Raw genomic sequence first — 57671 nt, forward strand, 5'->3', positions numbered from 1 at the left:
CACCCGGGAGGGTGTGGGAGAGTAGGTCACCGCCGGAACACCATTCAGGTCGAGAGCCCCAACCACACGGTTGGGGCTCTCCCACTTTAACCACCACACCACACCCGCCATGCACCAGGACCCGCCACACGGGCCGGCAGCACCCGGGCCGGCCACCACACCCGGCCCCAACGAGAGCGCCGGCAGCCGGTCGAGGCGTCCTCGCGTCCGGGTAAAGTTGGTGAGCATGGATAACCTCTTCAGCCACGCGGCCCCTGCGGACGAAGCACCCGATCCCGTTGATGGCCTTGACGCTGTAGTGCACACTGTGGTGGTGCCCGGGCCGGTCTCCAAGGCGTTCATCGGATTCACAGAACACACTCACCTTTGGTGGCCGCTCGAGGACCACAGCGTATTCGGTGCCGGCTCATATGTGGAGTTCGAGGAGAACCTGGTCCTGGAAACCGCCGACGATGGCCGGACCGCGGTGTGGGGAACGATCGATGACTGGCAGCCCCCGCTGTCGTTCCACGCCAGCTGGCACCCCGGGACTACGGCGCTGTGGTCCACCGAGCTCCGCGTGGCTTTTAGGGCAGTGGACGGCGGAACCGAGCTCCGCCTCGTTCACGACGGCTGGGAGGGCGCCGAAAATCCTGCCGCAACCCGGGCGGAATACGATGCTGGCTGGCCGGGCGTGCTTGCCCGCTTTGTCCGATTCATGGGTGGTGCCGTTGGCTAGGGTCCGGCGCATGGCTGAGGGGGAGTGGGCGGCCTTGCGCGCCGTGAGGCTTGAGATGCTCGCCGATACCCCAACGGCCTACGTTGAGTCCCTGGCGTCTGCCCGGGCTCAGACTGAGGGCCAATGGCGGAGCCGCGCCGCTGCGATGACCGCTCCTGGCAGTGTGACGTTCGTTGCTGAGGACAGTTCAAAGGCCGACGCTTTTTGTGGCCTGATGCGTGTAGTGGTGAAGCACCCCCAGGAGCCCGCCCGGCCACGCCAAGCCATGCTCATCAGCGTTTATGTGGCTGGTCCGTATCGGGGAACAGGCCTGGCTGACGAGCTGCTGGGCAGATCGGTCGAGGCCGCAACAGGTGAGCTGGATTCCGGTCTGCTGCAGCTGGGTGTCCACGAAGACAATGCCCGGGCTTTGGCTTTCTACACGCGCCACGGCTTCCGTGACACGGGGCGCCGGGCAGCCTACGCGCTCGATCCCGGCAAGAAAGAGTTCATCATGGAGCGGGAGCTGTCGCCGAACGAACCGTCCACCTAGCCAGGCAGGTAAAGAAGTTAGCGCTGCACGGCTTCTGCCGGTGGCACGGAGGTGCTGGACCTGACCACGAACTGGGTGGGGAATTCCGTATCGGTTGCGCCGCCGTCGCCCGCGCCCTCAAGTCCCGCCAGCAGGAGTCGAACCGCCAGGGCGCCCTGCCCGCGGGCATCCTGGTCGAAGGTGGTGAGCCCGAACACTTCGCCAAGTTCATGGCCGTCGATGCCGATGACGGAAAGGTCATAGGGGATCCGCAGGCCGAAATCCCGTGCAGCCAGAATGGTTCCGATGGCCATCTCGTCTGAAGCCGCGAACACAGCCGTGGGGCGTTCGGACGTTCCGCCGAGCAATTGCCTGGCACTCGCATAAGCGCCCTGGATGGTGAAGTCGGCGGAGACCTGCCATTCCGGTCGGACCGCAACACCTGCAGCCGCCATGGCTTTCTCGAAGCCGCCCTGACGCGTTCCGGGGAGCCGGAAATCCTGTTGGTAGGAGGCATCGCCGGTCATGTGGGCGATTCGGGTGTGTCCCAGTCTGATGAGGTGGCTGGTTGCTGCTTCGGCGATGCCCGGGTCGTTAATCCTGATCGTGGAGGCGCCGGGCAATGGGCCGCCGATTCCCACGATCGGGCGGTGGATGGCGAGTAGCTGCTGTATTTCGGCTTCACTGAGTTCAAGTGACACCGCGATGACCGCATCCACGCGTTTCCGCAACAGGAAGTCATTCAATACGCTGTGCCTGCGGTCGGGCCCTTCGCTCACGTTATACAGGGTCAGGTCGTACCCGGCATCGAGCAATGTGGCGGAAACCCCTTCCACCACCGAGGAGAAAAACCAGCGGTGGACGGAAGGGACAACCACACCCACATTGTGGTTCCGTCCCGAGGCCAGGCTGGAGGCGTGGTACGACAAGACGAAACCGAGCTCTGCTGCTGCCGCCTGCGCACGTTCGCGGCTGCGGGCGGACACATTGCCTTTGCCGCTGAGAGCCCTTGACACAGTAGCGATGGACAGGCCCGCGCGCTCAGCTACGTCCTTGATGCCGGGCATATTCAATTCTCCGTGTTCTCAACCGCGAATTCCTACGACTGCCGGATCACCCAATCTCCAGGTTCAACCAGACCGTCTCACCCGAGCCTAGCTGATGACCGCCCGAGTTCGTCTCAGCGGACTCCGGGGAGCTGCGCAGCAGCACCCGGCCTGTCGGGAGTTCCAGCGGTTCACGCCCCGTATTCATGACCACAAGGGTGGTGCCGTTGAGGTAGGCGAGGGACGTATCGCTGCACCAGCTTTCCAGCCATGCCAGCGAGCCCCGGCCCAGGTCCAGTTCCCTCCGCATCGCCAACATCCGGCGGTAGAGGTTCAAATGCGACGTCGGCTGTTCAGCCTGCGCGTCACGCGCCAGTTCGGTGAAGCTCTCCGGCTGCGGCAGCCAGGGAGCCTGTCCGGACCCGAATCCGGCGTGCAGTTCGGCGGCGCGCCAGGGAAGGGGAACCCGGCAGCCGTCGCGGCCCAGCCGTTCTCCGCCGGTGCGCGCAAACGTGGGGTCCTGGCGTTGGCTGTCCGGGATGTCGATACCGTCCGGAAGGCCCAGTTCTTCACCCTGGTACAGATACGCCCCGCCGGGAAGGCCCAGCATGAACATGGAGGCCGCGGCGGCCCGGGTCCTGCCCAGCGCAATATCGGGCTGCCGGTCAAAGGTCCCGATGCCGTCGCCGTCGCGCGGTGCCGGGCCGTCGTAGCCAAAGCGGGTGGCGTGGCGGACGACGTCGTGGTTGGACAGTACCCACGTGCTTGGCGCGCCGACGGCGTCCAGCGCCACCAGGGAGTCCGTGATGACGCCGCGCAGGCGGTGCACGTCCAGGCCCGCATGGAGATACGGGAAATTGAACGCCTGGTGCATTTCGTCCGGGCGGACCCAGTCGGCCAAACGGGGCAGCGGGTCCACATTCGCTTCGGCACAGAGGATGCGGTCCGGACCGTATTCGGCCAGAATCCGGCGCCAGGCCCGGTAGATGTCATGCAGGGCCGGCTGGCCGAACATCGGTGCATCATGGCCGGGGTAGCCGTCGCAGCTGTTACCGTCTGCCCTGCCGCCCCATGCCGGCAGCCCGGGAGCCTTCACCAGGGCATGGGCCACATCCACGCGGAATCCGGAGACGCCACGGTCCAGCCAGAAGCGCAGCACCCGCTCGAATTCTTCGTGGACCGCCTGGTTGTCCCAGTTGAAGTCTGGCTGGGAGGCGTCGAAGAGGTGGAGGTACCACTGGCCGGGCCGGCCGTCAGGCTCCGTGATGCGTGTCCAGGCGGGTCCGCCAAAGTGTGACTGCCAATTGTTGGGAGGCTCTTCACCATAGGTTCCCAGGCCGTCCCGGAAGATGAACATGTCACGCTCCGGACTGCCGGCAGTGGCGGCGAGGGCGGCCTGGAAAGCGGCGTGCTGGTCAGAGCAGTGATTGGGAACAAGGTCCACGATCACCCGCAGCTTCAGTCGGGTTGCCTCCACCATCATGGCGTCGAAGTCGGCCAGGGTGCCGAACAGCGGATCGACGTCGCAGTAATCGCTGACGTCGTAGCCGGCATCCTTCTGGGGAGAACGGTAGAACGGAGACAGCCAGACGGCATCCACATCGAGTTGTGCCAACTGCGGCAGCTCTGCCGTGATACCGGCAAGATCGCCGATGCCGTCTCCGTCCAGGTCCCGAAAGGACCGGGGATAGACCTGGTAGATGACGGCGGACCGCCACCAGCCGGAAGCTTCATCAGCAGTGTGGACCAGGGTCAGCGGCCCGGCCGCGACGGCGGGGGCTTTGAGCATTGAGTCAACGGACATGCCGGTAATCGTAGAACGGAACTTCGTGAAATTGAAAACGCTTCCAATTGTGACGTAGGACTCATTGCCCGCGAAGCGACCCCCTGATTAGCCCCGCGTTACAGGCTACTGTCAGCAATCGTCCCTCAGGGCAACCTCAGTGCCCCGCGTTGCGCGCCGGGCTACTGGCAAGTAGGGTGACTTTTCATCATGGATCATTCCGTGTACTTTGGAAGCGCTTGCAGCTGTGAGCCACATCACCGACGATGCCACAGGGCCCAAGGGGCCGACGCGTGGATGCAGGATTTTTATGAAAGGGACACCAATGAAGGTGCAGAACACCCTCACGAGCGGGACCAGCCGCCGCGTCTTCACGGCGGGCGCGCTTTCCGTTGCGGCAGCCCTGGCGCTCAGCGCCTGCGGCGGCGCATCGGCCACCGCACCGGCCACCGCCACCGCCAAGCCGGATCTGAAGTCTGCCGGTGCAGGCACCATCACCATGTGGGTCGACGCGGAACGGTCACCGGCGCTGAAGGACATCACCGCCAAGTTCCAGGCCGATACCGGCATCGAGGTCAAACTCGTCGTCAAGGACTTCGCCGCCGTCCGCGATGACTTCATCACCCAGGTCCCCACGGGCAAGGGCCCGGACCTGATCGTCGGACCGCATGACTGGGTCGGCAAGTTCGTCCAGAACGGCGTCATTGCTCCGATCGAACTCGGCGACAAGTCGTCGGCCTTCCAGGATTCATCCATCAAGGCAATGACCTTCAACGGCTCCGTCTATGGTGTCCCGTACGCCATCGAAAACATCGCGCTGCTGCGCAACACTGATCTGGTGGCCGAGAGCGCGGCAACGCTGGATGAAGTGGTGGCCAACGGCAAAAAGTCAGTGGCGGACGGCAAGGCCAAATTCCCGTTCCTGGTGGGCATGGATCCCAAGCAGGGCGACCCCTACCACCTCTACCCGCTGCAGGCCTCCATGGGTTCGCAGGTCTTCGGCCAGGCTGCCGACGGCGGCTACGATCCCAAACAGCTCCTCATCGGTGACGCCCCCGGCGTCGAGTTCGCCAAGAAGCTCGTGGCCTGGGGCGATGCCGGTGAAAAGATCATCAACTCCAACATCACCGGAGACATCGCCAAGGAGAAGTTCCTGGCCGGCGAATCCCCCTACTTCCTGACGGGCCCGTGGAACGTTCCGGATGTCCAGAAGAAGGGCATCAAGTTTGCCGTGGACGCCCTGCCGACCGCCGGCGACAAGCCCGCCCAGCCGTTTATCGGCGTCAACGGCTTCTTCATCAGCGCCAAGAGCGCTAACGCCCTTGCCACCAATGAATTCGTCACCAACTACCTCACCTCCGAAGCGGCGCAGGATTCCATGTACAAGGCCGGCGGCCGCCCGCCGGCGCTGAAGGCCTCCTTCGAGAAGGCAGCCAGCGACCCCGTGGTGGAGGCATTCGGCAAGATCGGTGCCACCGGCGTGCCCATGCCCGCTATTCCTGAAATGAGCGCGGTCTGGGCCGACTGGGGAGCCACCGAACTCGCGCTGATCAAGGGCCAGGGCGATCCGGCTGCCGAGTGGGCCAAGATGGCTGCCAGCATCAAGGCGAAGATCGCTGGCTGACGCCGCCCGCCAGTTCACTCCGGCCGACTGACGCCGCCCGCCGGCTAACCACGCCGGTTCACTCCGGCCGGCACGGGCCGGGCAGCTTCACCGCTGCCCGGCCCGTTGCCGCAGCTCCCTGTATTTCCACGGCCCCGCTTCTCCCAAGGACCATAGACAGCCATGCCCAAAACAGATCTTTTCCAGGATTCCCCGCCGCCCCCGTCGTCGGGAGCCGGACCTACATCGGGAGCCGAGCCGACGCCGGGTACCTCGCCATCACCGGGCGGCCCCACCTCTGGACGCCGTCCAAGGTTGCCACACCGCGGCTCCCGCCAGGATTCCATCAGGGGGACCGTGGCGAAGATTGTGCTCCTGGGCCTCGTGGACGCCCTGGCAGTCTATGTCCTGATGATGCTCTTCCTGAGCCAGTCCTGGGGTGCCTTCGCGGTCTCGTCCGCCGTCGTACTGGCTATTAACTGGATCTACCTCCGTAAGGGGGGACTGCCCGCAAAATACCTGGCGCCCGGCGTGCTGTTCCTGCTCGTGTTCCAGGTCTTCGTGGTGCTCTTCAGCGGCTACATCGCCTTCACCAACTACGGCGACGGGCACAACAGCACCAAGGACGACGCAATCGCGGCCATCCAGCTCACCGCGCAGAAGCGCGTCCCGGACTCACCTGCCTACAAGGCCGCGGTCCTCACCAAGGACAACGGCTTCTACCTGTTGTTCACCGATCCCGACGGCAAGGCTTCCATCGGCAGCACCGGTACGCCCCTGAAGGACGTGCCCGATGCCGGCACCGACTCCACCGGTAAGGCCAACTCCCTTGACGGCTACCGGACGCTGAACTTCCAGGAAATCGTGGCAAACCAGCAGTCGATCCTGGCTATCACAGTCCCCGTCTCGGACGACCCGGCGGACGGTACCCTGCGCACGGCGGACGGCAGCAGCGCCTACGAGTTCAAGCCGGCGCTGAGCTATGACGCGGCGGCCGACACGTTCACCGACACCGACACCGGGGCCGTCTACCGGGACAACGGGAAGGGCGCCTTCGCGGACAACAACGGACAGACCCTCACCACAGGCTGGAAGATCGACGTCGGCATGGAGAACTTTGCCCGCGCCTTTACCGATCCCAGCCTGCGCGGTCCGCTGCTGGGTGTCATCCTCTGGACCTTCACCTTCGCGGTCGCCTCTGTTGCGCTGACCTTCGCGCTTGGCCTGTTCCTGGCCATCACGTTCAACCGCGAGGACCTGCGTGGCAAGAAGGTCTACCGGATCCTGATGATCCTGCCCTACGCCTTCCCGGCGTTCCTGTCGGGACTGGTCTGGTCCGGCATCCTCAACCCGCAGTTCGGCTGGCTCAACCAGACCCTGCTGGGCGGGGCCACCATCGGCTGGCTCACGGACCCGGTCCTGGCCAAGATCAGCGTGCTGGTGGTCAACCTGTGGCTCGGGTTCCCGTACATGTTCCTGGTCTGCACCGGCGCGCTGCAGTCGTTGCCGACGGAGCTCGACGAGGCTGCCCGGATGGACGGCGCCGGCCCGTGGCGGGTCTTCCGGTCCATCAAGCTTCCCCTGCTGCTTGTCTCGATTGCCCCGCTGCTGATCTCCTCCTTCGCCTTCAATTTCAACAACTTCAATGTGATCTACATGCTTACCGGCGGCGGACCGCGCTTCGCGGACACCGACCGTGACATCGGAGCCACGGACATTCTGATCACACTGGTGTACAAGGTCGCGTTCGGGCAGGGGACCGGCCGCGACTATGGCCTGGCCAGCGCCCTGGCCATCATCATTTTCATCATCGTGGCCACCGTTTCGGCCATCAGCTTCAAGCAGACCAAAGCACTCGAGGACGTGAACTCATGAACGGGTCAACGGAACGCACCGGTACGACGGCGGCACCCGCCACAGGTTCACCCGCCACGGGTTCTGCCACCACAGGCACCGGAACAGCGGCCGGAACCACCGACGTCGAGCATCTGAAGCAGCTGCACCGGCGGCGCACGTTCGGTGCCTGGTTCAAGGACAAGGGGTGGCGGCACCTCGTGGGAATCGCCGTGACCGTCTTCGCGATCTTCCCGCTCCTCTATGTGCTGTCCGCGGCGTTCAACTCCGCGGGCACGCTTGTGGGCTCGAATGCACTCTTCAGCAAGCTGGACCTCGGCAACTTCACCGCCCTGTTCAACAACCCTTCACGGCCCTTCGGCCGCTGGTTCGTCAACACCATGGTGGTGGGCGTGGTGACCTCCGCCGCCACGGTGTTCCTGGGCGCCATGGCCGCCTACGCATTTTCCCGCATGCGGTTCAAAGGGCGCCGGATCGGGCTGCTGAGCCTTCTCCTGCTCCAGATGTTCCCGCAACTGCTCGCTGTGGTGGCCATCTTCCTGCTGCTCAGCGGGATCTCCGAGGTCATTCCGGCCCTGGGACTGGGCAGCCAGCTCGGCCTGATCATGGTGTACCTTGGCGGTGCCCTGGGAGTGAACACCTACCTCATGTACGGCTTCTTCAATACCGTGCCGCAGTCCCTGGACGAGGCGGCCAAGATCGACGGCGCCAGCCACGTGCAGATCTTCTTCGGCATCATCCTGCGCCTGGTGACACCGATCCTCGCCGTCGTGGGGCTGCTGGCCTTCATCGGCATCTCCAGCGAGTTCGTGATCGCCAGCGTGGTGCTGACCGATCCGGACAGCCAGACCCTCGCCGTCGGACTCTACTCCTTCGTCGCCCAGCAGCGTTCGGAGAACTGGGGGGTTTTCGCCGCCGGCGCCGTGCTCGCAGCCGTCCCCGTAATGGCGCTGTTCCTGTTCCTTCAGCGCTACATCGTCAGTGGCCTCACCCAGGGCTCGGTGAAGGGCTGAGCATGCCGGCAATCCTCGCGCGCTGCCCTCACCCGCACCACGATGGTTCGCCGCTGCACGTGCCGCGACGAACCGGCCCTGGCGGTACTGCCCGGCTCCGAGTGCGGATACCCGTGGCGTGGGGGCGTGCCGCCCGGGTCTGGGTGCGGTCGGTCCAGGACGGTGAACCCCGGTACGATGCCGCGCGCAGCCTGGGGGAGCTTGACGGCTGGATTTGGTGGGAAGCGGACATGACCGTAGCCAACCCGGTGGCCCGCTACCGTTTCCTGCTGGAAGTCGCGGAAAGCGAGCGCGACGGCGGGACGCACCACGGCGGGACCCACGGTGGCGGACAGGCGGGCAGCACGCCGGGGTACTGGAGCCTCAACGCCCAGGGGCTGTTCCGCCGCGATGTCTCCGACTACGCTGACTTCCGGCTGACCACGTTCCCGGCCGGACCGCAGTGGCTGCGCCGGGGAACGATGTACCAGGTGTTTCCGGACCGCTTCGCGCGCTCCGCTGACGCCGATTCGCGTCCCGTGCCTGACTGGGCCATCCCGTCCGTTTGGGACCGCACACCCGTGGATGGAACCGGGCCGGCAACGCCGTTCCAGTTCTACGGCGGCGACCTCACCGGGGTTGCTGAAAAGCTGGACCATATCCAGCAACTCGGCGCGGACGTCATCTACCTGACGCCCTTCTTCCCGGCACGCTCCAACCACCGCTACGACGCCTCCACTTTCAACGAGGTGGATCCGCTCCTGGGCGGGGATGAAGCCCTTGCGAAGCTGGTGGAAGCGGCCCATGCGCGCGGGATCAAAGTGATGGGCGACCTCACCGCCAACCATTCGGGAGACGCCCACGAGTGGTTCCGGCAGGCGCTGGCCGACCCGGCATCCGCCGAAGCCGGCTACTACTACTTCAACGCGGAGCACACGGAGTATGAGGCCTGGTACGGCGTGGCCTCGCTGCCCAAACTCGACTGGTCTTCCGAGGACCTCAAGGACAAATTCGTCCTGGACGATGAGTCCCCGGTGGCACGCTGGCTCCGGCCGCCTTTCAACCTGGACGGCTGGCGGATCGACGTCGGCAACATGACCGGCCGGCTGGGTGCCACGGACCTCAACCGCGAGGTGGCCTGCCTGATTGCCGACCGCGTCAGGGACATCAACCCGGACGCCGCTATGCTGGCAGAATCCACCAACGATGCCGCGCCGGACTTCACCGGCGAACACTGGCACGGTGCCATGACCTACGCCAACTTCACCCGCCCCCTGTGGTCCTGGCTGGCAGGGGACGCCGCACACGTCAATTTTTTCGGCACCCCCCTGGCCGGCCCCAACCGGATGGGAGCCGAGGATTTCCTCGCCACCCACCTGGACCTGGCGTCGGCTTTCAGCTGGGACCTTCGGCTCCAGAACATGAATGCCTTGAACAGCCACGACACCGCCCGTGCAGCCACGGTGATGATCGACGGCGGGCAGTTGCTCGGGGCCGTCATGATGTTCACGATGCCCGGTGTTCCGGTGGTCTTCGCCGGAGACGAGTTCGGCCTCAAGGGGTACAACGGCGAAGACTCCAGGACGCCGATGCCGTGGAACGACCCCGCAGGGATCGAATCGGACCTTCGTGCCAGCTATTCGGCCCTGGCAGCCCTGCGGCGGCAGCAGCCGGCGCTCACCGAGGGCGGAATCCGGTGGCTGCACGCCGACGGCGACGCACTCTCCTATATCCGCGAGACAGCAGAGAGCGCGGTCCTGGTGTTTGTGGCACGCGCATCCGCCCGGACCGACCTCGCCGCCGGTGCACTGTCTCCGGCCCAGTCCGCCGCCCTCGCCAATGATTCGACATTCTGCACAGGCGATGTCCGAACGGCGGCGGCTGGCCGGGACGGCATCAGGATCAGCGCAGGCGGAGCAGCGGCCGCGGTCTGGGTGCTTCCAGGTACCCGGACACCGGACTCCGCAGCTACTCGGGGCACAGCTGCCGGGACGCAAGATCCTGCCGTTTAGACTGGAGGCCGGATTCGACGGACCTGGAGGCCGCATGAGCACCATTGTTGACGAGCTCAAAACCATCCTGGAGCCCGGCAAACTGGCCGTGGACGAGATGACCCTGGCGGCCTACGCCGTGGACCAGGCCCCGGTGCTCGACTACCAGCTGCCGCTGGCGGTGGTTAGGGCCGAAACCGTAGCGGACGTCCAGGCCGTGGTCCGTGCCTGCGCCAAGCACAGTGCTCCCATTGTTGCCCGCGGGGCCGGCACCGGGGTTTCCGGCGGCGCCCACGCCAGCCAGGGGTGCATCGTGCTGAGCCTTGAACGCATGAACCGCATCCTGGACCTGAATCCGGATGACGAGACCGCCGTCGTCGAACCCGGGGTCGTCAATGCCGACCTCAACGACGCCGCGGCCGTCCACGGACTGATGTACGCGCCGGACCCCGCGAGCTTCCGGATGTCCACCATCGGCGGCAATGTTGCAACCAACGCCGGCGGCCTGCGCTGCGCAAAATACGGAGTCACCCGCGATTCGGTCCTGGCCCTCGACGTTGTTCTGGCGGACGGTTCCCTGATCCACACCGGACACCAGACGTTCAAAGGGGTTGCAGGCTACGACCTGACCGGGCTGTTCGTTGGATCGGAGGGAACACTCGGAATCGTGGTGGGGGCAACAGTGCGGCTGAAGTACCTGCCCCGCGAGGTCCATACCATCGCCGCGTTCTACCCGGACTTCCGCAGCGCCGCGGCGGGCGTCCTTGCCGTGGGGAAGGCCCGCGTGCAGCCCGCCATCATGGAACTGCTCGACGGCGGTTCGCTGGATCAGCTCGACGCAATCCACGGCTCGGACCTCAGCTCCCGGGGAGCGTCGCTCCTGCTGATCCAGACGGACGGGTTCGGGGCGGCCGCGGAGGCTGAGGTGGTCCGCGAGGTCCTGGCCGCCGGCGGAGCCACGGTGACCACCGAGGACACCGCCGAAGCCGAGCGGCTGGTGGACCTGCGGCGCAACAGCCGCGGCGTTGAAGTTGACGACGCATACCGGGTGGGGGAGGATGTGGCCGTGCCGCGCTCGCGGCTGGTGGACTACATCGGCGAACTTGAAGCCATGGCTGTGGCCAACAGCGTGCAGCTCAAGGTCGTGGCCCACGCCGGCGACGGCAACCTGCACCCCACCTTCTGGGTTGACCGCGTGGACAACGAGGTGGACGCCGACGCGATGCAGCGCCTGGGCGAAGCCCTGGACAGGTCCATCACGGTGGCCCTGGCGATGGGCGGCACCATCACGGGCGAGCACGGGATCGGGCAGTACAAACTGCGGTGGCTGGGCCTGGAACAGCCTGAGCCCGTCCGCGAGCTGCAGCGCCGGATCAAACACCTCTTTGATCCGGCCGGCATCCTGAACCCCGGGAAAGCGATCTAGCTAGTCGTCGGAGTCAGGGTACTCGTCGATGTCTTCCTCGCCGTACCGGGACTGCTCCGTTTCGACTTCGAGGATCTTGAGCAGTTCCGTGTCCGGGTTGAGCATGATTGCTGCCTCATCGCGGCGGTGCCGGAGGATGGAGTCGATGTAGGACTGCACGGCCTCGGCCAGTGGAATGTGGCGCTCCTGCTTCTCGGACATGTACCAGCGGTGTTCCAGGACTTCGTGGACAGCTTCCGCCGGTTCGAGCTTGCCGGAAAGGTCGCGCGGAATCGACCGGACGATGGGCTCGAAGATCTGGCTGACCCACAGGTGGGCGCTGTATTCCTCGTCCATGGCGGGGTTGTTGTCCGCACGGAACGAGTCCATGTCGTTGAGCAGGCGCCGGGCCTGGTTCTCTTGGGCGTCCAGGCCCGTGAGCCGCAGCAGCCGGCGCTGGTGGTGGCCCGCGTCCACCACCTTGGGCTGGAGCTGGATGGTGGAGCCGTTCTGGGTGGTCTTGATCGCGTATTCCTCAACGTCGAATCCCAGTTCGTTGAGTTTCCGGATCCGGGCGGCCACGCGCCAGCGTTCGCCGATCTCGAAGGATTCCTTCTCCGTCAGCTCGGTCCACAGCCGCCGGTAGCTGTCCATGATGAGTTCGCTGGTGGCCACCGGGTCCACCTTTTCCTCGATCAGGCCGCCGTCCAGCAGATCCATCAGCTCACCTGCGATGTTGACCCGGGCGATCTCGAGATCGTACTCGCGCTGGCCGGTGGACAGGTCCGGATACAGCTCGCCGGTCTCGGCATCCACCAGGTAGGCGGCGAAGGCGCCGGCGTCGCGGCGGAAGAGGGTGTTGGACAGAGAGACGTCGCCCCAGTAGAAGCCGATGAGGTGCAACCGCACCATCAGCAGCGCCTGGGCGTCGATCAGGCGTGTGAGGGTGTCCTTGCGCAGCATCTGGGAGAAGAGCGCCCGGTAGGGCATGGAGAACTTAAGGTGGCGGGTGACCAGCACCGGATTCAGCGGCCTGCCGTCCGGCGTGGTGCGGCCGGTGATGACGGCCACGGGCTCAACGCAGGGTACGTCCAGGCGCGCCAGCTTGCGGAGCATGTGGTACTCGTGACGGGCCACGTGTTCGGACGTTTCCTTGATGGCGATCACGGAGCCGCCCAGGTGGGCGAAACGCACGATGTGCCGTGAGATGCCGCGGGGGAGGGCGGCGAGGTACTCAGCCGGCCAGTCCTCCAGCGCAATGTGCCACGGCAGGTCCAGGAGTTCGGGATCGGCCGAGGCAGCGGTGATGCTCAGGTTGCTGGAGACGTTGGAACTCTTGTCGTCGTTGGCGCTGGCCGCTTCAAACCGAGGCAGTTTGCCGATCTGGCCGTAGTCGGTGGGTTCGTCGTGCCATTGGGCGTTGCTTTCCTCGGTCATGTGCCAATTCTTCCGTACGTAGGGGCGGCCCGCCTAAACAAAGCGGGGAAACCGCGCTTAAATCACGACGGCGGCCCGTCCAGTGAGGAGGGGCCGCCGTCGGTCAGTGCTGCAAGGTGCTGGTCAGGTGGTGGCTGGTGGTGCAACCACCTGATTCAGGCTCCGCAACCGGTAACTAGTCGCCGAGGCGCAGGCCGGTCTTGGTGTCGAACAGGTGCACATGTCCGGACTGCGGGCGGACGTAGATGGACTCGCCCTTCATCGGGGGGCGGCGGCCGTCGACGCGTGCCACGATGTCGTGGCTCTTGCCGTCAAGCGTGGTGTGGCCGTAGACGTAGGCGTCGGCGCCGAGTTCTTCGACGACGTCAACCTCAACCTGGAGGCCCTCGCCTGCGGCGACCTGCTCGAGGTCCTCCGGGCGTGAACCCAGGGTGACGGTGCGGCCGTGTGCCTCTTCGAGGACATCGCGGGGAACCGGGTACACGGTTCCGCCGAACTGGACGCCGCCGTCGACGACGGGGAGTTCCAGCAGGTTCATGGCCGGGGAGCCGATGAAGCCGGCGACGAAGACGTTCTTGGGCTTGTCGTAGAGGTTGCGCGGGGTGTCAACCTGCATCAGCAGGCCGTCCTTCAGCACAGCCACACGGTCACCCATGGTCATGGCCTCGACCTGGTCGTGCGTCACGTAGACGGTGGTGACGCCCAGGCGGCGGGTCAGGGACGCGATCTGCGTACGGGTCTGGACGCGGAGCTTGGCGTCAAGGTTTGAAAGCGGCTCATCCATGAGGAAGACCTGCGGGTTACGCACGATGGCGCGGCCCATGGCAACACGCTGGCGCTGACCGCCGGAGAGTGCCTTCGGCTTGCGGTCCAGGTACGGTTCGAGGTCAAGAAGCTTGGCTGCTTCGCGGACGCGCTCGGCGCGCTCTTCCTTGCTGACGCCGGCGATCTTCAGCGCAAATCCCATGTTGTCCGCAACGGTCATGTGCGGGTACAGGGCGTAGTTCTGGAAGACCATCGCGATGTCGCGGTCCTTCGGCGGAACATCGGTGACGTCGCGGTCACCAATGAGGATACGGCCGGCGTTGACGTCCTCAAGGCCTGCGAGCATGCGCAGGGAGGTGGACTTACCGCAGCCGGAGGGTCCAACGAGGACCAGGAATTCGCCATCGGCGATGTCGATGTTGAGCTTATCGACGGCGGGCTTTTCGGTGCCCGGGTACAGACGTGTTGCGTTATCAAAAGTAACTGTTGCCACAGTTATCAATCCCTTCACCGGCAGGTACGTGCCGGACGATCCGTTGTGAATGGTTCATGTTTATTCAGTTGTTCACGGGTTTTCAGCCGTGTACTCCCCGGCCGAAGCCGAGGAGTATCGCGTGACGCCGCACGGTGTCTGTGCGCCACATCACAAACAGAGTATGTCAGATTTTATGCATTTGGGTGCAAATGTTACGGGCGTCACATGTGAGATTCGTAACCGCGGACCGGCTGGCCCGCGGATTTATGCGGATTTACGGGGCTTCCCCAACAGCGAGGGTTCGTTCCCGGAGCAGCGTTTCCAGCAGTTCGGCGATGTGCACGGGCGCCTCGACGCGGAACTGGGCCTGCGTGAAGTCCAGCCCCACTTTCACACCCACGTCGCCCGGATACAGCCGTCCCAACGCGTCTTCATCGGTGGTGTCATCGCCTGCGAACACCACCGCCGTGGCGTCGGTCGCCTGGCGGAGGAACGCCATGCCCTCGCCCTTGGAAGCGTGGACCACGGACGTCTCCAGCACCCGGTTGCCGTTCTTCAGGTACACGTCAGGCCGGCCCTCCAGCGCGGCGCGTGCGGCAGCGACAGCGTCCTCGGCGACGTCGTCTGCGGCCAGTCGGGTGTGGAGCACCACGCCTGCCGGCTTGTCTTCCAGCAGGGTGCCCGGCGCCTGCTCCACGATTTCCTCCAGCGTGCGCCGGACGTCTGCCAGCAGGGTCAGCTGGTCAGGGTCAAGCGTCAGTTCCGACGAACCCGGGCCCAGCCAGGCTTCGGCCCCGTGGCTGCCGATGAGAAGGGTCTCCGGTGGCGGCGAAGCGACCGACCGGAGGCTCGCCAGCGCCCGGCCCGAGATGAGTGCCGTCGTCGTACGCGGGAGGGCCGCGAGCGCGGCGAAGGCCGCGGCGGACCGGGGGAGCGGGCGGGCGTCAGCCGCGTGGTCAACCAGCGGCGAGATCGTTCCGTCAAAATCCATGGCCACCAGGAGGTGCTCGGTTGCGGCAACTTTCTTAAGTGCCGCCAGGAGTTCCGGCTGAAGCGTGAGGGGGGCTTTGCCCTGGGCTGCATCAGGTGTCATCGCGGACCACTTTCTCTTTGAGCGCTGCAAGGAAGTCGGCTGACCAGTGGTCGACGTCGTGGTCCAGGATCTGCTTCCGCATGGACCGCATGCGGCGGGCCGCCTCGGCCGGCTGCATGTTGACCGCCCTCATGATGGTGTCCTTGAGCCCGTCGATGTCGTGCGGGTTCATCAGCAGCGCCTGCTTGAGCTGGTCTGCCGCGCCGGCGAATTCGCTGAGGACCAGCGCGCCGTCGTTGTTGGTGCGGGCGGTCACGTATTCCTTGGCAACCAGGTTCATGCCGTCCCGCAGTGCGGTGACCAGCATGACGTCGGCGGCCAGGTAGAGCGCCACCATTTCGTCGATGGGGTAGCTGTGGTGCAGGTAGCGGACGGCGGTGTTCTGCATGGTGTCGTAGGTGCCGTTGATGTGGCCCACGGTGCCTTCCACCTCTTCGCGCAGGAGGCGGTACTGTTCCACCCGCTCCCGGCTGGGGCTCGCCACCTGGATCAGTGCTGCGTCTTCCACGGTGACCTTGCCGTCCGCCAGGAGCTCCTCGTAGGCCTTGAGCCGGTGGCGGATGCCCTTGGTGTAGTCGAGGCGGTCGACGCCCAGGAGGATGGTCTTGGGGTTGCCAAGGTCCCTTCGGATCTGCCGGGCGCGTTCGATGATTTCCGGTTTGCGGGCCAGCTCGCTGATCTGCTTGACGTCGATGGAGATGGGGAATGCCTGCGCACGCGCAATGTGGGTGGTTTGGCCGTCAGCGCCCTTGACGTGGACCTGCTGCTGCTTGACGCTGGCACCAAGGAAGCGCCGGGCGGACCGCATGAAGTTGCCCGCATCGCTGCTGCGCTGGAAGCCCACCAGGTCGGCGCCGAGGAGCCCGTCAATGATGGCCCGGCGCCACGGGAGCTGGGCGAAGATTTCCGGCGGAGGGAAGGGGATGTGGTTGAAGAATCCGATCTTGAGGTCCGGGCGTGCTTCCCGGAGCATCTTGGGAACCAGTTGCAGCTGATAGTCCTGCACCCAGACGGTGGCGCCTTGATCGGCGTGGCGCACGACGGCGTCGGCGAACCGCCGGTTGACCTTCCGGTATGAATCCCACCACGTGCGGTGGAACTCCGGCGGCGCAATCACGTCGTGGTACAGCGGCCACAGGGTGGCGTTGGAAAAGCCCTCATAGAAGAGTTCGACGTCGTCCGTGCTCAGCTGCACCGGGACCAGGTCCATGCCGCCGTGGCTGAAAGGCTTGACGGTTTCATCCGGGGCGCCGTGCCAGCCCACCCACGCGCCGTCGGTCTTGGTCATCATTGGGGCCAGAGCGGTCACCAGGCCTCCGGGCGAGCGCCGCCAGCCGTCCTCGCACCCCCTGTCCTCCGGGGCGCAGCGGTCAACCGGAAGACGGTTGGACACCACCATGAAGTCATAGAGCGCGTCAGCCGCGTGGCTGCCGCCGCGCGCGGGTTTCCCTTCGGCGCTTGCTTCGGATTTTTCACGGTGCGTAGTCTGCATTGGTGCCCCTTGGGTAGCTAATGGCTCGAAGTCAACCCTAGTCCGCCGGAATCTTCCGGGCTATTCATCCGTTGGGCAATCGGACAGAAACTTGAAGGCGCAAGCTCTCAGGTTTCTCCCCTACACTGACAAAGTTGCCACTGATGTGGTCCGCACCTGGCCGATCGACCCGAGGAACTGATGAGCGCCGCAAACGAACCCCGCAAGTCCAAAGCAGAACGCACTGCCGAGGCCCGCGAGAAAGCCCGTGAGATCCGTGAGGCGCAGCTGAAGAAGGACAAGCGCAATAAGCTCCTGATCGGTTGGGGCATCGTGGTGGCCGTCGTTGCCATCCTCGCGATCGTTGCCCTGGTGGTCAGTTCCAACATCAGGAACAACGCTCCGGTGGCGGACGAAGGCCCCACCCCGGCCAACGGCAATATCCACGGCGGCGTGACGCTGCTGGCCAACTCCGAGGTAGTGAAGTCGGACCCCGCCACTGTCAACGTGAAGGACGTTCCGACCAAGCCGGAAACGGCTCCTGCGGAGGTCAAGGCTCCCGGCGCTGAGGCGGAAGCCGGCAAGCCCGTGAAGGTGGTCGTCTACATCGACTTCATCTGCCCCGTCTGCAAACGGTTCGAAACCACTTACAACGACAAGCTGACAAGCCTCCGCAACGAAGGCAAAATCTCCCTGGAGTACCGTCCGCTCGGCTTCCTGGACCAGCAGTCCACCACCAACTACTCGTCCCGCGCGGCCAACGCCGCAGCCTGCGTGGTCAACGAATCCCCGGAAAAGTACTCTGACTTCCTCAACGCACTCTTCGAGAAGCAGCCTGCAGAAGGCAGCGCAGGCCTCTCGGACAACGACCTGAAGAAGCTGGCCACGGACGTGGGCGCCAAGAGCATCGATTCATGTGTGGAAGAGAAGAAATTCAGGCCCTACGTCAAGGTGGCCACCCAGGAAGCAGCGGCCATCGGCGTGACCGGCACTCCGACCGCTTTCGTGGACGGCAAGCAGTGGGGCAAAGGCGACTCCGCCAACACTGATTTGATCCCGTTCATCCAGGCTGCCATCGACGCCAAGGGCTAGCACCGCCTGACCCTGCTGCATTCAGCGGCCAGGTTCCGGAACCCCGGAACCTGGCCGATGCCGTTTTTACCAGCGGGGCGTCCTTGGGCTAACCTTATCTAGCACTGCATCCAGTGCCGCTCGTTGCGCCTGATCCCTCAGGCGGACAAGCACGCCTCCTTAGCTCAGTTGGCCAGAGCACCGCTCTTGTAAAGCGGGGGTCGTCGGTTCGAATCCGACAGGGGGCTCCACGAACCCCTATCAGCGGTGGGCTTAGCCTGTTTCGGTGCCCAAGGTTCAGGCAGTCTGTGTCGCGGTGGCCCTGCGGAACGTCTTCAGTGTTACCCATGGACATCCCATTGCGTCTGCCGCTCTTCGCCACGTTTTGCCGGCAATGTTCGAATCACACAATTTCCCAATGGACGAGGGAAAGACCGGTCCCCACGATTTACCGCTTCAGGTTGTCGCGCAGCCTTGGGCAACATGACCGGACGCCGGTTCATGACAGGGCGTCTGGCTGGTTCAAGGAATTCAGCCCGTCGTTTGAGTGTCAGTGGCGCGTCACCGCGGTGCTTCGCATTCCGCTGTAGGCTGCCACGACCCCTACCAGGAAAATGAGGACGGCGAGGTAGATCAGGCCGAGGTGCCCAAGGGTGGCCAGACCCCATGGGTAGTGCGCGGGGAGGGCAACGGCGAGTCCAACAACCGGGACGATAACGGCTGTGGCGAAGGCCCACCGTTCTCCGCGGCGCACCCCATACCAGGACAGGCCTGCGACGGCCAGCCCGGTCGCAGCGATGAAGCCGCTGACCGCGATGTGCAAATGGCTGATGTAGTGATACAGCTGCGGGCTGAACGCCTCGATGTCCGCCTTCCCTTTGTCCACTTGATCGGGGCCGATGCCCAGCTCAAGGAAGGCGTCCGTGAAGTTGAGCACCAAGAAGATTACGGCGTACCCCACGAAGGCCAGCCCGGCCAGCGTCATGAGAGCGGCTCCTGTCCGGAGGCGGGACTGTTCTTCTCGGGGAGTTTGGATGGTGGACACGGCCACCACCCCCTTTCTTAATTTAAGTAGGTACTTGAATAAGAGTCCCCTGACGGTAGGCTTGTCAAGAGAACTCTTGAGTAGGAGGCGCGAGTGGGCGACCAGCAGGAAAAGGATGCGCTCTTCGACGGCCTCGTAGAAGCTGCCAAGGCGTTGGGGAACGGCAGGAGGGCGCAGCTGATCGATGTCCTTGGGCAGGGTGAGCGGCCGGTTGACGAGCTGGCCGCAGAGATCCACCAGAGTATGGCCAACACATCCCAGCACCTGCAGCGCTTGCTGCGTGCCGGCATCGTCCACTCGCGACGCTCGGGGACGCGGATCTATTACTCCCTTGCCAGCCCGGCAGTGGAGCGGCTATGGCGAGCACTTCGGGAGACGGCCGAAGCGCACTCGGGGGAGCTGGGCGAACTCGTCCGTGCCTACGTCGGCGATCGCGCCGACCTGAACATGATCACGCGTGACGAACTGCTGCTGCGGCTTCGGCAGGGCGACGTCGTTGTGCTGGACGTGCGGCCGCAGCCAGAGTACGAAGCCGGTCACATCCCCGGGGCGCTTTCCGTGCCCTTCTCGGACGTCAAGTCTCGACTGCGCGAGGTTCCCAAGGGGAGCGAAATCGTCGCTTACTGCCGCGGACCATACTGCCTGTATGCGGACGAGGCCGTGAGGCTGCTCAAGGACGAAGGGCGCCTCGCCACTAGGCTTGAGGATGGCTTCCCCGAGTGGAAAGCGACTGGGTTCCCGATAGAACAGTCGGCCACGGCCCGGAATCCACCGCCCCGGTCCTGATCCAGTGGTGCCTGGCCGCGGAGCGGCTGCTGCGGATCGGTTATGTAAAGGTTGACAGATCGGGTCTTGTTCGCGGGGCACGCGTACGTCGCCCCGTCCCGGCGCAGGGCCCCGGCTCCGGGTCCACGTCCGGGTCCTTCGACCCTTGGCTGTAGCGCTCTCTCCGCGGATGGTTGGCCTATGAGCCAAGACAAAACAGGAATCCGACTGGTGCAGCGTCCCGAACAGGCCACAGCCGTTGTCCGCGAAAAAGTGCCTATGAACGAGTTGCCGGAATTCTTTGGCCGTGCTTTTGGCGCTGTCATGGCGGCAGCCCGGGACCAGGACGTGCAGATTGCCGGGCCGCCTTTTGGACTATACCGGGGCATGCCAACCGACACCGTCGACGTCGAGGCAGGCTTTCCGGTGACGGCGCCGCTCACCGCGTCGGGAGGGGTGGAGACCGGAACCCTCCCCGCGTGCCGGGCTTTCGAAGCGACCCACACCGGCCCATACGACACACTGGTCACTACGTACAACGACATCCAGGCCCGTATGAAGGAAGAGGGCTTCAACCCGGCCGATTCGATGTGGGAATACTACTTAAGCGACCCCGCTACGGAGCCCGATCCGGCAACATGGCGGACCCTCGTCGTGTGGCCCGTCGCATAGGGGCTGCGCCTAGTCCTTCGCGTCGATCTTTTCGAGCAGGTCCTTGGCGGCCTTGGCGATCTCATCGTGGTCATATTGCGCCGCCCGACTTTCCAACGAAACAACAGCGCAACGGTGGACCTTCTGGAAATCTCCGAAAGGGAAGCTCACGCTGCCCTTGGTTCCCTCCGTCTCGTCTGGGTCCACGCCGAGGTGCCACTTGGAGAATTCCGGAAAGCCGTGCTTGTCGATAAAGGCATTCTCCTGGTCCGTCGACGGTGCGTGCTCGCTCCAGTCGTCCCGGGTGTCACGGACAACCTTCCCGTCCTTGACGAGGCTGCGCGCGTGTTCGAGTGCCTTCTTGTTCAATTTCGTGGCCATGACATACCTCCGGGGGCTGCGGATGCTGCGTGGATCAAGGCTAGATCGATGGTGCGCGGGCCGCCAGAGTCCGTCCGACCCGAAGAAGTAACGCCGTGGAGACGGCGGCGAAACGTGCCCACAACATGGGGCGCCTACTTTGGGCCTATGACTACACGCCTGCTCACCAGAATCGCCTTGTGGTTCGAGGCCAGTCCCATGCCGGCCGCTGCAGCCCCCGCGGACCCCGGCGCCTGGGAGCAGGGCAACTCCGCCATCGCCGATGTCACCAGATGGGGCTGGCTGCCGGCGCTTAGCGGAGTGTCTATTGCTGCCGACCACGCGGCGGCGGCGCACCGGGAAACGGCTGCCGCGGCCGGCGAGGGATAATCGCCGGCCCGCTGCTCAGGAAGCCTGGTCTCTGCCGTCCGGCGAAGTAATTTGTCGGGTTGAACACACTTTTCTTCAACTACCGGCATAATGACCTAAACTGCTTCACTGAGGTGCCTGAAATGGCGCTGAGCAGCAACGAAAGTGAACCCCCAAATGGCTACCGATTACGACGCCCCACGCAAGACAGAAGAAGAGTCTCCGGCTGAATCCCTGGAGGCCCTTCAGGCGTCCCGCGGCGGCGGAGCGCAGACCGCCGTTATCGATGTTGATGAGAACGATACGGCCGAGGGCATCGACCTCCCGGGAGCGGATCTCTCCGGCGAGGAACTCACGGTCACAGTTGTTCCCGAGCAGTCGGACGAATTCACTTGCTCCTCGTGTTTCCTGGTCCGCCACCGGTCCCAGGTTGCGCGCGAAAAGAACGGCATGAAGTACTGCCGCGACTGCGAAGGCTAGGCATCCGGCGCGCACCACAATTTCACCTGCCCGGCAGCACGAGGCGCCGGCGGCCCGCAGGGGCTGCCGGCGCCTCGCTGTATGCCGTCCCGTAACCTGCCCGGCTGCAGGCTAACGGTTGGGCGCCGAAGGCATTTCGGCCCTCGTGTTCCCGAGTCAGGGCTCCTACGCTTGAAATACCTCATCACTTCCAAGGTGGCTGAAATGAAGAAATTTCAAGTCTGGCTGGCGGCACTGCTGATGGCAGCAGGATTGGGCCTGGTGGCTCCTGCGCCGGCGTCCGCCTCCTATTGCGGACTGGTGTGGGGATCGCTGGCGAAATCCGAGGCGACCATGAGTACCGCCAAGGTCACCAACGTTCGCACCGGGCAGCACTACTGCTTCGACCGCCTGGTGGTTGACCTCAACGGTCCGGTGGAAGGCTACACGGTGCGGTATGTCCCCACTGTGGTGCAGGACGGTTCGGGCCTGCCCGTTCCGCTCAGGGGACGGGCGTTCCTCCAGATCACCGTCAATGCTCCCGCCTATGACGACAGCGGTAAGTCCACGTACAACCCCGCCGACCGGAATGAACTGACCAACGTTGGCGGCTACCAGACCTTCCGCCAGGTGGCCTGGGCCGGGAGTTTCGAAGGTTATTCAACTATCGGCCTTGGCGTCCGCGGACGCCTTCCATTCCGGGTGTTCAGCCTGGACGGACCCGGGACCGGATCCCGACTGGTCATTGACGTAGCCCATTACTGGTGACCCCCGGAAGGACCTGACCGGCCCTACTCCGGAACCACCAGGGCAGGGGTGTCCTTGCGGATCGTTTCGCCGCGGAAGAACCCCGGATTCAGCTTGGCCATGAGCAGCATGAATACTGCCCCGAGGGCAAGGATTCCCACCCCGAGGACGAAGACCAGGCCCACGCCGAAGATCTCTGATCCACTGCCGAACTCCGGTGCCAGGCTGTCCGCGGCGGTCTGCAGGAACACCACCAGCAGGCCCAGGCCGCCCAGCAGCGGGCAGAGCAGGCGCAGGATGAAGTGGCGGACGCTGCTGAAAACGGTATTGCGGAAGTACCAGGCGCACGCGAACGCAGTCAGCCCGTAGTAGAAGCAGATCATCAGCCCAAGGGCCAGGATGGTGTCGTTCAGGACGTTTTCGCTGACCACATGCATCACCGCGTAGAACCCGGCGGAGAGGACACCCGCTGCAATCGTTGCGAAGCCCGGCGTCGCAAACTTCTTGCTCATGTGGCTAAAAGGCTTCGGCAGGGCGCCGTAGTGGGCCATGGCCAGCAGGCTCCGGGACGGCGAGGTAAACGTGGACTGCAGCGAAGCCGCTGAGCTGGACAGGACCGCCAGCGACATGAGGATGGCGAACGGGCCCATGACGGGGGACGCCAGCGCGGTGAAGATGTTTGCGTGGTTCTCTTCGTTGTTCAGCCCGACGCCCTCCGTGCCCACGCCGGCGAACATCATGGTGGCGATGCTGACCAGGAGGTAGATGCCCAGGACCACGACGGCGGTGAGGGTGCCCGCAATGCCGGCGGTCTTTTTGCCGTTGGCCGTTTCCTCGTTCACGGTGAGGCAGACGTCCCAGCCCCAGTACACGAAAATGGACAACGAAATTCCCGCAGCAATCTGGCCGAAGGTCTCGATTTTGGTGACGTCAAACCATTCCCAGCTGAACGGGATGGAGGTATCCGAGGACGACCAGTTGGCGAAGGCCATGGCCACGAACAGTCCGAGCACCAGCAGCTGGAAGCCCACCAGTCCGTACTGCACAATCTTGGTGGTGTGCAGGCCGCGGTAGCTCACCCAGACGGCCAGCGCCACGAACACGACGCAGGTCGCGACGTTCAGGACCTTGTTGGCGGCGAGGTCCGCCAGTTCCGGCACACCCGTGAGCTGGGCGAGGAACAGATAGAAGAAGTCCACCGCCACAGCGGCCAGGTTGGACAGCACGATGATGTTCGCGGCGAGGAGCCCCCAGCCTCCCATCCATCCCACCCACGGGCCGAAGGCCTTAGTGACCCAGGTGAAGGTGGTGCCGCTGTCCGGCGAGTCGGCGTTGAGCTCGCGGTAGGCCAGGGACACCAGGATCATGGGGATGAAGCCGATGAGGAAGATGACGGGCAACTGCAGCCCGGCCTCGTTCACGGTGGGGCCCAGGGCGCTGGTGAGCGTGTAGGCCGGTGCAATGGTGGAAATGCCGAGGACGACGACGGCGAGGAGGCCCAGTTGCCCGCCCTTCAGTCCCTTTCCGGTAATGCCGTGTTGCGTGCCGGGGGCGTCGGTTTCTGCTACTGCCGTACCGGCTGCGCCGGCCGGGGCGCTGTGGCGGATGGTTTGGGTCATGTCAGGCCCTTTCTAGGTGGTCAGTACGTTCTAGGAGGCAGCGGGCTGCTGCTGGGTGATGCAGTGGATGCCGCCGCCCCTGGCGAACAGTTCGCGGGCGTCAATGCCCGCGACCCGGCGGCCGGGGTAGGCGTCGGCGAGGATCCGGAGGGCCTTTTCATCGTTGGGGTCCCCGAAGGTGCAGGCAATCACGCCGCCGTTGACCACGAGGTGGTTGATGTAGCTGTAGTCCACGAAGCCCTCGTGGTCCCTGAGGGTGGCGGGAGCGGGGACTTCGATGATGTGCCACTCGCGGCCGGCTGCGTCCCGCGTGGCCGAGAGGAAACTGATGATTTCGCGGCTGACCTCGAAATCGGGATGTTCCGGGTCCTGCTGGGAATGCACCAGTAGCGTGCCGGGGGACGGGATGGCGGCCACGATGTCCACGTGGCCCCGGGTGCCGAACCGCTCTGAGTCCCTGGTCAGGCCGCGGGGAAGCCAGATGACATGGGTGGCGCCAAGGGTGCGGGCGAGCTCTGCTTCCACCTCGGCCTTGGACAGCCCGGGGTTGCGTCCCGGATCCAGCTGCACGGTCTCGGTCACCAGCACGGTGCCCTCCCCGTCCACCTGGATGCCGCCGCCTTCATTGACGAGGGTGGAGGCAATGTGCCGGGCGCCGGACCGGCCGGCGACTTCCGCCCCGATCAGCGAGTCCTTGTCCCAGCAGGCCCAGTCCTGACCGCCCCAGCCGTTGAAGACCCAGTCGACGGCGCCGAGGCGCCCGTCGTCGTCGAGGACGAAGGTGGGGCCGATGTCCCGCATCCACGCATCGTTCAGGTCCGCGGTGAGCACCTCGACGGCGGGATCCAGATAGCGCGCGGCGGTCACGACGTCGTCGGGCGTCACCACAACGGTGACCGGCTCGAACCCGACGGCGGCATTGGCGACGGCGGCCCAGCCCGTCCGCGCGGCGTGAGCTTCTTCGGCGGTTTCGCCGAGGGTGTAGCCGCCGGTGGGAAACGCCATCCAGATGCGCTCCTGCGGAGCCGTCTCGGCGGGCATGCGCCAGCGGCTCACGCGGTCACCTCGTGGTAGATGTGTGCTTCGCCGCCGAGCGGTTGCCCCGTCCGCACGGGTTCGGTGAGCCGGGCGTAGGTGTCCGGGCGGCGGGTGGCAAGGAACGGGAACAGCGTGAGCCAGTCCCTGCGCTGGTCCAGGTCCAGGTCGGCGACGAGGACGGCGGATTCGTCGCGGGGAGCCTGCGCCAGGATCCGGCCGTAGGGGTCCGAGATGAAGGAGGAACCGTAGAAGTTCAGCGTCCCCTCACTTCCCCAGCGGTTCGGCGCCACCATGAACAGGCCGTTGGAGATGCCGTTACCCACGATCACCTGTTGCCAAAGCGGCCGGGTATCGAAGTCCGGGTGGTCGGGTTCGGATCCGATGGCCGTGGGATAGACCAGGATTTCTGCGCCGCCCAGGGAATACAGGCGTGCGAGTTCCGGGAACCATTCGTCCCAGCAGGTGGGCATGCCCAGCCTGGCGCCGCCCAGTTCGGCAGGGGAGTGGACCTCGTAGGCGTCCTCAACGGCCGGGCCCGCGCGGAAGAACTTGTCCTCGTAGTAGCCGGCGGTCACCGGGATGTGGAGCTTGTGCGTGCGGGCCAGCAGTTCACCCTCGGGGGACACCAGGATCGCAGTGTTCAGTCCCAGGCCGTCGTCCGAACCGTCCGGGTTCTCCGCGCGCTGGTACAGGGAAGCGTGGACGGTGATCCCGTGCCGGCGTGCGGCCGCGGCGGCGAACCGGAACGTGGGGCCGGTCAGCAGGTCCTCGGCGAGGTCCGAGGGGCGGGGACGGGCGGCCCACGAACGGGACGTGTCGTTGTCGGGGAGCGTATCCGCCGGGTAGCGGGACAGCGTGAGCTCCGGCAGGAAGACAACGGTGGCTCCCAACCGGGCTGCGCGTGCGATGCCGTCCTCAAGTTCTGCGCGGAGGTCCGCGGGGTCCGCGTGCCAGCGGTGCTGGACTACACCGATCCTTAGTGCAGGACGGTCGGAAGGCTGCGTGCGCGCCAGGGAAACGGGCGGTTCAAGGCAGGTGATTTCAATCATGGTGAATACTCCAGTGAGACGGTCGTCACTAAATGAATGACGTTCATTTAGTATTCACATGAAGGGGTCCGGTGGCAAGGAAAAATGAAGAATAATCATTTTGTTAAGCCGCCCGCGAGATTCGGTGGCGCCGCTGTGGCGGCTGGGATAGTTTCGGATAACCCGAGAAACCGCTGACACCAGGAGGATCAATGAAGGCATCACCGACGCTGACGAATAATCTGCAGGCTGTGCTCGCGGACCTGATTGAACTGCACATCCAGGGCAAGCAGGCCCACTGGAACATCGTGGGAACGAACTTCCGCGACCTCCACCTCCAGCTGGATGAAATCATCGACGCCGCCCGGAACTTCGCCGACGACATGGCGGAGCGCATGCGGGCACTCCACGCCCTGCCGGACGGCCGCAGTGCCACCGTCGCGGAGACCACGAGCCTTGCGCAGTTCCCGCAGGGGCTGATCAGCACCAAGGACGCCGTGGACCGCATCGTCGCGGCACTGGAAGCGGCTGTAGGCACCATGCGCAAGGTCCACGATGAAGTTGACGAGGAAGACCCCACGACGGCGGACCTTCTCCATGAGTTCATCGCCAAGCTCGAGCAGTACGCCTGGATGGTGGGCGCGGAGAACATGAAGGCCTCGGCCAGCGTTACCACTCCGGACAGCAAGTAAGCCCGGCAGCGCGTCAGCCCGGCACCGGATAACTCCGGTGCCGGGCTTTTCTGCTTAGGGGGTGCGGGCGGAGGCTGGCGGCCTTCCGGCGCTATGTGGCCCTGGGCACTCCGCGGAGTACGACGGCGACGAGGGCTGCCGCCCCCGCCATTAGTACCAGCCCGATGGAGGCCGTCACGTGGACGCCCGATTCAAACGCAATCCGGGCCGCGGACGTCAGGGCATCCGCCAGCGGTGCGGGGAGCGAATGGGCGAGTTCCATGGCCCCCGCCAGGGTTTCGCGGGCCTGCGTGATCCCCTCCGCGGCGCTCCCGGGGCCGGCGGCTGCAATGCCCTCCGGCAGGACCAGGTTCCGCTGGTAGGACGCCGTCAGGATTGAGCCGAGAACGGCCGTGCCGAGGAGTGAGCCGATCTCATAGCCGGTCTCCGAAATGGCCGCTGCCGCCCCCGACTTCTCCGGCGGGACCGACCCCAGGATCAGGTCGTTGGAAATCGTTTCGGCTGCTCCCACGCCGAGGGCCAGGACCAGGAGTGCGCCCAGCAGGACGGCCGGACCGCCCGAGTGGTCCCCGAAGGCCACCATGAAGTAGCCGGTGGCGCTGAGGGAAAGGCCTCCGGCCACCACAAATCCTGGCCGGACTTTCCGCACCAGCGGGACCACGAACAGGCCGGCAACCACGGTGGCAACCAGGGCCGGGATCATGGCGATTCCGGCCTCCGTGGGCCGCTGGCCCTCCAGCAACTGGAGGTGCTGGGCCAGGAAGAGGATGAATCCGTTGAAGGAGAAAAGCGCCAGGACATTGGCCGTGATGGCCGTGCTGAAGATCCTGTTTCCGAAGAGGCTAATGTCCAGCAGCGGACTGGACAGCTTCCTCTGGCGTCGAACGAAGGCGTAGCCCATGAGCAGCCCGAAGCCGATGGCCGCTGCCGGGATGGGATGGAAGCCCTCCGTTGCCAGCGACTTGATGCCGTAGACCAGCGGAACCATTGTCAGCAGCGACAGGGCGATGCTGGCACCATCCACCGCTCCTGGCCGGGGGTCCCTGGACTCGGGAATCAGGGCCGGGCCAAGCAGCAGGATGGGCAGCATGATGGGCACGGACACCAGCAGGATTGCGCCCCACCAGTAGTGCTCCACGAGCCAGCCGCCAAAAATCGGCCCCAGTGCGGCGCCGCCCGAGAACCCCGCCGCCCATATGGCGACAGCCAGCCTGCGCCGGTTGGGATCCGGAAAGATGTTGCGGATCAGGGACAAGGTGGACGGCATGAGCATCGCACCGAAGAATCCGAGTGCTGCGCGGCCGGCGATCAGCCATTCTGCGCTGGGGGCGAAAGCAGTGGCCGCCGACACCGCGGCGAAACCGGTGCTTCCGATCAGCAGGAGCCGGCGGCGGCCGATCCTGTCGCCGAAACTTCCCATGGCAACCAGGAGGCCGGCAAGGACCAGGGGATACGCGTCAACGATCCACAGCAGCTGAACGCCGGTGGGCTCAAGGCTGCCGGCAATGGCGGGCAGCGCGAAAGTCAGCGCAGTGTTGTCCACGGCGACCAGGAGAACCGGGAACATCAAAAGCGCCAGGGCCAGCCAGTCGCGCCCCGGCTTCGGAATCGGGGAGCGGCTGCCGACAGCGGCGGGCGCTGCGGAAGTGAGGCGCTGCGTGGCCGGCGTCGAAGGTGACTGCGAGTTTCCCATGAATATAACTGTACCGTCTGGACGGTATAGTTAAGAAATGATCCCGGGCCACCGGGCATGATAGGAACCATGGCCAGAAAACCCGTTGCCCGCGAGGCTGTGCTCGACGCCTTTGAATCCCTGCTGATCGAGGTGGGTGAACGCGCCGCCACGCTGGATGCCGTGGCCCGGCGGGCAGGGGTTTCCAAGGGAGGGCTCCTGTATCACTTCCCGAACAAGGAAGCCATGATTTCCGCCCTGCTCGAGCGCATGGACCGGCTGGTTGCTGGGGATTTGGACGTCATGGCCAAAGCTCCGGAGGGGGCCGCGGTCTACTTCATTAAGTCCTCGCTCTGGGCAGACACTCCGCTGGACCGGGTCTTTGTGGCGGCCACCCGGCTCGCCGAAGTCGCGCACCAGGAAACGCTGCATCGTTTCGCGGCCGTCCAGGGAAGCTGGCTGGAGCTTCTGGCCGGAGACGTCGGCCCGGCCATGGCCAAGGCCGTGCTGTACATGGGTGACGGCCTCTACTTCAATGCCATGCTGGCCAGCGGACCCGGCGCCGCCCCGTCCGAAATGAGCGGCGACGTCGACAGCCTGCTGGCCGCCGTCGAACGCCTTCGCGGCTGACGGCGCCACGAGGGCGGGGGTCTGTCTTCCGGTACCCCCGCGACCCGGGCCGTAACGCGGCATCGGACTGGCCGTGGAGTTTGCAGACTGGACCTACACGTAGGACAATTGACGCTGTGACTGTTGTCACCGCTAACTAAATATGCCTTTGATCTGCGGCGGGAGAGTTCTGCAAGTAGGTACAAGCAGGCGCCGTAGGAGCAAACCCTCCCCAGGAATCTCTCAGGCCCATGTACCGCCGCGGCAAGGCAACTCTGGAAAGCAGCATGCTGTCCGTTTGTGTCCCAACCCTGTTGGAGGCAACAAGCCAGGACGCCATGCTCACCGACGGTGCAAGCGGAGCTGTGCGAGAGCACGGTCCTGCGGAAACTCTCAGGTCCAATACAGAGCGGGGAGGAACCCGGACCACTGCGGCGTACCCTGCGCCGCCATTAGTAATGGAGTTCCTTCGTGACGGTTAGTTCAGCCTCCACCACCTTCGTCGACCGGCATATTGGCGCCCGCCGCCAGGCCGACATCGACACCATGCTCAAGTCCGTCGGCTACGACACCGTGGACTCGCTGGTAGACACCGCGGTCCCCAAGGACATCCGCCAGGAAGTCGCCCTGACGTTGCAGGACGCCCTGAGCGAGGTCGAGGTACTGGCCGAGCTGCGCAAGCTGGCTGCCAAGAACAAAACAGCAGTACAGATGATCGGCCAGGGCTACTACGACACGGTGACCCCGGCAGTGATCCGCCGCAATATCCTCGAATCCCCGGCCTGGTACACCGCGTACACCCCGTACCAGCCCGAGATCTCCCAGGGCCGCCTTGAGGCACTGCTGAACTTCCAGACCATGGTCCAGGACCTTGTGGGCCTGCCCATCGCCAACGCCTCCCTGCTGGACGAAGCCACCGCTGTGGCTGAAGCAGTCCTGATGATGCGGCGTGCCAACAAGAACAAGGCCGCCCACGACGGCAAGACGGTCCTGGACGCCGATGTCCTGCCGCAGACCATCGCCATCGTCAAGGGCCGTGCCGAGGCGCTCGGCTTCGAGGTTGAGGTGGCGGACCTCTCCAAGGGGCTTCCCGACGGCGTCATCAACGGCATCGTGCTGCAGCAGCCGGGCGTTTCCGGCCGGGTCTTCGACCACGCCGCCGTTATCGCCGCCGCGAAGGAGCGCGGCGCGCTGGTCACCGTTGCGGCCGACCTGCTCTCGCTGACCCTGATTACCCCTCCGGGTGAGCAGGGTGCGGACATCGCCGTCGGCTCCACCCAGCGCCTGGGTGTGCCGCTGTTCTTCGGCGGCCCGCACGCCGCGTACATGGCCGTGCAGAAGGGTCTTGAGCGTTCCATGCCCGGCCGCTTGGTGGGTGTGTCTAAGGACAACGCCGGCACCCCTGCCTACCGCCTGGCCCTGCAGACCCGCGAGCAGCACATCCGCCGCGAAAAGGCCACGTCCAACATCTGCACCGCCCAGGCCCTGCTGGCCATCGTCTCCTCGATGTACGCCGTCTACCACGGCCCCGACGGACTGAAGGCCATCGCCGAGGCTGTCCACAGCAACGCCCGCACCCTGGCAGCGTCCCTGCAGGGCGCCGGCCTCGAGGTCCTGCACGGCAGCTTTTTCGACACCATCACCGTCCGCGTCCCGGGCAAGGCCGCTGACATCGTCGCCGCCGCCGAAGCCAGGGGCATCAACCTGCGCGGCATCGATGCCGACACCGTCGGCATCTCCACTGATGAAACCACGACGCCGGAAACCGTCGCCGCCGTTGCCGCCGTCTTCGGCGCCGAGGTTGCCGACGGCGACGCAGGATTCGCCCTCGAGGCCGCCGTCGAGCGTTCCTCGGAGTACCTGCAGCACCCGGTCTTCAACACGCACCGCTCGGAAACCCAGCTCCTGCGTTACATCCGCAAGCTCTCGGACCGCGACCTCGCGCTGGACCGCACCATGATCCCGCTGGGCTCCTGCACCATGAAGCTGAACGCCACTGCGGAGATGGAAGCCATCTCCTGGCCGGAATTCGCCTCCATCCACCCCTTTGCCCCGGACTCCCAGACCGAGGGCTGGCGTGAACTGATCGAGGGCCTGGAAGCGGACCTCGCCGAGATCACCGGCTATGACCAGGTCTCCATCCAGCCGAACGCCGGTTCGCAGGGCGAGCTCGCGGGCCTGCTGGCGATCCGCGGCTACCACCTGTCCCGCGGGGATGACCAGCGCAACGTCTGCCTGATCCCGGCGTCGGCGCACGGCACCAACGCCGCCTCGGCCGTCCTGGCCGGCATGAAGGTGGTGGTCGTGGCCACCGCCGCTGACGGCACCATCGACCACGCCGACTTCCAGGCCAAGATCGAAACCCACAAGGACGTCCTGTCCGCGATCATGATCACCTACCCGTCCACGCACGGTGTGTACGACGCCGACGTCCGCGAAATCTGCGACTCGGTGCACGCTGCCGGCGGGCAGGTGTACGTTGACGGCGCCAACCTGAACGCACTGGTGGGCCTGGCGCAGCCGGGCAAGTTCGGCGGCGATGTGTCCCACCTGAACCTGCATAAGACCTTCTGCATCCCGCATGGCGGCGGCGGCCCGGGCGTCGGCCCGGTGGCGGCCAAGGCCCACCTGGCGCCGTTCATGCCGGGAGACGCCAACAAGGCTGCACACGAGGACGGTCACGGCGTGGCCATCTCGGCATCGCGCTTCGGATCCGCCGGTGTACTGCCGATCTCCTGGGCTTACGTGAAGCTCATGGGCGGCCAGGGCCTTACCGAGGCCACCAAGTCCGCGCTGCTGGCGGCGAACTACATCGCTTCCCGCCTGAACGAGTTCTTCCCGGTCCTGTACACCGGCGAAGGCGGACTTGTGGCGCACGAGTGCATCCTGGACCTGCGTGCCCTGACGGCCAAGACCGGCGTCACCGCGGAAGACGTGGCCAAGCGCCTCATCGACTTCGGCTTCCACGCCCCCACTTTGGCATTCCCGGTCGCGGGCACGCTCATGGTGGAGCCCACCGAGTCCGAGGACCTCGTGGAGATCGACCGGTTCATTGACGCGATGATCACCATCCGCCAGGAAATCGACCAGGTGGCTAACGGCGACTTCACCGTGGAGAACTCCCCGCTGCGCAACGCACCGCACACCGCGGCCGCCGTGGTCTCCTCCGACTGGAACCGCGATTACCCGCGCGAGCAGGCCGCCTTCCCGGTCCACCACCTCAAGCAGGACAAGTACTTCCCGCCCGTGGGACGCATCGACGGCGCAGCAGGGGACCGCAACCTGATCTGCTCCTGCCCGCCCATCGAAGACTTCGAAAACTAAGGATTTCCCCGATGACTGAGAACTACACCGCGCTCTATGAAGAGCACAAGAAGCTCGGCGCGTCCTTCACCGATTTCGGTGGCTGGCAGATGCCCCTGAAGTACTCCTCCGAACTGGCCGAGCACCACGCCGTCCGTAAGGCCGCCGGCCTGTTCGATCTCTCCCACATGGGCGAAGTCTGGGTCACCGGCCCGGACGCTGCAGCCTTCCTGGACTACGCCCTCGTAGGCAAAATTTCCGCCATGTCCGTGGGCAAAGCAAAGTACTCGCTGATCTGCCAGGAAGACGGCGGCATCATCGACGACCTCATCACGTACCGGCGTCCAGCGGCGGAGGACGGAACTGATAAGTTCCTGGTGGTGCCCAACGCCGGCAACGCCGCTGTGGTCGCCGCCGCCCTTGCCGAAAGGGCAGCAAAGTTCGACGTCGTTGTGGAGGACGCTTCCGCAACGACCTCGCTGATCGCCGTCCAGGGTCCCAAGGCCGAAGCCATCCTGCTTCGCCTGGTTCCGGCGGCACAGCACGAGCTGGTCACCGGACTGAAGTACTACGCCGCCGTCGAAGTTCCCTTCCTGGTGGCCGGCGCCCCCAAGGACCTCCTGCTCGCCCGGACCGGCTACACCGGTGAAGACGGCTTCGAGATCTTCGTGGACAACGACGACGCCGCAGCCCTGTGGCAGGCCATCGCGGCCGTCGCCGAGGAGGGCGAGCTCGTCCCCGCCGGCCTGGCATGCCGCGACTCGCTGCGCCTGGAAGCCGGCATGCCGCTCTACGGCAATGAGCTCTCCCGCGAAGGCAACCCCTATGCAGCAGGCCTCGGCCCGGTTGTCTCACTCGCCAAGGACAGCGACTTCGTGGGGCGTGCGGCGCTCGAAGCACTCAAGGCCGGCGGCGCCGGTGCCACGAGCGGACGCAAGCTGGTGGGCCTCAAGGGCCTGGGCCGGCGCGCGGGGCGCGGCCATTACCCGGTGCTCAAGGACGGCGCAGTTGTTGGCGAAGTGACCTCCGGCCAGCCGAGCCCCACGCTGGGCTACCCCGTGGCCCTGGCCTATGTCGACGTCGAATTCTCCGAGGTGGGCACTGCCCTGGACATCGACCTGCGCGGCAAGGCGGAGCCGTTCGAAGTTGTGGCACTGCCTTTCTACAAGCGCCAAAAGTAGCCCTGGGCTGGCTCCGTCGGGGTCCGACCCGGCGCTGTTTGGCCCCGTCGGGGCTGACATCCTCCGCGTGCTCGGTCGCGTAGACGCCCGCTGGGCGGACGTGACGCTCCCTTAGACGCACGCTTCCGGATGCCTGCCCCGAAGGGGGCCGTCAGCTGTCGTGTCCCCAGCCGGCAACCTCGATCATTGGGGGTGGGCTTGTCAGAATCTGGCTGGTGCCGTACTGAACTACATGAGATTTCAAACGTAAAGGAAAAAACACATGGCAAAAGTAGCCGCTGAACTGCAGTACTCCGACGAGCACGAGTGGGTGGCCCGCGAGGCCGGCAACCTGGTCTCGATCGGCATTTCCGCCGTGGCCACGGACGCCCTCGGCGACATCGTGTACGTTGACCTGCCCGAGGTTGGCTCCACCGTGACGGCAGGGGAGACCTGCGGCGAGGTCGAGTCCACCAAGTCCGTTTCGGACCTGTACTCCCCGGTCACCGGCGAGGTCACGGAAACCAATTCCGCCGTCGTCGACGACCCCGCACTGATCAACAGCGATCCGTACGGTGCCGGCTGGCTCTTCAAGGTGGCCGCGGATTCCGACGGCCCGCTGCTCTCCGCCGAGGAATACGCTTCCAAGAACGGCGGCGAACTGTGAGCGGCGCAACCGCGGGCGCAGGCACCGGAACTATCGCCTTCGAGCAGGTAGTCTCCCCGTCCCTGGATGCGGACCTGTCCGCACTGGACCCTGAGATCGCGGCGAAGATCGACGACGAACTGGCCCGCCAGCGCACCGGCCTGGAAATGATCGCCTCGGAGAACCACACCGCCAAGGCTGTCATGCAGGCACAGGGCTCCGTGCTGACGAACAAGTACGCCGAGGGCTACCCGGGCAAGCGCTACTACGGCGGCTGCGAACACGTTGACGTGATCGAGCAGCTGGCTATCGACCGGGTGAAGGCCCTGTTTGGAGCGGAATACGCCAACGTGCAGCCGCACTCCGGCGCGCAGGCCAACGCCTCGGTGATGCACGCGCTGATCAAGCCGGGCGACACCATCATGGGCCTGAACCTGGCCCACGGCGGCCACCTGACCCACGGTATGCGGATCAACTTCTCCGGCCGGCTGTACAACGTGATCCCGTACCAGGTCCGCGAAGAGGACCACCGGATCGACATGGCCGAGGTGGAACGCCTGGCCCGGGAGCACAAGCCGCAGCTGATCGTCGCCGGCTGGTCCGCCTACGCCCGCCAGCTGGACTTCGCCGAGTTCCGCCGCATCGCCGACTCCGTTGGCGCCTACCTGATGGTGGACATGGCGCACTTCGCAGGGCTGGTCGCGGCCGGGCTGCACCCCTCACCCGTGCCGCATGCGCACGTCACCACCTCCACCACGCACAAGACCCTCGCCGGTCCCCGCGGCGGCATCATCCTCTCCAACGACGCCGACATCGCCAAGAAGATCAACTCGGCAGTGTTCCCCGGTCAGCAGGGCGGTCCGCTGGAGCACGTCATCGCCGGCAAGGCCGTGGCATTCAAGATCGCTGCGTCCCCGGAATTCAAGGAACGCCAGGAACGCGTACTCGCCGGTGCCCGGATCCTGGCGGACCGCCTGGTCCAGCCGGACGTGACCGCCAAGGGGATCAACGTGATCTCCGGAGGCACCGACGTCCACCTGGTCCTGGTGGACCTGCGCAACTGTGAGTTGGACGGCCAGCAGGCAGAGGACCGCCTCGCGGAAATCGACATCACCGTCAACCGCAACGCCGTGCCGTTCGACCCGAGGCCGCCGATGGTCACCTCGGGCCTGCGTATCGGAACCCCGGCCCTCGCGACCCGCGGTTTCGGCGAAGCAGCCTTCGCCGAGGTTGCGGATATCATCGCTGAGGCGCTGATCGCCGACGCCGGCGCGGACCTGTCCGGGCTCCGCGCCCGGGTGGAGGCCCTCGCCGCCGCCCACCCGCTCTACCCGTCAGTTGCGAACGTCGGCTAGAGCACGTATTACAGAAGTACAGATGCACGACGCCGGGCGGCCGCCACAAGCTGCCGCCCGTCGTCGTGCATCCGGCAGGACGACCGCCCACCGGCGGTTGCACCGCCCTCCGGCAGGACCATCTGCCGGGCCACAGCTAGACCTAGTTAGGAACCGACCATGGCCGTTGGTGTCTTTGATCTTTTTTCCATTGGGATTGGGCCTTCGAGTTCGCACACGGTGGGTCCGATGCGGGCTGCCGCGGTGTTCGCTGAGGAGCTGAAGGCCTCCGGTGTCCTGGAGGAGGTGGCGGGGTTACGGGTGGATTTATATGGTTCCCTTGCTGCGACGGGGCATGGTCACGGGACCATGACGGCGATCCTGCTGGGTTTGGAGGGTTACCACCCGGAGAAGATCCTCCCCGCGGAGGTGGAGGAGCGGCTCGCGGCGATCGCGGAGACCGGGACCCTGGAGCTGGCCGGTGCGGTTTCGCTGCCGTACGGGGTGAAGGACATGGTGCTGCGGCCGTTGACGATCCTGCCGCGGCATACGAACGGGATGACGTTCACGGTCACGGATGCCGGCGGGGGAGTCCTGCACCAGGCGACGTTCTTCTCCGTGGGGGGCGGCTTCATTGTCCGCGAGGGCGAGGAAGAGGCGGCGCTGAAGGAGCTGGACGAGTCGAAGAAGGAGCTGCCGCTGCCGTTCCGGACCGCGGCGGAGCTGCTGGGCCGGTGCCAGTCCAAGGGCCTGTCCATCGGGGAGATCATGTTTGTGAACGAACGTGCCTCCCGGTCCGAGGAGGAGATCCGGGCGGGCCTGCTGCACATTTACTCGGTGATGGAGGAGTGTGTGGCGGTGTCGCTGAAGCGGGAGGGGTTGCTGCCCGGGGGACTGAAGGTCCGCCGTCGGGCGCCGGACTGGCATGAGCGTTTGGTGAAGGAGGCCCGGGACCAGGATTCCCAGGACCCGGACTACCGGGATCCGAAGTATTGGCAGGAGTGGGTGAACCTGATCGCGCTGGCGGTGAACGAGGAGAACGCCTCGGGCGGGCGGGTGGTGACGGCTCCGACGAACGGGGCGGCCGGGATCATCCCGGCGGTGTTGTATTACGCGCTGCATTTCGCGCCGGGGATGGATGTGGCCACGCAGCAGGACCGGGATGATGTGGTGGTGAAGTTCCTGCTGACCGCCGCGGCTATCGGGGTGCTCTACAAGGAGCAGGCCTCCATTTCGGGGGCTGAGGTGGGCTGCCAGGGTGAGGTGGGGTCGGCGTCGTCGATGGCGGCCGCGGGCCTGGCCGAAGTCATGGGCGGGACGCCGCAGCAGGTGGAGAATGCCGCGGAGATCGCGATGGAGCACAACCTGGGGCTGACGTGTGATCCGATCGGCGGGCTGGTGCAGATCCCGTGCATTGAGCGGAACGCGATCGCGGCGGCGAAGGCCATCAACGCCGCGAAGATGGCGCTCTGGGGTGACGGCACGCACCGGGTGTCCCTGGACGAGGTGATCGTGACCATGCGCGAAACCGGCAGGGACATGTCCTCCAAATACAAGGAAACCGCGATGGGCGGCCTCGCCGTCAACGTCGTCGAATGCTAAGTCAGTAGTCCGGTAGTCGGGTCCCCCGGGAGCTAGTTGTGCAAGGCCGCCCACCAGTTCAGGCTGCTAGCGAAAACCAGCCAGGAAATGTAGGGCAGCAGCAGCAGGCCGGCTGCCCGGTTGATCGGGCCGAAACGCAGGACCGTGACCGTCACGGCGACGATCAGGGCGATGATGATCGAAAGCCCCAGCCAGAGCGACGCCGTGCCCATCGCCGGGTAGAGCCCGAAGAACGCCGGCGTCCACAGCAGGTTCAAGCCCAGCTGGATCCCGTACGCCCTCAGGGCGGGGCCAGTGCGCTGTCCGGGGCGACGCCAGACGAGCCACGCGGCAACGGCCATTGCTGTGTACAGCAGTGTCCAGACCGGACCGAAGACCCAATTGGGCGGGGACCACGGGGCCTTGTCCGCTGTGGCGTACCAGCCGTCCACGTTGCCCAGGGTGGCGAAAGCGCCCAGCCAGGCGACCAGTGCGGAGGCACCCAGGAAAACAGCCAGCCCGAGCAGCTGCGCGCCTGTGCTGCGGCTGACGGGACGGGCGCCATCGGCAGATCCGGCATCGGCGGATCCGGCCATGGGCTGTTCGTGAGACGCCTTCATAGTTCAACCCTTGCCAGTACGGCATGTTGAGTCAAGTCGTTCCCGCGCCAGGCCAGCCAGCGGCCGAATGCGTCATCCAGGGCTGGTCGCAATCGTTGCTCGCCTGCTCTGTTCACCCTGAGGCTGTAGTGCCACTATGTAGCTATGACTGGGGGATATGACCGGGACTTTCTGCGGGCACGCCTTGAGCTGCCCAGTCCGTCGGCAGCAACGGTTTTGCTTGACTACATTCACTTTTCGGTCCGGCTCCGCACCGCGCGGAAGCTGGCCGCCGTCGTCGGCGTCAATATTCATGGACGCGAGCTGGTCCCGCTGGGCCGCGAGGGAACCTGGCACTTCGATGCCCGGGTCCCGAAAGAGCTGCAGGCGGGTCCGGAGGTTTACAAGAACAACGCCTTTGACCGCGGGCACCTAGTGCGGCGGCTGGATCCGGTGTGGGGGGATGAGACGACGGCCAAGGCAGCCAACCAGGACACCTTCGTTTTTACGAATGCCGCGCCCCAGATTGACGACTTCAACCAAGGCAAGGAACTGTGGGTGGGGCTGGAGGATCATGTGCTCAACCACGCAGACCTCAACGACGCCAAGCTGAGCGTGTTCACGGGACCGGTGTTCGAGGAGGACGACTTGCCCTACCGGGGAGTGCAGATTCCCCGGATGTTCTGGAAGATCGCGGCCTGGACCATGGACGGAAAACTCGCTGCTGCCGGATTCCTGCTGGACCAGTCCCCGCTGCTGGGGAAAGTGGAACTCAAGAAGGAAATCCGGGAACGGCTCCTGGCCGATGAACCCCCGCCGCTGGGCCCCTTCCGCACCTTTCAGGTCCCCGTCTCCCGGATCGCCGAATTGACCGGGCTGAGCCTGTCCCGGCTCGAAAATGCGGACCGGCTCGCCAAGAGCCAACGTGCCTTGGGCAAGGAGCCCCTGGCCGTGCGGCTCAAGTCCATTGAGCAGATCCGGCTCTGAACCCGGACGACGCGAGGGAGTCCGCCGGTCAACGTCCTCCTAGGGAGGGCCGATAGACTTGTGGCTTGCATGCCCGGCATGCAGCCGAAGCACCGACCGCAAAGATTGGACACCGCGCACTTGCGAGAATTCACCGCCCGCTTTGCCTCCGCCGAGGAGGTCGCCAACTGGGACAACCACGTCATCGCGAACCCGAACGGCGGAAACCTGCTTCAGTCCGAGGCCTTCGCCGAGGTCAAACAACACTTTGGCTGGAAGCCCCTCCACCTGGTCTACGAAACCGCGGACTACACGAGCTACAACCTGGTGCTGGAGAAGTCCTTTCCTGTGCTGGGCAAGCTGTGGTACCTCATCAAGGGGCCGGACGTTGCCGCAGTGGAGGATATCCCGGGCATCGCGGCCGCGAACGCGGAATTCGTGAAGCGCGCAAAGCTGGGCGTCTTTGCCATCAAGATTGAGCCGGACATCATCGATTCCGAGGACGCACAACGGGTGATCGAGGGCGCGGGCCTGGTCAAGACGCACAACCTGCAACCCAATGACTCCACCGCTTTGCTGGACATCGCACCGGAGGAGAATCAGTTGTTGCGGAACCTGCACTCCAGGGGACGCAACGCTGTGCGCCGGGCCATCCGGGAGGGCGTGGAAGTCCACAACGTCGAGCCCTCGGAGGAGAATTTCCGGGCCATGTACGCGCTCATGACCACCACGGTGGAAGCGAAGTCACAGGTCAGGGTCCGTGAATACGAGTACTACCGGCAGTTCTGGACCAACTTCATCAACCGCGGGCAGGGTCGGCTCCTGTTCGTCTACGAGAACGGCGTTCCCTCCGTTGGCGCCTTTGTGATCAACTACGGCCGGAAGGGGACGTACAAGGATGGCGGCTCGCTCCAGAAGCGCAACCAGTACGGCGACTCCCACCTGGTGCAGTGGACGGCCATCAACCAGGTCAAGGAACTCGGTTGCACGGAATATGACTTCTGTGGCACCCCTCCGAGCGACAAACTCAAGGACACCTCCAACCCGTTCCACGGACTGGGGCTGTTCAAGACCAGCTTTAGCAAGACTGTCACCGACTTCGTAGGCTGCTACGACCAGGTGCTCAGCCCGCTGAAATACAAGGCCTGGATGGCCGCCGGCGAACGCGTGGCGCGCCAGCTGTACACCAGGCGGACAGGCCAGCAGTTCTACTAAATCCCTTTGTGAAGCCCATGAGGAGGCCGCAATGACCAAAGCACCCGACGGTCGCCGCAGGCCACCCGCGGCGGAACTGCCCCCGACCCAACCTCTCACGGCGTCGCAGGTACGGCAGAACGCCGCCGCCAAACGCATGCTTCGCAGGCTGGTCCAGGGCGAAAACCCGCCCACCGCACCCATGAGCATTGTGGACCGGCTCGCGGGCAGCCCATACGCCAACCCCATGATCCAGGTGGGGGGAGTGGATACTTCTGCGCGCAAAACCATCGATTTTGCGCTCCATCTGGCCGAGTCCATGTTCCGGTACGGCGCCGGTGCCTTGGAAGTGGAAACCAGCATCATCGCGATCACGGCGGCACTGGGCCTGAAGCACATCGAAGTGGACATCACCAACCAGTCGGTTGCCATTAACTACGCACCCAAGGACCAGACCCCCATTTCCCTGCTCAGGGTGGTGCGGTCCTGGACGAACAACTATGCGGGCCTGGCAAAGGTGCACCAGCTGGTTACGGACATCGTGGCCGGCGGCGTCGGCAGGGATGAAGCAGTCCGACGGCTGGACGAAATCATCCGCAGCTCCAAGCCGTTTCCGCGCTGGATGGTCACCGTGGCCTTCGGCGTGTTCGCTGCCGTCTTCGTGGGAGTGCTGGGCGGCGGGCCGGGTGCTTCAGCTGTGGCATTCGGTTCGAACCTCCTGGTCAGCCTGCTCGCCCGGCAACTGGGCCGCTGGCGGGTGCCCGACTTCTTCACCACGGCATCCTGTGCATTTTTGGTGACGTTCATCGCCCTGCTGCTCTGGCGGTTCGGCAGCCCCGTGGGCATACAAATTGCGCCCGCGATCGTCGTGGTGGGCGGAATCCTGCTGCTCCTGCCCACCGGCCGGCTTGTCTCGTCAGTGCAGGACGCCATCAACGGCTTCCCCGTGACCGCTGCGGGCAGATTCCTGTCCACCATGCTGACCTTCGGTGCACTCGTCGCTGGGATCTCGGTGGCTTTCGTCTTCGGCACCATGATGGGCATGGAGGAAATCGATGTCACGGAGACATTCCCGCCAGCGTATCCGTTGTGGGCGCTCATCGTCCTGGTGGCCATCGCAGTGGTAGCCATCGGCATCACGGAACAAACCGCGTGGAAGCTGCTCCTGCCCACCGCCGCCGTCGGTGTGGTGGGCTATCTTGTTCTCCTCGGTGCGGACCTGATCGGCATGGGTGCCAGGTTCTCCCCGGCAGTGGCAGCGGTGGTCATCGGCCTGCTGGCACGGGTCATCGCACTGAAGATGGGCGCCCCGCAGCTGGTGGTGGCTGTTCCTGCGGCCCTCATCCTCTTGCCGGGCCTGACTATATTCCGCTCCATGTATGTCTTGACCATTGAAGAATCGGAAATCCTGATGGGCGCCGGGGGCATGCTGAATGCCGGTGCGATTGTACTGGGGGTGGCAGCCGGAATCGTCCTCGGTGACACTCTGGCCCGTCCGCTCACCCGAAGCCTGGCCAGCAACGAACGCCGCCGCGCCCGGCGCCGCTAGCCTGCCATCCGGCACCGGATAGGCCGGATCCGGATTGGCCGGATCCGGACCTGCCGGGTGCGGGCCTCTTAGATCTGGCCGATGGGGAGCTTCTTTTCGGCCTGGAAATCGTCCTCCACCCGGCCCTTGGCCCAGTAACCGGACAGCGACACCTGCGCGCGCTCCAGGCCGCGCTCCCGGTAGAGCACCTCGCGGAGGGACTTCATATAGCCCCGCTCGCCGTGGGCGAAGACCTGCACCCGTCCGCCGGGCCACTCGGCATCCCGTACCGCGCTGACGAGAAGTTCGCTACTGCCTGCTGCGACGCCGTTCCGCGGCAGCCAGTGGATCTGGAGTCCGGCGGGGGATTTGATGGGCTGGACTTCGGCGAGACTGTCCACTTCCAGGAACGCAATTCCGCGGGCTTCCCGCGGCAGCGACTCGATTGCGGCGGCAATGGCAGGCAGGGCGGCCTCGTCACCGGCGAAGAGGTGCCAGTCGGCTGCGGGGTCCGGGTTGTAGCCGCCGCCGGGGCCAGTGAACACCAGGGGGTCGCCGGGCTTTGCTTTCGCCGCCCAGGGGCCCGCCAGGCCCTCGTCACCGTGGATCACGAAATCGATGGCCAGTTCGCGGGCGGCTTCGTCCACCCAACGAACGGTGTAGGTCCGGGTGTACGGCCATTGCTCGCGTGGCATGGTTTCCCGGATGGCCCAAAGGTCGAGCGGAATCGGGTACTCGATGCCGGGCTGCGGGAAGACAATCTTTACGTATCTGTCGATGTAATCGTTGTTCACATAGCTGGCGAAGCCTTCGCCGCCGGCCACGATCCGCACCATGTGCGGCGAAAGTTCCTCGCGCCGCAGGACCGTGAGGGTCGTTTGGGGCCGCGATTTTCGGCTGGCTGGCGTGGCAGCAGGAACGGAAGTCATGGAAGTAAGCCTAGGCTAAGGTGCGGCCCTGGACCTTTTGGCCAACCTCGCCGGGTTGGCTACATTACTGCAGTTGTTGGTCTAATTGGGTAGCCGCGCTTTGCAAACCTGGGGGATACACAGCCATGCCTTTGTCCGGAACACTATTCTCGAAGCGCGGCAAGGTTGTTCAGGCCACCGGTTTCTCCGCCATTGCCGCGTTCCTCGCTGCAGCAGCCATCCTTTACCCGGGCGTCGAGTCCGCTGATGTCGACCTCAACGACGGCGGCGTGTGGGTCACGAACAAGACCCTCTCCATGACTGCCCGGCTGAATTATCCTTCGCAAGCTCTGGACGGTGGCGTCACCCCGCCGGGCACCGGCTTCGATGTGGTCCAGCACGCCGGGGAAGTCTTCATTGACGACGGCGCCACGCTAACACCGGTAGACCCTGCAGCCATGCGGTTGGAAACCCCCCTCGAACTTCCTGCGGGCGTGCGGGCTTCCGCCGGGCAGGGGTCATACGTTCTGAGCGACACCGGCTCCGGCGAGGCATGGGTCGCTTCCGCGGGGAGCGTGGCCGGCTTCACCACGGAGTCCGAACCGGTGGTGACCGGAGCCAAAAACCTGGTTGCCATGATCGGGGCTGACGGAGCGGCCTACGTCGCTGACTCCGGGGCCCGCGAAGTCACACGGATAGTCGTCAACCCGGACGGAAATCCTGGCAAAACCGAAAAGGTCGCTTTTGCCGACTTCTCGGCCGCCAAGGACTTGCAGCTGACCACCGTTGGATCCCGGCCGGTGCTTCTGGACGGGGACACGGGTACGGTGTATCTCCCCGGCGGCAGGACGGCTGTGGTGCCCGGAGGCAAAGGGGCCCTTCTGCAGCATTCCGGCGCAGACAGTGGATTTGTGGCCGTGGCGACGCCCGGAGGCCTGTTCAAGCAGCCACTTAACGGTGACCCGGCCAGCTCCCAGCAGGTAGCGGACGGCGGCCTTCCGGCCAAGCCGGTGCAGCTCGACGGGTGTGTGCATTCCGCCTGGCACAAGGCGGCCCTGTATGTCCGTGACTGCGAGGACGACGCCTATGACAAGCGCTCCGGCATCCCCGGGGCAGATAAGAAATCGGAACTCGTCTTCCGCGTGAACCGCAGCCTTGTAGTCCTCAACGACACCAACGGCGGCAACGTCTGGCTTGTTCAGAAGGAAATGCAGCTGGTCAACAACTGGCAGGATCTTCAGACGCCGCCGAACAAGTCGGAAGAAGAGAAGGAAGACGCCGCGGACCAAAATCCGCTGACCCAGCTTCCGGACAGGACCCAGGAAAACCGTAAACCCAACGCGCAGGATGACGAATTCGGCGTACGGCCGGGTAAGACGACGCTATTGACGCCACTTGACAATGATTCCGATCCCGACGGGGACCTGCTGACCATGACCGTTCTCGGTCCCGGACCCGGCAACGGGCAGGTAACGCCTATCTATAACGGCTCGGCAATGCAGCTCGCAGTGCCGGCCGAAGCATCCGGAACGTCAACGTTTGGCTACCAGGTCGAGGACGGCCGGGGGAAGAGCGCGCAGGCTAAAGTCACTGTGCGGGTGCGTCAGGCCTCTGAAAACGGGCCGCCGACGCAGAAACGGAAAACGGTGATCCTTCTTGAGCAAGGTAAGTCGATCAGCCAGAATGTCCTGGCGGACTGGGCCGACCCGGACGGGGACGACCTCTTCCTGCGGTCCGCAACTGCCGACAACGGAAGCGATCAGGTCCAGGCCCGCGCCGACGGACTGCTGCAGTTCCAAGACATCGGCACGTCGACGGGGCAAAAGACGGTCATCCTCCGGGTCTCGGATGGCCAGGCCGAGGCTGAAGGAAAAATCACGGTGGATGTCCGCCCCCGGGGAACGCTTCCCCCGGTGGCTAACCCGGACCACATCAGCGTGGTCGCCGGCCAGGACGTGGTGGTCTCGCCCCTGGAAAACGACCTGGACCCTGCCGGGGCGTCGCTGCGCCTTGCCCGCGTGGACGGCCCGTCAACGGCAAGGGTGACGCCCCATTTTGACGCCGGAACATTTGTTTTTAATGCAGCATCGGCCGGAACCTATTACGTCACCTACCAGGTGACCAACGGGCCGGCCAGCCAACTGGGCCTGGTCCGAATCGACGCCACCAATGGAGCGTCCAGCGGCGCCCCGATCGCTGTCCGTGACGTGGCACGGCTCCCGCAGGGCGGCCAGACCCTCGTTGACGCACTCGCCAACGACATCGACCCCGCCGGCGGAGTGATGGTGATCCAGTCGGTGACGGTCCCGCCGGGTTCGCCGCTGTCGGTGGCTATCCTGGACCACAGTGTCCTGAGGGTAACCGATGCCCGTGGCGCCACGGCACCCACGACCTTTTCGTATACCGTGTCCAACGGCCGGGAGACGGCAGTGGGCGAAGTGACGGTCCAGCCTGTCCCGGCACCGGCAACGTTGCGCCCGCCGCGGGCACTGCCCGATGAGATCACCGTGCGGGCGAATGACGTCGCCGCCGTCCACGTCCTGGCGAACGACGTGCACCCGGACGGTGCGGAGCTGACGCTTAACCCCAAGCTGGCCCAAACTATTGATCCTGCGGACGGCATGCTGGGGGTCTCCGGCGACGTACTCCGTTTCAAAGCCGGCCCTGCCCCCAAAACCGTGCACGCGATCTATGTGGTGGCGGGCCCCGATGGACAGGAGTCCTCCGCACAGGTCACCATCCGGATCAAGGGCGGCGGGGAAGACCAGAATTCCCGTCCGGAGCCCCACAACTTGACGGCCCGCACCATTGCCGGGAGCACCACGCGCATCCAGGTCCCGCTGGAGGGCGTCGACCCGGATGGAGACTCTGTTGAGCTGATCGGACTGGACAAAGCCCCCGCACAGGGAACGGTGGTGGTCGGGACGACCTACCTTGAATACACGGCAGCTGCCAAGGCCTCAGGGCAGGACACCTTCAGCTACGTGGTGCAGGATACTTTCGGTGTCCGCAATACCGCCACGGTCGCGGTCGGGATCGGGCTGGCCTCCGGATCCAACCAGCAGCCCGTTGCAGGTGACGACGCCGTTACGCTCCTGCCTGGCCGAAACGTGGCAGTGAACGTTCTGATGAATGACGCGGACCCCGACGGCGATCCGGTTTCCCTGGTGCGCGACGGGATCGAGGCGGATGCTGCCCTCGGGGCGTCCACCGGGGACGGCCGGGTGAGGTTCACGACGCCGGCAGAAGCATCCGCCGTCGTCCTCCGCTACAAGATTTCAGACGGCCGCGGCGGAACGGCGACGGGAACCCTGAAAGTGAACGTCCGGACGGACGCGCCCCGAAAGGCTCCCGTCGCCCGGGACGACAGGGTGTCCTTTGCAGAGACGTTGGGCAAGACCGCTGTGGACGTACCGGTTCTCAAAAATGATGAAGATCCCGACGGCGTGAGCTCGGATCTGCGGATCACAACCGGCGCGGAAGAGACCGGTGTATCGGTGCGCCCCAACGGAAGCGTCAACGTTACGCTGTCGCCGAAGGCCAGGATCATTCCCTACACCGTCACCGACCCGGACGGGCTCGGGGCGACAGCGTTCATCCGCGTGCCCGGAACGTCGGAGCAACGGCCCGCGCTGAAGGACAGCACACCGTTGGAGGTGGTGAGCGGCAAGGTGTTGACCGTCGATCTGGACAGCCTCGTCCTGACAAGGAAGGACCGTGCACCCCGCATCACGGTTGATTCGCGTGTATCGGCGGTGGCTGGCAGCGGGAGCCCCCTGGTCCAGGACGAGGACACGCTGCTCTTCACCTCGGCCGACGACTATGCCGGCCCGGCGTCCCTGACCTTCGAGGTGGCGGACGGCCCCGTGGACGCTCCGGACACACTGACCGCAGTTCTCACGATCGGCATCAAAGTGCTTCCCGATCCTGACCGCAACCATCCTCCGGTCTTCTCCTCAAGCAAGGCCAACGTCGTCCGGGGTGAAGAATCCGTGGTTGACCTGGCCGAACTCGGCGGTGATCCGGACGAAGCAGATCAAGGCAAGCTGAAGTTCTCCCTGGTTCCTCCCCTTCCCAACGGCGTCACGGCCACCATTGATGGAAGCTCACTCAAAGTCACTGCCGGCGGTGAATCCGCGGCCGAGGGCAGCCGCGTTGCCGTCTCGGTTGCTGACCCCCGCGGGCTCTCGTCCCAAGGGACAGTGGAGCTGTTGCCTACCCCCTCGTTGCGTCCGCTGCCGGTGGCAAACGACGATGTGATTGCAGAGGCCCGGGCGGGTGAGAACCGGAACATAGATGTCCTCGCCAATGACGTGGACCCGTTCCCCGATAGCGGCCTCAAGCTTCTCCGTGCGGTCGTTGAGACGGGTGACGGCAGCGCCACAGTGGCCGGCGGAACCGTCGATGTGAGGCCGTCTGAAACCTTCGTGGGAACCATGGTGGTCAGGTATCGGATCCAAGACAAGACCGGCGACCCGCAGCGGGAGGCCGACGGCCGTATCCGCTTGACGGTTAAGGCGAAGCCGGGCAAGCCCGGCACCCCGGTAGCGACCGAGGTCCGGGACCGGACAGTGGTCCTGAACTGGACGCCGCCACCCGCCAATGGTTCCCCGATCACCGGCTACAGGGTTACGACCACTGCGGGAGTCAGCAAAATGTGCCCGACGAACACGTGCACGGTAGACGGCCTGACCAACGACGTCGAGTATGTCTTTTCCGTGGTTGCCGTGAATGGCATCGGTGACTCGCCGGCTTCGGACCCTTCAGCTCCGGCACGCCCTGACCAGCGTCCTGAGGCTCCGCAGGCTCCCACGCTGGCGTTCGGCGACAAGCAGCTCTCCATCAGCTGGCCTGCCGCCACCAGTACAGGGTCTGCAATCAGCGAATATGAACTGCAGCTGTCACCGGCTCCGCCCTCCGGCCAGACGGTCCGTTCCGCCGGCCCCGGCCTGAGCTTTACGTGGAGCGGCCTCGCCAATGGAACGTCGTACCGGGTGCAACTGCGCGCCAAAAACAAGGCGCCGGAGCCCTCGGACTGGAGCCCGTTCTCGGCTGCGGAAACACCCGCCGGCGTCCCGGCTGTTCCAGCGACGCCCACTACAACCCTTGCCACTTCCGGGGCAGCGAGCTCGGTGATCCAAGTCAATTGGTCAGCCCCGGAGGGCAACGGCGACGCAGTAACCGAGTACACGGTGGTGTCCGCCCATGCAGGCTCGGCGGCCGCTACCCAGGTGGTACCTGGAAACCGGACGAGCGCTGCTTTCAGCGTGGGGAATTCGGACACCGGCTACACGTTCACGGTGGCCGCGCGGAACAAGGCGGGATACTCGGCCGCAAGCCCGCGCTCGGACGCCCGCCGGGCGGTGGGCGCACCGGGCCCGGTGGACGGGCTCCGGGCGGATCCGTTGGACAACAGTGCCCAGTTGACTTTCAGCGGCCCGGGCACCACCGGCGGCGCCGCGGCCGGGGAAACCGTGTACGAGTATCGTGTCAACGGCGGCCAGGTTGCCGTAGTTCCGGCCAGCAAGGTCATTCCAGGCCTTGCGAACAACGGCACGTACACCATCGGTGTCCGGGCGACGAACATCGTGGACGGCCAGTCCTACCCGGGACCCTTTTCCGACGCCAACCCCGTGGCGCCCTTCGGCAAGCCGTTACAGGCGATCACCGACGGGTTCCACTACGGGACGTCCCAGGTGCGGACCGTGGTGACGCCCCCGGCAGCAAACGGCCGGCCGGTTGCGGGCTTTGAGTGGACCAGCCGGTATCCCGACGAGGGGCGTGACGGCCCATCCGGAACCCTTCCCGCCGGCGGAGGTGAGATCTTGGCCGGTGACAAGCCCGACCAGAACGTCCAAGTGTTCATCACGACCCTTGACAGCGAAGGCCACCGCAGTGATGTCCTGCAGGCAGGCGGCCGGACGTACCAAAACGTGAGTTTCGCGGTCAACGGTGAATTCGGGGGACTCTGCGCCTGGACCAGCCGCGACGGAGGACCGGCCGACAACCGGGTGGACTGCCTTGCGGCAGGCGGAGATTGGATTGTCAACGGCACGCGGGTGTCCATCAACTGTTCCATTGCCGCCGCGGGTTACACCTTCCGTGGCGCCCCGGCCAACCTCTGGGCGGTCGGGAGCACATATTCCGCGGCCAGGAACCTGAGGGTGGCGGGCCAGACGTTCAGTGCCCAGGCCCAGACGTGCCCTTCGTGATGCATAGGGATCGGGGTCGGATCAAGCTGTCCAGGTCCGGGTGAAGGTCAGATCACGGGAAGTTCCCAGTCCACGGGCTCCGACCCCTGGGCCTTGAGGAGTTCGTTTGCCTTGCTGAACGGCCTGGACCCAAAGAATCCCCGCGCGGCCGACAACGGGCTGGGATGGGCGCTGGCAAGGACCGGAGTGTCTCCAAGCAGCGGGCGGACGCCCTCGGCATCCTTGCCCCACAGTAGCGTTACGAGGGGCGCTGCCGTCCCGCCGGCGGCGCGGCGCCCGGCGACGGCGGCGATTGCCGCCGTCGTGATCGGTTCCCAGCCTTTGCCCCGGTGCGATCCCGCCGCCCCCGCGCGGACCGTAAGGACACGGTTCAGCAGGAGCACGCCCTGGTCCGCCCAGCGCGTGAGGTCCCCGTGGACGCGGGCCGGAAGGCCGAGGTCGGATTCGAGTTCCTTGTAGATGTTCGCGAGGCTGCGGGGAATGGGCCTGGTGTGCCCTTCCACCGCGAAGGACAACCCGATCGGATGGCCCGGGGTCGGGTAGGGGTCCTGGCCGACGATCAGGACCTTGACCGCGGCCAGCGGCCGTTGAAAGGCACGCAGGACGTTCGACGGCGACGGCAGCACCTGGTGCCCGGCCGCCATTTCGGCAGCAAGGTACTCCAGTACGCTCCGCAGCTCCGTCTCCACGGGAGCCAGCGCCGCGGCCCAGTCCCCAGCCATCAGGTGCTCCAGCGGCAGGTGTGCCATCTCGGCAAACCCCCCAGCCTCCACGGCAGGCTCCAGCTCGAACAAGGCTTCAGAATCAAACACGAGTCCATTGTCGCAGTGCCGGACTTGCAGGAGGCTGGCGGGTCCATTCACGTAGGCTCCGTTGTTGCGTGAGGAACGGGCGCAGGAGCCGGTGAACGCGGCCGTCAGCCTCCTTACACCGGCGTCACACTGCGTAAATGACAGGCGTGTTATTCGCCCGTACCATGGAAAGAGACTTTGACCGATCAAGTGGAGGATTTTGCCGTGGCCGAACCAGTGCGCGATGACCTGTCACTTGCGGACACCGGCAGCGAGGCGGCGTCCGAGGCGGACATCATGCAGGCTCCTCAGCCGGGCTCACGGCTGAGCGAGCGGGACCAGCAGATGCTGGCCCTGGAACGGCAGTGGTGGAAGTACGCAGGAGCCAAGGAACAAGCCATTCGTGAGCTGTTCGACCTCTCCGCCACGCACTACTACCAGATCCTCAACACGCTCATTGACACCGAGGACGCCCTGGCACATGACCCCATGTTGGTAAAGAGATTGCGTAGACTACGTACGTCACGCCAACGGGCACGCACGGCGCGCCGATTGGGCTCTGACGCTTAGGCGTCCGGGGCCGGGCAATCAGCAAGAACCAACAAGGACATCGTTTTACCATGACCAAATATGCTCGGGACGAATTCGACAGGGTCCCTGAGGCCTCCTCACGACAGGGCGTCCACAGGGTCGCCTCCGAGGCTTCCCGGCACCGTCTGGGACCGATCCTGGCGGTCGGTGTGGCGGCGCTGGCCATCGGACTGGTTGCTTTCCTGTTCCTGCCCAAGCTCGGATTTGCGCCTGCCGGCAGCCCGCTGATGGCTGCCGGGTCCGCGTTGGTCAGCCCCTCGGCTTCCCCTACCACCGAGGCTCCGCAGGGCACAGCATCTCCTGTCGCTGGGGCCACGTCTCAGCCGACCTCGGCTCCTTCCGCCAGTGAGACGCCTGCTGCCAACAGCTCTCCCTTCGCCGATGCGCCGGCTGTTGACAAGACCCAGGCCGTGGCCGTCTACAACGGGACCGCTACTTCGGGGCTCGCCGCCCGAGTGAGCAGCACCGTCGCCGGTGACGGCTGGACGCTGGGACCTGTGGGCAACTGGGGCGGAATGCCGCAGCAGTCCTCCGTGATCTACTACAGCGGGCCCGGGCAGAAAGCGAACGCGGAGGCCCTGGGGGAGCTCCTGAACATCCCGTCGCTGGTGGACTCCGCCGAGTTCCAGTTGCCTGTGGTTGTGGTTCTCGGGCCGGGGTTCCAGTAAGAATTTCGGTTACGCCTGAATAACTATTAGGGGCTCACAGGGGCGGGGCCTGCACCCGGCAAACGGCAATGGCTAGAGTGATTCCGGATGCCGCGCCTCAACGCGGACCGTCCCGACGGCGCACAGTGACGTGGGCCGGACACAGAGCAACCGGAAAGTGTGGGCAACATGGCATTGGGAACCGTCAAATGGTTCAACGCCGAAAAAGGCTATGGCTTCATCACCGTTGACAGCTCCGGAGACGACGTCTTCGTCCATTGGTCGGCCATCGAGGGGGAAGGCTACCGTGCCCTGGACGAAGGGCAGCGAGTGCAATTCGAGGTAGGCGAAGGCGAGAAGGGTCCCCAGGCCGAGAACGTCCGGACGGCCTGATGCCACCCGCCGCGGCAATGCATGGCACCAGCGCCCCTGCCCGGCCCGGACCCGCCCGGCCGCGGTTCGCCGCAACAGCGGCTCTTGCGGCGGCAACGGCGCTCGTGCTGGCCGGCTGCTCGGGCCAGACCGGCAACGCGCGTGTTGATGCAGTCGACGCCGGCGGCGATGGCACCCTGCGGATAGGCCTGCTGCTGGACAACACCGGAAAGCAGTCCTTCCTCAACTCCGCACAGCTCGCCGCAGCCAAGCTGGCGGTCCAGGAGATCAATGCAGCAGGGGGCCACAAGGGTCGGCCGGTGGAACTGCTTCCCGAAAAGATCGGCGAGGACACCACCTCCCGGGCCAAGGAACTGGTGGCGGCCAAGGCGGATGTAGTCATCGGTCCCACTGACTCGAGCCGCGCCCCGGAGGCAATCGACGTCCTGTCTCGGGCCAAAGTGGCCATCATCTCGCCGGCGAATGCAGCGCACGGCCTCACCCGGTACCGGAGCGGCGGATACTACTTCCGTACGTCGGCGGCAGACACGGCCCAGGCGTCAGTGCTGGTGAAACTGGCCAAGGACAGCGGTGCCCGGACAATAGCGATCATCCACGAGGACGGGATGTACGGCAAGGATGTCTCTGTGGCCGTTGCGGCGGCAGCGAAAGCTGCCGGTCTTGGAACGGTGGCGGAGGCTGCGTTCACCGCCGGCCAGGCACAACAGGCGGCAGCTGCCACCAAGGCCGCAGGGCCGGATTCGGTCATTCTGGTGGCCCGGGCCGGAGCCCAGGGCGCAATCGCGGAACTCAACAACGCGGGGCTGGCTGGCAGCAAGCTGGTTCTCAGTGACGGAGCGATTAGACAGTACGGCTCGGCGCTCGGATCCAAAGCGCTTGAGGGCGCCCGCGGGATCCTGCCGGGTGTCTTCCCTTCGGCGCACTTCCAAGGCGAACTGGTTGCGGTTGATCCAGGGCTCAAAGACATGACCTTCGCAGCGGAAACTTACGACGCCGTGAACCTGGCCGCCATCGCCGCGGCAGCAGCCCAGGACGACGCCGGATCATCCGTCGCCGCGAAGCTGATCGCGGTTTCCGGGCAGCAGGGCTCGGAAACGGGTGAACCCTGCAGGAGCTACAAAGAATGCGGGGATGCCATGAGGGCCGGTAAGCGCGCGGATTACGACGGCGAATCCGGGCCGATCGGCTTCGATTTCAACGGCGACGTCACCACCGCCAACTACATGGTGTTCACGTATTCCGCGGATAACAGAGCCCGGATGAGTGGAACCGAAACTGCAGCCCGCGCCGGCGGCTGATCGCTCCTAGCGTAGTACGGGCCGCAGGAGGGCCTTTCAGCGCAATCTCTGCTTGCACTCTCCCCGGGGGAGTGCTAATTATTGACTTAGCACTCCCACGGACTGACTGCTAAATCAACGCCCGGTTCCGGCCGGCTGCGGAGAGAGCGGGAAGGACAAGGAGCGAAAGAAATACCTTGCTGGGGTGAGATCCCATCCGCGCGGCATACAGAGGCCGTCGGTGAAGGATCGTCCGTCGCGGGCACCGCAGTGAAGGTTCATTCTTAACGACTGTCCCGAAAGGACTACTGCCGTTATGGCCAAGATCATTGCATTTGATGAAGAGGCACGCCGCGGTCTTGAGCGGGGCCTGAACATCCTCGCCGACGCCGTCAAGGTCACCCTCGGCCCGCGTGGACGCAACGTCGTCCTCGAAAAGAAGTGGGGCGCCCCCACGATCACCAACGATGGTGTTTCCATCGCCAAGGAGATCGAGCTGGACGATCCCTACGAGAAGATCGGCGCCGAGCTGGTCAAGGAAGTTGCCAAGAAGACGGATGACGTCGCTGGCGACGGCACCACCACGGCGACCGTGCTCGCACAGGCCCTGGTCAAGGAAGGCCTGCGCAACGTCGCGGCCGGCGCTGATCCGTTGTCCCTGAAACGCGGTATCGAGAAGGCTGTTGAAGCCGTCACCGCCGAACTGCTGGCGTCTGCCAAGGAAATCGAAACCAAGGAAGAGATCGCCGCTACGGCATCCATCTCCGCCGGTGACGACGAAATCGGCGCGCTCATCGCTGAGGCGCTGGACAAGGTCGGCAAGGAAGGTGTCATCACCGTCGAGGAGTCCAACACCTTCGGACTCGAGCTTGAGCTCACCGAAGGCATGCGCTTCGACAAGGGCTACATCTCCGCTTACTTCGTCACCGACGCTGAGCGCCAGGAAACGGTCCTCGAAGACCCGTACATCCTGATCGTCAACTCCAAGATCTCCAACGTCAAGGAACTGGTTGCTGTCCTCGAAAAGGTCATGCAGTCCAACAAGCCGCTGCTGATCATCGCCGAAGACATCGAGGGCGAAGCCCTGGCCACCCTGATCGTTAACAAGATCCGTGGCACTTTCAAGTCTGTCGCCGTCAAGGCTCCGGGCTTCGGCGACCGCCGCAAGGCGCAGCTTGCTGACATCGCCATCCTCACGGGTGGCCAGGTCATCTCCGAGGAAGTCGGCCTCAAGCTTGAGACCGCCGGCCTCGAACTCCTGGGCAAGGCACGCAAGGTCGTTGTCACCAAGGACGAGACCACTATCGTCGAGGGTGCAGGCGACGCCGACCAGATCGCCGGTCGCGTCTCCCAGATCCGTTCCGAGATCGAGAACTCCGATTCCGACTACGACCGCGAGAAGCTGCAGGAGCGCCTGGCCAAGCTGGCTGGCGGCGTTGCAGTCATCAAGGCCGGTGCCGCTACCGAAGTTGAGCTCAAGGAGCGCAAGCACCGCATTGAGGACGCTGTCCGCAACGCGAAGGCTGCTGTTGAAGAAGGCATCGTTGCCGGTGGTGGCGTGGCCTTGATCCAGGCCGGCGCCAAGGCGTTCGCCAACCTGCAGCTCGAAGGCGACGAAGCAACGGGCGCCAACATCGTCCGCGTTGCCATTGACGCGCCGCTGAAGCAGATTGCATTCAACGCCGGCCTCGAGCCGGGCGTTGTTGTGGACAAGGTCCGCGGCCTGCCCGCAGGTCACGGCCTGAACGCCGCAACCGGACAGTACGTCGACCTGCTGGCTGCCGGCATCAACGACCCCGTCAAGGTAACGCGCTCTGCCCTGCAGAACGCTGCTTCCATCGCGGGCCTCTTCCTCACCACCGAAGCCGTAGTGGCCGACAAGCCGGAGAAGAACGCTCCGGCCATGGGTGGCGGCGACGACATGGGCGGCATGGGCGGCATGGGCGGTTTCTAACCTGCCCGACGTCCCTGACGCAGCAACTAAGTGCGGCCCCCTCGCTTCGAGGGGGCCGCACTTTGCTTTTCACGGGGACTGAAGTGGTGGTGGACTATTTGCGGGCCGTCGCCAGCATCCCTTCGGCTTCCTTCGTGAACTCCTCCGCGGCGGCCGAAGGTGACGTGCGATCATAGGGGGCTTCATTGGTCCGCCACGGGGAAGCGCAGGAACCACATTGTCGGGCCGGTCTGGCAGGATAGTGCGGTGACGATTACTGCAGCAGCCGACGGTTCGGCTTTAGGAAATCCCGGTCCCGCTGGTTGGGCCTGGTACGTGAATGACGACTGCTGGCGGGCTGGCGGCTGGCCGCACGGCACAAACAACCAGGGCGAGCTGATGGCCGTGCTGGACCTCTTCCGGTGCACTGCGCACCTTCCCGAGGAGGAGCTGCATATTCTGTGTGACAGTCAATATGTCATCAACTCGGTTACCAAGTGGATGCCCGGCTGGAAACGCAAGGGCTGGCGGAAGGCCGATGGCAAGCCGGTCTTGAACGTGGAGATCCTGCGGGAAATCGACCAGGCGCTGAGCGGGCGCAAATACCGCTTCGAGTGGGTCCGTGGCCACGCCGGACACGATCTGAATGAGGCAGCGGACGATCGTGCGCGGGCTGCTGCGACTGCCTATCAGCAGGGCATCGCCGTGAGGTCCGGGCCGGGGTTCGTCCGCGGCGACGACGCCTCTGCGGCCCCCGCAGCCAAAACACCGGCGGTGCAGGAGTCCTTGACGCCTGGAAGCGGCAATCAGCCGGATCTTTTCAGCGAACCGGACCTCTTCAGTGAGCTGGAGACAGATCCGTTCGCGGCGCCGGCCGGGCAGGAAGCAGCTCCCGAGGCCGTTGTTGAAGCGCTGGAACGGGAGCTGCTTAACCCGGATACCCGCGCCGACATCGGGCGGACCGGCGTGCTGCTCCACCCGGAGTTTACGGAAATCGGCAGCTCCGGGAGGCTGTGGACGCGGGATTCAATGATGATGTCGCTCGAAGAGAACCCCGGCAGTGCAGCTGAACTGGAGATGATCGGCGCGGAGCGGATCGGCCCTGAAACGGTCCTTCTGACCTACCGCAGCAAGGGCCGGGAGGGATCGTCGCTCCGCAGTTCGCTCTGGGTTCTCGACGGAAAACGGTGGCGCCTGCGCTTCCATCAGGGAACACCGGAAGCCTAGTCCGGTCAGCTGAACCGCTGCGTATTGCCCTGCTCTGCCTGGGCGTATGTGGCGGCCGCCGAGGCGAGGGCAGTGTTGATGGATGCGAGGGCGGCCTCCACTTTGCCCTGCGTGATGGTCCACTCGGTGATCAGCCCTTGGAAATTGGTGGCCGCCGATCCGCGCCATGTGCCTTGCAGCTCGTCCAGGCCCCGCTTCATCGCCTGGACGTCCGTGCTGATGCGGTCAACAGTAGCTTTGACGTTGGCAGATTTGAGCTGGAGCAGTTCGGTATCAACAGAGATGATGCTCATGGGTATTGTCCTTCGACGCTGTTCGGAAGCTTTTTCGAGCTTGCGGGCGGCCTGGGTGTTCGGACCGCTACGTCGAGCCTAAGAAGCGCACGGAAAGCCGCGCTACGGCTGCTGCCTATATGTGGACAACTTCGCCGCCATCGCCGCCGTCGAGCTCACTGTCTGCATGGCCGGCCGTCTCGTCCTGGAACGGGAGGCTCACCACCATAGTGGCGCCGCCGCCGTCGGTCGGGACCACCCGGACGGAGCCTGAATGCGACCCGACAATGGCGGCAACGATGGCCAGGCCGAGACCGCTGCCGCCGGTTTCGCGGGTCCGCGACGTGTCCGCGCGGTAGAAGCGCTCAAAAATCCGGGGTGCTTCGTCCTCCGGAATCCCGGCACCATGGTCGCGGACCTCGATGACGGAGGACCGCCGGCCGGCGTCGTCAGTCCGGACCCCTACGGCTATCTCAACGGGTGTTCCGGCGGGGGTGTAACGGAGGGCGTTCCCCACCAGGTTGCCCACCACCTGGCGCAGCTTTGCCTCATCGCCCAGCACCGGGGCGGGGGACGGCGAGCCGCCGTCGAGGCCTATCAGCGCAATGGTCCGGTCCCGGTCACTGGCCTGCGTGTCCACCACGGCGTCGTTGGCGAGGAGCAGCAGATCCACAGGCTTCTGCTGGAGGGGACGCTGCTCGTCCAGCCTGGCGAGGAGCAGGAGATCCTCCACCATGGAGCCCATCCGCTTGGCCTCGCTCTCAATCCGGCCCATCGCGGTGGCCACGTCCTCTTCCTTGGTCAACGCGCCTTGGCGGTAAAGCTCGGAGAAACCGCGGATCGTCACGAGAGGGGTGCGGAGTTCATGCGAAGCGTCAGCGGCAAAGCGGCGCATCCGCTCTTCCGATGCCATCCTGGCCGCGAAGGCGGACTCAATATGGCTCAGCATTGCGTTGAGGGAGCCGCCCAGCCGGCCCACTTCCGTGGCGGGATTCTCCACGTCCACCCGGCGGGAGAGATCACCCGCGGCGATTGCGGCGGCGGTCCTCTCCACGCGCGCAAGCGGCCGGAAGGACCTGGACACCGTCCACGTAGCAATAAAGAAGGCGAGCACCAGCGTCAGGAAGCCCACCCCGATCACTACCAGCGAGGCGTGTTCCACGACCGAATCCACCGGTGCCAGGGGCAGGCCGATGATGACGACGGCATTGCGCTGGTTGCCGTCGAGGACCGGCAGCGCCACGACACGCCAGTTCCGTCCGTCGGTACCCCGGACCTGGAAGGGGGTCAGGTCGAGCTTGTTGGCTTCGGCAGGGGACAGGGTGTCGATGTCCGGGTGCGAGTCCTTGCTGCCGCCGAAGGGGAACGCGTCCTGGTCCTGACGCAGGAGCATCAGGGAGTAATCAGTGGGGATGTTCGGATTCTGCTGGAGCAACTGACTGAAGGACTGCTGCTGCTTGACGGAATTGACGGCGACCTTGAGCTTGTCGTCAACCTGCCCCTGCAGATAGCTGTGCAGGAGAGTCAGTGTGCCGGAACCGGTCACGACAAGTGCCACCAGCATCAGTGCCATCATGATGGCCACCAGCTGGGAACGCAGCGAGGCCGACTTCCAACGGTGCAGCAAGGTCAGCGCTTCTCGGCTGTCCGCAGTACGTACCCCACCCCGCGTTTGGTCTGGATCAGGGCTGGGGCGTCGGGATCGATGTCCACCTTGCGCCGCAGGTAGGAAATGTAGGACTCCACGATGGACGCGTCGCCGTTGAAGTCGTACTCCCAGACGTGGTCCAGGATCTGGGACTTTGACAGCACCCGGTTCGGGTTCAGCATCAGGTAGCGC

At 65.2% G+C, this 57671-nt stretch carries 49 protein-coding genes, 1 tRNA gene and 1 riboswitch (1 of these 51 running past the window's edge); of the genes, 31 read left to right on the plus strand and 19 right to left on the minus strand.

Translation table 11 applies throughout. The annotated features are described in order from the left end of the window. The coding region (locus ACFVWT_RS12660; RefSeq protein WP_390248214.1) for a hypothetical protein at positions 1-228 on the minus strand (228 nt) is incomplete at its 3' end. Here ACFVWT_RS12660 and ACFVWT_RS12665 point away from each other — a divergent pair. Together ACFVWT_RS12665 and ACFVWT_RS12670 are read left to right on the plus strand one after the other, a co-directional pair. Further along, positions 227-718, plus strand: a complete 492-nt coding sequence (locus ACFVWT_RS12665; RefSeq protein WP_390248216.1) for an SRPBCC domain-containing protein — start codon at positions 227-229, stop codon at positions 716-718. The genes ACFVWT_RS12660 and ACFVWT_RS12665 overlap by 2 nt on opposite strands. 10 nt (positions 719-728) lie before the next feature. Further along, positions 729-1250, plus strand: a complete 522-nt coding sequence (locus tag ACFVWT_RS12670; protein WP_390248218.1) for a GNAT family N-acetyltransferase — start codon at positions 729-731, stop codon at positions 1248-1250. Positions 1251-1267: 17 nt separating this feature from the next. On the opposite strand, the gene ACFVWT_RS12675 is transcribed toward ACFVWT_RS12670, so the two are convergent. Beyond that, positions 1268-2296 carry a LacI family DNA-binding transcriptional regulator gene (locus tag ACFVWT_RS12675; RefSeq protein ID WP_390248220.1) on the minus strand — a complete coding sequence of 343 codons (1029 nt, stop codon included), beginning with the start codon at positions 2294-2296 and terminating at the stop codon, positions 1268-1270. 46 nt (positions 2297-2342) lie between these two features. After that, entirely contained in the window at positions 2343-4079 is a 1737-nt protein-coding gene (locus ACFVWT_RS12680; protein WP_390248222.1) for a glycoside hydrolase family 13 protein, read from the minus strand. Between the two features lie 304 nt (positions 4080-4383). Between ACFVWT_RS12680 and ACFVWT_RS12685 the strand changes: the two genes are divergently transcribed. The 5 genes from ACFVWT_RS12685 (at position 4384) to ACFVWT_RS12705 (ending at position 11924) form a co-directional block, all read left to right on the plus strand. After that, entirely contained in the window at positions 4384-5682 is a 1299-nt protein-coding gene (locus ACFVWT_RS12685) for an extracellular solute-binding protein (protein WP_390248224.1), read from the plus strand. Between the two features lie 162 nt (positions 5683-5844). Then, positions 5845-7536: an ABC transporter permease subunit gene (locus ACFVWT_RS12690; protein ID WP_390248226.1), complete on the plus strand. Its 1692-nt coding sequence runs from the start codon at positions 5845-5847 to the stop codon at positions 7534-7536. Next, complete coding sequence (locus ACFVWT_RS12695) at positions 7533-8528, plus strand: sugar ABC transporter permease (protein ID WP_390248228.1); 996 nt, start codon at positions 7533-7535, stop codon at positions 8526-8528. The genes ACFVWT_RS12690 and ACFVWT_RS12695 overlap by 4 nt, the downstream gene beginning before the upstream one ends. A gap of 2 nt (positions 8529-8530) precedes the next feature. After that, the gene (locus ACFVWT_RS12700; RefSeq protein ID WP_390248230.1) at positions 8531-10519 is read left to right on the plus strand and encodes a glycoside hydrolase family 13 protein; all 1989 of its coding nucleotides are present in this window, start codon (positions 8531-8533) and stop codon (positions 10517-10519) included. A gap of 34 nt (positions 10520-10553) precedes the next feature. Continuing rightward, positions 10554-11924 (plus strand): FAD-binding oxidoreductase, encoded by a 1371-nt coding sequence (locus ACFVWT_RS12705; RefSeq protein ID WP_390248232.1) that lies wholly within the window; start codon positions 10554-10556, stop codon positions 11922-11924. Here ACFVWT_RS12705 and ACFVWT_RS12710 read toward each other — a convergent pair whose 3' ends face one another. From ACFVWT_RS12710 to ACFVWT_RS12725, 4 genes are all read right to left on the minus strand, one after another. Further along, positions 11925-13340 (minus strand): DUF4032 domain-containing protein, encoded by a 1416-nt coding sequence (locus ACFVWT_RS12710; RefSeq protein ID WP_390248234.1) that lies wholly within the window; start codon positions 13338-13340, stop codon positions 11925-11927. A 175-nt stretch (positions 13341-13515) separates the two neighbouring features. Then, complete coding sequence (locus ACFVWT_RS12715) at positions 13516-14598, minus strand: ABC transporter ATP-binding protein (RefSeq protein ID WP_209747263.1); 1083 nt, start codon at positions 14596-14598, stop codon at positions 13516-13518. Between the two features lie 256 nt (positions 14599-14854). After that, on the minus strand, positions 14855-15673 hold the full coding sequence (gene otsB, locus ACFVWT_RS12720; RefSeq protein WP_390248236.1) for a trehalose-phosphatase: 819 nt from the start codon (positions 15671-15673) through the stop codon (positions 14855-14857). After that, the gene (locus tag ACFVWT_RS12725; protein ID WP_390248238.1) at positions 15663-17165 is read right to left on the minus strand and encodes a trehalose-6-phosphate synthase; all 1503 of its coding nucleotides are present in this window, start codon (positions 17163-17165) and stop codon (positions 15663-15665) included. Before ACFVWT_RS12725 ends, otsB begins: the two co-directional genes overlap by 11 nt. A gap of 180 nt (positions 17166-17345) precedes the next feature. Between ACFVWT_RS12725 and ACFVWT_RS12730 the strand changes: the two genes are divergently transcribed. Next, positions 17346-18236 (plus strand): DsbA family protein, encoded by an 891-nt coding sequence (locus tag ACFVWT_RS12730; protein ID WP_390248240.1) that lies wholly within the window; start codon positions 17346-17348, stop codon positions 18234-18236. Between the two features lie 153 nt (positions 18237-18389). After that, a tRNA-Thr gene (locus tag ACFVWT_RS12735) sits at positions 18390-18466 on the plus strand. Between the two features lie 299 nt (positions 18467-18765). Here the strand turns inward: ACFVWT_RS12735 and ACFVWT_RS12740 are convergent. Next, positions 18766-19260, minus strand: coding sequence for a hypothetical protein (locus ACFVWT_RS12740; RefSeq protein ID WP_390248242.1), 495 nt, complete (start codon positions 19258-19260; stop codon positions 18766-18768). A 93-nt stretch (positions 19261-19353) separates the two neighbouring features. Here ACFVWT_RS12740 and ACFVWT_RS12745 point away from each other — a divergent pair, with 93 nt between their 5' ends. Both ACFVWT_RS12745 and ACFVWT_RS12750 read left to right on the plus strand, forming a co-directional pair. Continuing rightward, positions 19354-20046 (plus strand): ArsR/SmtB family transcription factor, encoded by a 693-nt coding sequence (locus ACFVWT_RS12745; RefSeq protein WP_390248244.1) that lies wholly within the window; start codon positions 19354-19356, stop codon positions 20044-20046. Positions 20047-20226: 180 nt separating this feature from the next. Continuing rightward, positions 20227-20697, plus strand: a complete 471-nt coding sequence (locus ACFVWT_RS12750; protein ID WP_390248246.1) for a GyrI-like domain-containing protein — start codon at positions 20227-20229, stop codon at positions 20695-20697. Between the two features lie 9 nt (positions 20698-20706). Here the strand turns inward: ACFVWT_RS12750 and ACFVWT_RS12755 are convergent, their stop codons facing one another. Beyond that, the gene (locus ACFVWT_RS12755; RefSeq protein WP_390248248.1) at positions 20707-21057 is read right to left on the minus strand and encodes a hypothetical protein; all 351 of its coding nucleotides are present in this window, start codon (positions 21055-21057) and stop codon (positions 20707-20709) included. A 147-nt stretch (positions 21058-21204) separates the two neighbouring features. Between ACFVWT_RS12755 and ACFVWT_RS12760 the strand changes: the two genes are divergently transcribed. The 3 genes from ACFVWT_RS12760 to ACFVWT_RS12770 all read left to right on the plus strand — a co-directional run bounded on the left by ACFVWT_RS12760 (position 21205) and on the right by ACFVWT_RS12770 (position 22632). Then, entirely contained in the window at positions 21205-21426 is a 222-nt protein-coding gene (locus ACFVWT_RS12760; protein WP_390248250.1) for a hypothetical protein, read from the plus strand. Positions 21427-21582: 156 nt separating this feature from the next. Next, the gene (locus tag ACFVWT_RS12765) at positions 21583-21885 is read left to right on the plus strand and encodes a DUF4193 domain-containing protein (RefSeq protein WP_011690622.1); all 303 of its coding nucleotides are present in this window, start codon (positions 21583-21585) and stop codon (positions 21883-21885) included. Positions 21886-22089: 204 nt separating this feature from the next. Beyond that, the gene (locus ACFVWT_RS12770; protein WP_390248252.1) at positions 22090-22632 is read left to right on the plus strand and encodes a hypothetical protein; all 543 of its coding nucleotides are present in this window, start codon (positions 22090-22092) and stop codon (positions 22630-22632) included. Positions 22633-22655: 23 nt separating this feature from the next. On the opposite strand, the gene ACFVWT_RS12775 is transcribed toward ACFVWT_RS12770, so the two are convergent. From ACFVWT_RS12775 to ACFVWT_RS12785, 3 genes are read right to left on the minus strand one after another with little or no spacing between them, the layout of a single operon-like run. Beyond that, a complete protein-coding gene (locus tag ACFVWT_RS12775; RefSeq protein ID WP_390248254.1) occupies positions 22656-24230 on the minus strand; it encodes an APC family permease in 1575 nt (524 codons plus the stop codon). A gap of 30 nt (positions 24231-24260) precedes the next feature. Further along, positions 24261-25286: an agmatine/peptidylarginine deiminase gene (locus ACFVWT_RS12780; protein WP_390248256.1), complete on the minus strand. Its 1026-nt coding sequence runs from the start codon at positions 25284-25286 to the stop codon at positions 24261-24263. Continuing rightward, positions 25283-26317, minus strand: coding sequence for a nitrilase-related carbon-nitrogen hydrolase (locus ACFVWT_RS12785; protein WP_390248258.1), 1035 nt, complete (start codon positions 26315-26317; stop codon positions 25283-25285). Before ACFVWT_RS12785 ends, ACFVWT_RS12780 begins: the two co-directional genes overlap by 4 nt. Positions 26318-26508: 191 nt before the next feature. On the opposite strand from ACFVWT_RS12785, the gene ACFVWT_RS12790 reads away from it, so the two are divergent. After that, positions 26509-26988, plus strand: coding sequence for a Dps family protein (locus ACFVWT_RS12790; protein ID WP_011690627.1), 480 nt, complete (start codon positions 26509-26511; stop codon positions 26986-26988). Between the two features lie 91 nt (positions 26989-27079). Here ACFVWT_RS12790 and ACFVWT_RS12795 read toward each other — a convergent pair whose 3' ends face one another. Further along, complete coding sequence (locus tag ACFVWT_RS12795; RefSeq protein ID WP_390248260.1) at positions 27080-28681, minus strand: MFS transporter; 1602 nt, start codon at positions 28679-28681, stop codon at positions 27080-27082. 69 nt (positions 28682-28750) lie between these two features. On the opposite strand from ACFVWT_RS12795, the gene ACFVWT_RS12800 reads away from it, so the two are divergent. The 6 genes from ACFVWT_RS12800 (at position 28751) to ACFVWT_RS12825 (ending at position 37314) form a co-directional block, all read left to right on the plus strand. Next, a complete protein-coding gene (locus tag ACFVWT_RS12800) occupies positions 28751-29290 on the plus strand; it encodes a TetR/AcrR family transcriptional regulator (protein WP_390248262.1) in 540 nt (179 codons plus the stop codon). 149 nt (positions 29291-29439) lie between these two features. Beyond that, positions 29440-29538: riboswitch (glycine riboswitch) on the plus strand. 202 nt (positions 29539-29740) lie between these two features. Continuing rightward, on the plus strand, positions 29741-32593 hold the full coding sequence (gene gcvP / locus ACFVWT_RS12805) for an aminomethyl-transferring glycine dehydrogenase (RefSeq protein ID WP_390248264.1): 2853 nt from the start codon (positions 29741-29743) through the stop codon (positions 32591-32593). 11 nt (positions 32594-32604) lie between these two features. Next, complete coding sequence (gene gcvT, locus ACFVWT_RS12810; protein ID WP_390248266.1) at positions 32605-33753, plus strand: glycine cleavage system aminomethyltransferase GcvT; 1149 nt, start codon at positions 32605-32607, stop codon at positions 33751-33753. A gap of 262 nt (positions 33754-34015) precedes the next feature. Next, positions 34016-34399 carry a glycine cleavage system protein GcvH gene (gene gcvH, locus ACFVWT_RS12815; RefSeq protein ID WP_011690632.1) on the plus strand — a complete coding sequence of 128 codons (384 nt, stop codon included), beginning with the start codon at positions 34016-34018 and terminating at the stop codon, positions 34397-34399. Beyond that, positions 34396-35733 (plus strand): serine hydroxymethyltransferase, encoded by a 1338-nt coding sequence (gene glyA / locus ACFVWT_RS12820; RefSeq protein ID WP_390248268.1) that lies wholly within the window; start codon positions 34396-34398, stop codon positions 35731-35733. Before gcvH ends, glyA begins: the two co-directional genes overlap by 4 nt. Positions 35734-35892: 159 nt before the next feature. After that, entirely contained in the window at positions 35893-37314 is a 1422-nt protein-coding gene (locus ACFVWT_RS12825; protein WP_390248270.1) for an L-serine ammonia-lyase, read from the plus strand. A gap of 32 nt (positions 37315-37346) precedes the next feature. On the opposite strand, the gene ACFVWT_RS12830 is transcribed toward ACFVWT_RS12825, so the two are convergent. Further along, on the minus strand, positions 37347-37913 hold the full coding sequence (locus ACFVWT_RS12830; protein ID WP_390248272.1) for a TspO/MBR family protein: 567 nt from the start codon (positions 37911-37913) through the stop codon (positions 37347-37349). A gap of 144 nt (positions 37914-38057) precedes the next feature. On the opposite strand from ACFVWT_RS12830, the gene ACFVWT_RS12835 reads away from it, so the two are divergent. The 3 genes from ACFVWT_RS12835 (at position 38058) to ACFVWT_RS12845 (ending at position 41601) form a co-directional block, all read left to right on the plus strand. Next, positions 38058-38879 (plus strand): DNA/RNA non-specific endonuclease, encoded by an 822-nt coding sequence (locus tag ACFVWT_RS12835; RefSeq protein WP_390248274.1) that lies wholly within the window; start codon positions 38058-38060, stop codon positions 38877-38879. 120 nt (positions 38880-38999) lie between these two features. Further along, complete coding sequence (locus ACFVWT_RS12840) at positions 39000-40073, plus strand: lipid II:glycine glycyltransferase FemX (protein ID WP_390248276.1); 1074 nt, start codon at positions 39000-39002, stop codon at positions 40071-40073. Positions 40074-40104: 31 nt separating this feature from the next. Then, positions 40105-41601, plus strand: a complete 1497-nt coding sequence (locus ACFVWT_RS12845) for a threonine/serine exporter ThrE family protein (protein WP_390248278.1) — start codon at positions 40105-40107, stop codon at positions 41599-41601. A gap of 68 nt (positions 41602-41669) precedes the next feature. On the opposite strand, the gene ACFVWT_RS12850 is transcribed toward ACFVWT_RS12845, so the two are convergent. Beyond that, positions 41670-42509 (minus strand): siderophore-interacting protein, encoded by an 840-nt coding sequence (locus ACFVWT_RS12850; protein ID WP_390248280.1) that lies wholly within the window; start codon positions 42507-42509, stop codon positions 41670-41672. A gap of 125 nt (positions 42510-42634) precedes the next feature. Here ACFVWT_RS12850 and ACFVWT_RS12855 point away from each other — a divergent pair, with 125 nt between their 5' ends. Beyond that, on the plus strand, positions 42635-48700 hold the full coding sequence (locus ACFVWT_RS12855) for an Ig-like domain-containing protein (protein WP_390248282.1): 6066 nt from the start codon (positions 42635-42637) through the stop codon (positions 48698-48700). Between the two features lie 47 nt (positions 48701-48747). Here the strand turns inward: ACFVWT_RS12855 and ACFVWT_RS12860 are convergent, their stop codons facing one another. Continuing rightward, the gene (locus ACFVWT_RS12860) at positions 48748-49512 is read right to left on the minus strand and encodes a uracil-DNA glycosylase (RefSeq protein ID WP_390248284.1); all 765 of its coding nucleotides are present in this window, start codon (positions 49510-49512) and stop codon (positions 48748-48750) included. A 276-nt stretch (positions 49513-49788) separates the two neighbouring features. Between ACFVWT_RS12860 and ACFVWT_RS12865 the strand changes: the two genes are divergently transcribed. From ACFVWT_RS12865 to ACFVWT_RS12890, 6 genes are all read left to right on the plus strand, one after another. Beyond that, positions 49789-50061: a DUF3263 domain-containing protein gene (locus tag ACFVWT_RS12865; RefSeq protein ID WP_390248781.1), complete on the plus strand. Its 273-nt coding sequence runs from the start codon at positions 49789-49791 to the stop codon at positions 50059-50061. Between the two features lie 50 nt (positions 50062-50111). Continuing rightward, entirely contained in the window at positions 50112-50750 is a 639-nt protein-coding gene (locus tag ACFVWT_RS12870; protein ID WP_390248286.1) for a LytR C-terminal domain-containing protein, read from the plus strand. Positions 50751-50918: 168 nt separating this feature from the next. After that, positions 50919-51122 carry a cold-shock protein gene (locus ACFVWT_RS12875; RefSeq protein ID WP_390248288.1) on the plus strand — a complete coding sequence of 68 codons (204 nt, stop codon included), beginning with the start codon at positions 50919-50921 and terminating at the stop codon, positions 51120-51122. Next, a complete protein-coding gene (locus ACFVWT_RS12880) occupies positions 51122-52420 on the plus strand; it encodes an ABC transporter substrate-binding protein (RefSeq protein ID WP_390248290.1) in 1299 nt (432 codons plus the stop codon). The genes ACFVWT_RS12875 and ACFVWT_RS12880 overlap by 1 nt, the downstream gene beginning before the upstream one ends. Before the next feature lie 295 nt (positions 52421-52715). Continuing rightward, a complete protein-coding gene (gene groL, locus ACFVWT_RS12885; protein ID WP_011690644.1) occupies positions 52716-54353 on the plus strand; it encodes a chaperonin GroEL in 1638 nt (545 codons plus the stop codon). A gap of 246 nt (positions 54354-54599) precedes the next feature. Continuing rightward, on the plus strand, positions 54600-55559 hold the full coding sequence (locus tag ACFVWT_RS12890; RefSeq protein ID WP_390248292.1) for an RNase H family protein: 960 nt from the start codon (positions 54600-54602) through the stop codon (positions 55557-55559). Positions 55560-55564: 5 nt separating this feature from the next. Here the strand turns inward: ACFVWT_RS12890 and ACFVWT_RS12895 are convergent, their stop codons facing one another. From ACFVWT_RS12895 to ACFVWT_RS12905, 3 genes are all read right to left on the minus strand, one after another. Beyond that, the gene (locus tag ACFVWT_RS12895; protein ID WP_011690647.1) at positions 55565-55852 is read right to left on the minus strand and encodes a WXG100 family type VII secretion target; all 288 of its coding nucleotides are present in this window, start codon (positions 55850-55852) and stop codon (positions 55565-55567) included. Between the two features lie 115 nt (positions 55853-55967). Next, the gene (locus ACFVWT_RS12900) at positions 55968-57458 is read right to left on the minus strand and encodes a sensor histidine kinase (RefSeq protein WP_390248294.1); all 1491 of its coding nucleotides are present in this window, start codon (positions 57456-57458) and stop codon (positions 55968-55970) included. A gap of 2 nt (positions 57459-57460) precedes the next feature. Then, positions 57461-57671, minus strand: partial view of a response regulator transcription factor gene (locus ACFVWT_RS12905; RefSeq protein ID WP_390248296.1) — the final stretch only. 500 nt of this gene lie beyond the right edge of the window; only the last 211 of its 711 coding nucleotides appear in the window; its start codon lies off the right edge, out of view — the gene reads right to left on this strand; it ends in the stop codon at positions 57461-57463.

It is taken from the genome of Arthrobacter sp. NPDC058288 (genome assembly GCF_042880995.1).
Lineage (GTDB): Bacteria > Actinomycetota > Actinomycetes > Actinomycetales > Micrococcaceae > Arthrobacter.

Coding starts and splice junctions, on each gene's coding strand:
- ACFVWT_RS12665 (WP_390248216.1), top strand. CDS start 227: ATGGATAACCTCTTCAGCCACGCGGCCCCTGCGGACGAAGCACCCGAT.
- ACFVWT_RS12670 (WP_390248218.1), top strand. CDS start 729: ATGGCTGAGGGGGAGTGGGCGGCCTTGCGCGCCGTGAGGCTTGAGATG.
- ACFVWT_RS12675 (WP_390248220.1), bottom strand. CDS start 2,296: ATGCCCGGCATCAAGGACGTAGCTGAGCGCGCGGGCCTGTCCATCGCT.
- ACFVWT_RS12680 (WP_390248222.1), bottom strand. CDS start 4,079: ATGTCCGTTGACTCAATGCTCAAAGCCCCCGCCGTCGCGGCCGGGCCG.
- ACFVWT_RS12685 (WP_390248224.1), top strand. CDS start 4,384: ATGAAGGTGCAGAACACCCTCACGAGCGGGACCAGCCGCCGCGTCTTC.
- ACFVWT_RS12690 (WP_390248226.1), top strand. CDS start 5,845: ATGCCCAAAACAGATCTTTTCCAGGATTCCCCGCCGCCCCCGTCGTCG.
- ACFVWT_RS12695 (WP_390248228.1), top strand. CDS start 7,533: ATGAACGGGTCAACGGAACGCACCGGTACGACGGCGGCACCCGCCACA.
- ACFVWT_RS12700 (WP_390248230.1), top strand. CDS start 8,531: ATGCCGGCAATCCTCGCGCGCTGCCCTCACCCGCACCACGATGGTTCG.
- ACFVWT_RS12705 (WP_390248232.1), top strand. CDS start 10,554: ATGAGCACCATTGTTGACGAGCTCAAAACCATCCTGGAGCCCGGCAAA.
- ACFVWT_RS12710 (WP_390248234.1), bottom strand. CDS start 13,340: ATGACCGAGGAAAGCAACGCCCAATGGCACGACGAACCCACCGACTAC.
- otsB (WP_390248236.1), bottom strand. CDS start 15,673: ATGACACCTGATGCAGCCCAGGGCAAAGCCCCCCTCACGCTTCAGCCG.
- ACFVWT_RS12725 (WP_390248238.1), bottom strand. CDS start 17,165: ATGCAGACTACGCACCGTGAAAAATCCGAAGCAAGCGCCGAAGGGAAA.
- ACFVWT_RS12730 (WP_390248240.1), top strand. CDS start 17,346: ATGAGCGCCGCAAACGAACCCCGCAAGTCCAAAGCAGAACGCACTGCC.
- ACFVWT_RS12750 (WP_390248246.1), top strand. CDS start 20,227: ATGAGCCAAGACAAAACAGGAATCCGACTGGTGCAGCGTCCCGAACAG.
- ACFVWT_RS12755 (WP_390248248.1), bottom strand. CDS start 21,057: ATGGCCACGAAATTGAACAAGAAGGCACTCGAACACGCGCGCAGCCTC.
- ACFVWT_RS12760 (WP_390248250.1), top strand. CDS start 21,205: ATGACTACACGCCTGCTCACCAGAATCGCCTTGTGGTTCGAGGCCAGT.
- ACFVWT_RS12765 (WP_011690622.1), top strand. CDS start 21,583: ATGGCTACCGATTACGACGCCCCACGCAAGACAGAAGAAGAGTCTCCG.
- ACFVWT_RS12770 (WP_390248252.1), top strand. CDS start 22,090: ATGAAGAAATTTCAAGTCTGGCTGGCGGCACTGCTGATGGCAGCAGGA.
- ACFVWT_RS12775 (WP_390248254.1), bottom strand. CDS start 24,230: ATGACCCAAACCATCCGCCACAGCGCCCCGGCCGGCGCAGCCGGTACG.
- ACFVWT_RS12785 (WP_390248258.1), bottom strand. CDS start 26,317: ATGATTGAAATCACCTGCCTTGAACCGCCCGTTTCCCTGGCGCGCACG.
- ACFVWT_RS12790 (WP_011690627.1), top strand. CDS start 26,509: ATGAAGGCATCACCGACGCTGACGAATAATCTGCAGGCTGTGCTCGCG.
- ACFVWT_RS12795 (WP_390248260.1), bottom strand. CDS start 28,681: ATGGGAAACTCGCAGTCACCTTCGACGCCGGCCACGCAGCGCCTCACT.
- ACFVWT_RS12800 (WP_390248262.1), top strand. CDS start 28,751: ATGGCCAGAAAACCCGTTGCCCGCGAGGCTGTGCTCGACGCCTTTGAA.
- gcvT (WP_390248266.1), top strand. CDS start 32,605: ATGACTGAGAACTACACCGCGCTCTATGAAGAGCACAAGAAGCTCGGC.
- gcvH (WP_011690632.1), top strand. CDS start 34,016: ATGGCAAAAGTAGCCGCTGAACTGCAGTACTCCGACGAGCACGAGTGG.
- ACFVWT_RS12825 (WP_390248270.1), top strand. CDS start 35,893: ATGGCCGTTGGTGTCTTTGATCTTTTTTCCATTGGGATTGGGCCTTCG.
- ACFVWT_RS12830 (WP_390248272.1), bottom strand. CDS start 37,913: ATGAAGGCGTCTCACGAACAGCCCATGGCCGGATCCGCCGATGCCGGA.
- ACFVWT_RS12835 (WP_390248274.1), top strand. CDS start 38,058: ATGACTGGGGGATATGACCGGGACTTTCTGCGGGCACGCCTTGAGCTG.
- ACFVWT_RS12845 (WP_390248278.1), top strand. CDS start 40,105: ATGACCAAAGCACCCGACGGTCGCCGCAGGCCACCCGCGGCGGAACTG.
- ACFVWT_RS12850 (WP_390248280.1), bottom strand. CDS start 42,509: ATGACTTCCGTTCCTGCTGCCACGCCAGCCAGCCGAAAATCGCGGCCC.
- ACFVWT_RS12855 (WP_390248282.1), top strand. CDS start 42,635: ATGCCTTTGTCCGGAACACTATTCTCGAAGCGCGGCAAGGTTGTTCAG.
- ACFVWT_RS12865 (WP_390248781.1), top strand. CDS start 49,789: ATGCAGGCTCCTCAGCCGGGCTCACGGCTGAGCGAGCGGGACCAGCAG.
- ACFVWT_RS12870 (WP_390248286.1), top strand. CDS start 50,112: ATGACCAAATATGCTCGGGACGAATTCGACAGGGTCCCTGAGGCCTCC.
- ACFVWT_RS12875 (WP_390248288.1), top strand. CDS start 50,919: ATGGCATTGGGAACCGTCAAATGGTTCAACGCCGAAAAAGGCTATGGC.
- ACFVWT_RS12880 (WP_390248290.1), top strand. CDS start 51,122: ATGCCACCCGCCGCGGCAATGCATGGCACCAGCGCCCCTGCCCGGCCC.
- groL (WP_011690644.1), top strand. CDS start 52,716: ATGGCCAAGATCATTGCATTTGATGAAGAGGCACGCCGCGGTCTTGAG.
- ACFVWT_RS12895 (WP_011690647.1), bottom strand. CDS start 55,852: ATGAGCATCATCTCTGTTGATACCGAACTGCTCCAGCTCAAATCTGCC.